Source organism: Undibacterium sp. Dicai25W, assembly GCF_049340505.1.
Taxonomy (GTDB): Bacteria; Pseudomonadota; Gammaproteobacteria; order Burkholderiales; family Burkholderiaceae_D; genus Undibacterium; species Undibacterium jejuense.
Genome location: NZ_JBMPOQ010000001.1, coordinates 478,646 through 536,316 on the forward strand (window position 1 = coordinate 478,646; position 57,671 = coordinate 536,316).

Consider the following 57,671-nt stretch of genomic DNA (forward strand, 5'->3'; position numbering starts at 1 on the left):
TGAATTGCTGGAACAGCGTGTACATGATTTGCAGCATGGACATCAGGATTCAAAAATGCCCTGTGATGGCTGTAAGTTCCGTGATTTTGCAGTTGAACATGGTTTAGGTGGACATCATCACGATGATGCGCAGCATCACCACCATCATCATGAGCATGAACATATGCCAGTCATTGCGATCAAGGCAACGGCAATTAATCATCACCATGAACATAATCATGGACATGAACATCATGCTCACCACGAACACCACGACCATGCGCATACTGCACACCCAGTAGCAGGATAAATGATGAACAATAACGTGATCACCGAACAGCTCACCGCTGCCGGACGCGCGATAGAACATGATTCGTTTGCCGTGATTGACAGTGAAGTGAGCAGCCATTCTTATACCGCCGAGCAATGGCCGGTCGTGCGGCGCATGATTCATGCGAATGCAGACTTTGATTTTAATGGCTTAACGGATTTTCACCCCGATGCGATACGTGCGGGTGTGGCGGCGATACGCAGCAGAACATCGCGTGTTGTCGCTGATGTGGAAATGATCTGCGTAGGCTTATCGCAACCACGACTCGCGCATTTCAATATGACGACGCATCAGTTTATTTCGGAACCACAAGTCATTGCTGATGCTAAAGAGCAAGGAACGACGCGCGCCGTACAAGCGATGCGCCGTGCACATCATTTGGGATTATTGGATGGTGCTATCGTCGGCATAGGCAATGCACCGACTGCCTTGATCGAACTGGTCAGACTGATTCATGAATACGGGGTGCGTCCCGCATTGGTCGTGGGGATGCCAGTCGGGTTTGTCTCGGCGGCAGAATCGAAAGACTTGATGGCGCTGGAACAGCAAGTGCCCTGGATCGTGATTCGTGGTCGTAAAGGTGGGTCGACCTTAGTAGTCGCAGCGATTCATGCCTTACTTGGTCTGGCTGAGGCTGCTGAACATCCATGATGAAGAAAGAGGCGCCGCGTGGCACCCGTACCGGTTTTACGACCGGTGCGTGTTCTGCGGCGGCGGCACGGGCTGCTGCCATCGGCTTAGTCACTGGTAGCGTACCGGATCAGGTGGAATGTTGTTTACCGAATGGTGATCTGGTGACTTTTGCGGTACAGGATGGTTATTGCGACGGACAACGTGCCCATGCCATGGTGATCAAGGATGCGGGCGATGATCCCGATTGCACCGACAAAGCACATTTGACTGCCGATTTGCGTTTATTGCCGGACGCGGGGCAATTATTGCTATCGGGTGGCTTTGGTGTTGGTACAGTAACCATGCCGGGCTTGGGTTTAGAGCTTGGTGGTCCGGCCATTAATCCAGTGCCGCGCAAGAATATTCTTGCGAATGTGAAGGCCGTCGCGGCAGGCTTGTTGGATGACGTCGGGATAGAAATTATTATTTCTGTACCACAAGGCGTAGAAATGGCGAAGAAGACGCTCAATGCACGTTTGGGCATTTTGGGGGGCATTTCTATTCTAGGAACCACTGGCATTGTTAAACCGTATTCAACGGCGGCTTATCGCGCCAGTGTGGTGCAAGGCGTGCAAGTGGCAAGCACGCTGGGGCATGATGTCGTGGTATTGACCACCGGTGGTCGTACGGAAAAATTTGTCATGGACGAAATGCCGCATTTGCCCGCTGCGGCGTTTGTGCAAATGGGCGATTTTTTACGCTATGCCATGAGTGCTGCCAGCCGGCATCACATCAAAAAAGTCATCATCGGTGGCATGGTCGGCAAGCTCACCAAGATTGCCCAAGGTGAAGAAATTACCCACGCCGGACGCGCTGAAGTGGATACCGGTTTGTTGGCAAACATTGCAACTGGCCTCGGCGCACCAGCTGAAGTCTGTGCGGCGATTGCTGCCGGAGAAACCGCGAGGTATGCCAGCGAGCAGATGGAATTACTAGGTCTTTCTGTGGCATTTCATACGGTATTGGCGGAGCGCGTGATTGAGACGCTGAACGCGCGCTATCCGGATCAATTTCAATTACATGTACTGGTCTGCGATTTCGATGGTCGCAAGATTGCAGAAGTAAGGTCAGAAAATTTATGTTAGACAGCTTACCTACCCATCCACGCTGCCGTATTGTTGGGGTGCTTGATGACGGCATCGCCAGCTTATCCGCGAATGCATTGCTGCATATACAAAATGCGCAGATGATTATCGGTGCCAGGCGCACGCTGGAAATATTTCAAAACCATATTGCACCCACAGCAGAGCAAAGGCCGCTGAGCGGCGCACTATCTCAGGTCCCTGAATGGATACGTGCCGCGCAGAGCGATGGCTTAAGAGTGGTGGTGCTGGCGACAGGCGATCCCTTATGCTATGGCATCGCTGCCTATTTGGCTGCGCATTTATGTATCGAAGCGATAGAAGTGATTCCCAATGTATCGACCTTGCAATTGGCGTGTGCCCGCTTGGGCATGCCGTGGCAGCAAATGAAATTTAGTTCAGTACATGCAAAAGATGCGGGTGAATGGACGCAAGGTAGCGACGCCAGTCACGGTATGTACGGTTTGATGCAAGATATACGGCAGCATGCACGGCTAGCTATCTTAACCGGGCCAGACAATACACCAGACAGAATTGCACGCATGTTAGTCATCGAAGGTCTGCAAGACGATTATGAGATGGCAGTATGCGAACGCCTTTGTCAGGATGAGGAACATATCGTCACCGATATGAGCGTCTCTGCCGCGACTGAAATGCGCTTTGCTGATCCAAATGTGATGCTGCTGTGGCGCACTGATATGCAAAGAGAACCGGTGTTGTTTGGCCTTGCTGATGACCAGTTTCATCAAAGACATCCAGAAAAGGGTCTGATCACCAAGCAAGAAGTTCGCGCAGTATCGTTGGCGCGTCTGCAATTGCGTGCGGATAGTATTGTGTGGGATATCGGCGCGGGTTCCGGTTCGGTTGGTTTGGAGGCGGCACGCTTGTGTCGTCGTGGCCATGTCTATGCGATAGAAAAAAATCTCGAAGATAGTCAGATCGCCTTGTCGAATTGGCGTCAATTTGGTCTCAGCAATTACACCTTGGTTAATGACAAGGCACCTGCTGGCATGGAGCATTGGCCTGCGCCTGATGCAATTTTTATCGGTGGTTCTGGTGGCGAATTGAATGAACTCATATCACTTTGTTTGCAACGTCTTCGACCAAATGGAAAGTTAGTAATGAATTTCGTCACACTCGAAAATCTTTCCACCGCGATCACCGCCTTAAAAAAGGCGGATGCAGAGTGGGATGTGATCAGCCTGCAAGCGTCACGTAGCAAACCAATATTGCATATGCACAGAATGGCGGCAGAAAATCCTGTGTGGCTGGTGTGTGCGCAAGCCAGGGCGGACGTATGAGCAAGTTGATTGCCTTATCGCTGGGGCCGGGTGATCCTGGTTTGATCACGCGTAGCGCGTGGCTACAACTGCAGCGTTCTGATGCGGTGTGGACCTATCCTATCCGTAGTTTGCGCAAAGAAAGCTATGCCTTAGATATCGTTCTACGTGCTGGTTTACCTTTGCCAGAACAGCACCAGGCTTTGTTATTCCCGATGACGCATGAGGTCGAAAAGCTCGCACGGCATTGGCTCAAGGCTGCACAAACAGTTCAACAATTATTGCAATCCGGACGCGATGTATTATTTTTGGTTGAAGGTGATGCTTCAACCTACGCCAGTTTTTGTTACCTCGCTCGCACTTTGCGCGAGCTTGACACGACAGCGGATATTGAGATTATCGCTGGCGTGAATTCGTTCAATGCAGCTTGCGCAACTTTGCAAATACCGCTGTCGGAACAAGACGATACCATTGCGATTGTCCCTGCCGCTTACGGCATCGGTGCGGTGGAACGCATGCTGAATGATTTCGACACCTTGGTGCTGATGAAGGTGAAGCCTTTACTCGATGACCTGATTGATTTATTAGCACGTCGTGATTTATTGCCACACGCACGCTTCATAGAAAAAGCCGGTTCGCCAGTCGAACGTATCGTGACAGATGTGGCGACGCTCAAAGGTGAGAAGGTCAATTATTTGTCTTTGCTCATCGTTAAAAATCCTCAGCGAGAACGCGGTGAATTGTTACGTGGCTGCCGGAAAATCGATAGGTTGGTTGCCAATGAAAGTGTAGTTTTCGACGAAAATAGACAGGAAATGCCAGCATGAATACAAATAGCGAAGTGATTCAGTTTACTCTGGGTGAACCACGGATTGTCTTGGTAGCGATTACAAAACACGGCGCACAGCAAGCCGCCGCTTTGGCGCAGCTTCTGCCTCAGGCTCATGTTTGTGTCGCAGAAAAATTTTCTGGTTTGATGAACGATATCAGCAATCCTGTACGCGCCTATACGGGCGCGTTTCGCGATGAAATTGCGGCATTGATGGCGGATTTTGATCAGGTCGTATTTTTTGTATCACTTGGTGCTGTAGTACGTTTGATCGCGCCTCATTTGAAAAATAAAGACGAAGATCCGGGCGTGATTGTGGTCGACGATGCAGCACAATTCGTTATTCCCGTGTTGTCGGGTCATGTGGGCGGTGCGAACGAATGGGCGGAAAAGATTGCCGCTTTATTACATGCGACTCCTGTACTGACTACCGCATCTGACGTAGGTAAAACAATTCCGGTTGATATTCTCGGTCGTGATTTAGGTTGGCAGGTGGAAGCACCCAAAATCAATATCACCCGCGTCTCAGCCCACGTGGTGAACGGCGATGCGATTGCTTTTGTGCAGGAAGCCGGACAAAAAAACTGGTGGAATCGGACAAATCCCTTGCCATCGAATATTCATTTGTTTGACCGCTTTGACGACGTCGATGTCAGCAAATTCTCAGCGGTGTTATGGGTCACGCATCAAGTTATCACTCGCGCCTGTTGGGAACAACTGCATGAACGTCTGGTTGTCTATCGTCCTCCGGTTACTGCCTGATATGCGCTATTACAGTATTGGCCTCGGATGTGACCGCGGCACACCTTTGCTGACCGTGCAGACGGCTTTGAAGCAAGCGCTACAACTGATATCTGCGCAAGAGTCGCAGATCAGGTGCGTTGCTACGATTGATCTGAAGGCGGATGAATTTGCTTTTATCGCCTTGGCAAAACATCTTGGCTTAGCTTTGCAATGTTACCCCGCACTTGCGCTAGCTAAAGTGCCGGTTGCTAATCCATCGATGACGGTCTTGAAGTATGTAGGCACGCCTTCGGTATCGGAAGCCGCAGCTTTATTGGGGGCGGGTTATCAGCCAGCCATGAATCCGCAAGAGCCAACCCAAACAGTTCCAGCGTTAGTTCTGGAAAAATATAAACATCAAGGCGTTTGCGGTAAGAACGTCACTATTTCAATTGCGGAAATTTCATCATGAATCAACTAGTCCAGGCTGAACAGCAAGCGACTGCGGAGGCAATCGAGGTATCACCATCGTTTCACTCTGGCGGAAAAATTTCTCTGGTCGGTATCGGTCCCGGCAGTCACGCACACATGACCCAGCGAGCGCGTGATGTCATCGCCGAAGCCGATACCATCATCGGCTACGTAACTTACATCAAGCTGGTTGCGGATTTGATTGTTGGTAAAGAAATCATCCGTAAATCCATGACCGAAGAATTGGACAGAGCAATTCATGCTTTAGAGTTTGCGCAGCAAGGCAAAAAGGTCGCCTTGATTTCTTCTGGCGATGCGGGAGTGTATGGCATGGCGGGGCCGACCTTTGAGGTCTTATTTCAGGCTGGCTGGACACCGGCGACGGGCATTGAAGTTGAAATCGTTCCCGGTGCTTCTGCCCTGAACACGTGCGCATCATTGGTCGGTGCACCACTGACGCATGATTTTTGTTCGATTTCTTTGTCTGATTTGTTGACGCCGTGGCCGGTCATTGCACGCCGCCTGGATGCTGCCGCTGCCGCAGATTTTGTGTGTGCTTTGTACAACCCTAAGAGCGGTCGACGTACACAACAGATTGTTGAGGCACAACGATTATTTTTGAGACACCGCGATCCGAATACGCCAGTCGCTATCGTGAAATCAGCTTATCGTCCCAAGCAGAGAATCGAATTCACTACCCTGGAAAAAATGAGCGATTGCGACATTGGCATGTTGACGACGGTGTTGATTGGTAACAGTAATACCTTCATCCGCGAAGGGCGCATGGTAACCCCGCGTGGTTATGCCAACAAATACTCTATGGATGGTCATGCTACCCATGACGGCGAAAAAGCAGGTCGCTCTTTATCGACTGGTTTAACTGGCTGGCTGGAGAATTTGCAGGCGGATCATCAAGCAGGTGTCAGTGCGATCGAATTGGCACAGCGCCACCATTTGCCGCTGGACTATATACAGAGTACGTTGGAACAAGCGGTGGGATCTTCAAGCAATGATGGAGCGACAGAAATGGTGACGGAGAGTGAAGCATGAGTGAAGTCGTGAAACCAAAAATTGGCGCATACAAACGGCATATTCTGATTTGTACGGGGCCACGCTGTGCTGAAGACGGCGCAGCACAGGCCTTATTCGATAGCCTTGGGGATAAATTCAAGGCGGCTGGTCTGAGTGAAGGTGAGTTACGGGTTAAGCGCAGCCGCGTGAGTTGCTTCGCTGCCTGCAAAGGTGGGCCGGTGATGTGCGTGCAACCGGATGGTTTGTGGTACTACAATGTCACGCCGCAAAACATGGATAAGATCATTGAACAGCATCTGGTTGGCGGAGAAGCGGTAGAGGAGTTGGTATTTCATCGCGGCCCTGGTTGCGCGTAATTCTCAGTGACTTGTACCGATGCAAGGCATACAATCTCTTTAGCAATTTTGTTCAGGCTGCTGTTTCATTCGAAGCAGCGCAAGTGCAGATTTCATTGAGAGAGAAATATCATGTTCTTCGTCTTATTTGTCGTCCTTATTTTTGTACTGGCTGGTTTTAGAGTCGCGAATCAATATCAACGCGGGGTCGTATTCAGGCTGGGTAAATTACAAGGCATCCGTGGTCCGGGTTTGTACTGGCTGATCCCTGCAATCGAATGGCAAAGAATGGTGGATATTCGAACGATAACCACCTCGGTTGATCAGCAAGAAACCATCACCAAAGACAATGTGCCTGTCAAAGTGACGGTGGTGATCTGGTATTCGGTGACTGATCCCATTAAATCAGTCATTGAAGTCGTTGATGTGGGCGGCGCCGTAGTGCAAGTGGCGTTAACCTCAATGCGCAACGTGATTGGTCGTCATACCTTGGATGATGTGCTCAAGGAACAAGAACGTCTCGGCACTGATATGCGTAAGGTGATTGATACCGCGACAGAACCCTGGGGCGTTAAAGTCACCCGCGTAGAAATGCGCAATGTCGAAATCCCGGAATCGATGCAACGTGCCATGGCACAAGAAGCTGAGGCATTGCGTGAGAAACGTGCCCGTATCATCAAGGCTGAAGCGGAACTCGAAGCTGCACTCAAATTACGCGAAGCCGCGGGTTTGATTATGGAAAACCCAGCCGGTCTGGAACTACGTCGCATGCAAATGATCACCGAAGTTGGCGCGGAGCAAAACACCACCACGATTATCATGATGCCGAGCGAATTTGTTTCTATGGCGAAAGGTATTGCTGATTGGACAGCCAGCGCAGAGGCAAAATTGGTCAAGAAACAAATTGAAAAGCCTGAGCTATAAAAATTTTTATTGTTTTGTGTAAGTAAAGGTTCTGTCGTACGACCAAAGAAAACATCGTCTTGATTTGCCGGGTTCATTATTTGACGACGATATGACTTTGATCAGGAGTTCAATATGGTACAAGCGATAGATCCTTCCAGTTCGTCGAGCGGTGGCGCTGCTTCTGCGGCAGCGTCTGCTGGTGCGTTGCAGGCACAATTAGATCAATATCAGCATCAGTTATCCGATTGCGTTAATTGTGATTCTGCTAAAACCCCGGAGGGGAAGCAGCAGATTGCTGAAATTTCCAGCAAAATTGGCAGTATCAGGCAGGCAATTGAATCCAGGCAAGCCGCTGCAAGTCCGACGACGGTGAATAAATCCAATCAAGTCAATGCGGTGAATGGAGTAAACGCCAACAATCCGGTTACTGCAGTTAATCATGCCTCTACGATTAATTCTGCTACGCATAGTACCCAAGCTGCACAAAATCAAATTAGTGTTAATGCGGTGCAGCCGCCGGTAGCGGCTAACCTCACGGTCGGCGTGAATATCAATTTATATTCCTGATCTGCTTTTTGATATCGACGTTTAAGGAGCCAGCAAACTTTCAAGATCGGCATTGGATTGCATGGCTGCGATGATTTTTTTGCTCTGCGCCATGAGTTGCTGGCGTTCCCGGTCGCTTGCCAGGCTTTGCATATAGTGGTCAATCAAGCTGCCTTCGCACTGACCTGAGTACATGCAGTGCTCGGTCGCGCGTAGTGAATCCTGGCTGCATGCCATTCCTGTTTGACATGCGGCGATAGTAAATGCTCTGGCACGATAAGACTGCGCTTGCATTTCATCTTCATCATTGCCAATCTGGTCTTTCAAATACGTGTAAGCGAATCCGCTTAACGATGCTAAATCTTGCGGTTTATGGCTGTTGAAGGCGACACGAGCAATTTCCATGGCGGTTTGGTAATCACCAGTCTGCATGAGACGAGATGCAGATTCTCCGGTGGTTTTGGCATCGCCATGTAGCCAACGTCCAGCCAGTTCTTGCTGTTGACGCTTTAGCGTGTCGTTATCAACATCAGCGAAATGCTGGCATCGTTCACGCATGCGTTGATAGGCGATTTTTTGTGGGTTGTCATCCGCAAGACGACTCATGTTTTGTTGCCAGAGAGCAGCTCGAGCGCCAAATAGATTGGGCATACAGGTGTGCCATGCCCGATATGCCAACAGCGCATGTTCAGGATCTTTGGCATTTTTGTTTGCTTCAAACAAGGCGCGTAAATCTCGCGATTGCTCCAACGGATCGGTTTCTGGGCCTTTTTGTGTTTCTTTTTCAGAAATGAGAGGTTGGGAACTCGTCATGGGGAGCTGCAAATGGCTTGAATTGATTTTTTCACTCTCCAACTTTCCTGAATCGTCATTTGGCCATACCAGGAATACCAGCGCCAATAAACAAATGGCGATCGCAATAACGGCGCTAATAAGTCGTGCTGAAGTCATCTTGGCTTGTGGGTATCTTGTGCATATGCTGTGTGCATATGGGTAAAAACTGTGTACAAATATGTGGATAAATCTGTGCGCAAGTGTTGATTTTTACTATGTTTGAAGGCTCAGACCTGCTGTCATCTTGAAAATGGCAGCAGGTGATGTCCGACTATGTCCTGCAGATCCTATTATGGACGGGCAATATAAATGCCTGTTGCCGGGCAAGTTCCTGCGATGTTTGCATTAGTTACCAGTGCGTTGGCATTTGGGAACTGATTCAAGCTAGATGGATCCAGATTGGTCCATACCTCAGTCAAATAGCTTACGCGGTTTTTCTTGACACATTTAAATGCAATGGCGGAGCTAGCAGAGCTACCAAACGTATTCGTTGCCGCTTGCATTAATTGTGCACGGGTAACATTGCGACCTGCATTGTTGGCAATGAAGGTATTCAATTGCGTTTGTCCCAGACTTTTGATCAGGTTGATCGTTGTTGCCCAAAAATCGTCTGGTGTCTGACCGCTGCAGCTACCGTGTTTATACCATTCATGGTTATCCAGACACGATTGGATGCCAGGCATGTAGGTTGCAAGTACGCTCAAAGTGTTGTCGCTCGCACCGTAGGGATCCATGCTGCACCAGGTACTGCCACTGTCGAGATCAATTTCTTGTTGAGGTACATTGCAATATTGTGGATTGTTACCGTCAAATGAACTCGCCCACAGGCCATGTGTTGATAAGTGACTGCCAGCATAGGTGCCACGAATGTTTTGGCATTCTGATTTGCCACTGTTGGTCGCACAAAAACCTGGCTCCCAAGATGCGGCAAGTAAAAAATAATCTGCTGTTTGTGCTTGTGCTGCGGTATTTGCCAGCATCGCCATCATCAGTGCGACAGATGCTTTGATCAGTTTAGATAACATAAGTTTTCCAGTAATTAAGTAAATTAATTGTTAAATAGCAGTCATTGAGCGACGTTGTTTAGCGCTCTGGATATCGCAGAAATAGTGCGACTACGCAAAACTACTTAGTCAAAATGACAGCGATGTGACATTTTTTAACAAAAACCTTGAAAACTAGTAAAAAATAGCTAATATTGTAATCTTGTTGTCATAATGTTGTTTAATTGAAACATGTATTAAGGCATGCAGATAAGACCACTTTGTCTAATGTGCTTATTTTGTCGACAGCTATTTTTTGTTTAAATGTAAGAAATGCCAGATGTGGTGACCTTCAAATTTGAATCGCTGTCAGTTTGATTATTGATGCCAGAAGGTAAATTTCTGCGTATTCAGCGGTTTCAATAGAATGGTTGAGCAGGAGGAAGGATAGTAATGAAAAATAATCAGCAAGACCGTTTTGGTATGCCTGATTCATCGATAAAAGCGGCAGAAAAAACGGCGAAAAGGCAAAAGAAATACCATTTTCACTTTTATGTTCCGACCCGTAAAGAAGTCGCCACCCTTAGCAGAGACACACTTGCTCCGTTATTGATCGGGTGGATGTGCAATAGCGTCTTGGAAATCATTCCGTCACGCATTCAAATTCTGGAAGTCATGGATATTTTGCGTAATCGTCGGGATGCAGCGCAATTTTCACAGTTGGTCAACATGTGTCATAACTACATTCGTGCCGACTGAGGAAATTTTTTTCGTCGGAAATATGCTTCAAAATATCAGTAAGCCGCAAGCTAACTAAGGCTTCCTGAGGCATAAAATTCCTTGATCCTGATTAATAAAAAGAACACTTTTATTCTGTCAGGCAACAACCAGGCAGCATCTTGATTTTGTTACGCCATTTCTACTCGATTAAGTCCCCTAAAATTTTGCCCGAATTCTATTGCGCGAGGCGAATTTCTCCTTCAAACTCCTGCAATTATTGGGGAAACATCGTTAAATACAGGCGATATTAGCTGCTGAACCTTCAGTAAGCGGATGTCTGTTTGCAGCTTATCCAGTTGCAATTTTCTCGACCAAGCCCTTGGAATACCCGCATAAGAACTTTGCGGGTTTTTTTATTGACCTTCTTGCATTCATTCATTCATGAACACACTCATCTGGTTCGTCATTCTGTATTGGGTTATCTCGGTCGGTATTGGCTTGTATGCAGCCCGCTATGTGAATAACTCCAAAGACTATGCGGTGGCTGGTCGTTCATTGCCTATGTATGTAGTGACGGCGACAGTATTTGCCACCTGGTTTGGATCGGAAGCGGTATTGGGAATCTCGTCCACCTTTGTCAAAGAAGGTTTTAAAGGCGTTGTCGCCGATCCATTTGGCTCTTCTTTGTGTCTGGTGCTGGTCGGTTTGTTTTTTGCTAAACCTTTGTATCGCATGAATTTGCTGACGATTGGTGATTACTATAGAAACAAGTTCGGCCGTACCGTTGAGATTTTGGTCACCCTTTGCATTGTGGTGTCGTATTTGGGTTGGGTTGCCGCTCAGATTAAAGCATTGGGTCTTGTATTCAATGTCGTTTCCGGTGGCTATATTGAAATGAATACCGGCATGATTATTGGCGCTGCAAGTGTGCTGATCTATACCCTGATGGGTGGCATGTGGTCGGTAGCGATCACTGATTTTTTACAAATGATCATCATTGTCGTCGGGATGATTTATATCGGCTGGGAAGTGTCGGGGATGGTCGGCGGTGCTGGTGCTGTGATCTCGCATGCTGCCAACGCCGGTAAGTTTGAATTCTGGCCCAAGCCTGAAGGGCGGGAGATGCTGTGGTTCTTTGCTGCGTGGATTACGATGATGTTGGGTTCAATTCCCCAGCAAGACGTTTTTCAGCGCGTCGCTTCTTCCAAAAATGAAAAAATTGCTGGAAATGCATCTATTCTCGGTGGCGTGCTGTATTTTTGTTTTGCGTTCATTCCTATGTTCCTGGCTTATTCAGCCACACTAATCGACCCGGGAATGGTGAATAGTCTGATCGACAAGGATTCGCAATTAATCTTGCCGACCCTAATTATGACGAAAGTACCGATGTTGGCGCAGGTAATGTTTTTTGGCGCTTTATTGTCGGCAATTAAAAGTTGCGCTAGTGCAACTTTATTGGCGCCATCAGTCACTTTTTCGGAAAACATCATGAAACCGTTTTTCCCAAAACAGACCGACAAACAATTTTTACGCATGATGCGAATTGTCGTGCTTGTATTTACCGCAATTGTGACCATGTTTGCTATGAATACAGAGTCCAGTATTTATAAGATGGTTGAAAACGCCTACAAAATTACCTTAGTGGCAGCATTTGTACCTCTAGCGTTTGGATTGTATTGGAAGCGGTCAACGGCACAGGGTGGGCTGGTGTCGATACTCTTTGGTATTAGCTTCTGGATCACGTTGGAAGTTATTGCCCCGGATGGTTACTGGCCGCCACAGTTGGTGGGTTTAGTGATGAGCGCGGTCGGAATGGTGTTGGGGTCATTGTTGCCACAATACTCACGAAAATCAATCGCTGCCTGAAAGCTTTTGATGCGATGCGCAAATCTTGACTGAAACCCTTTATAATTCAGGGTTTTATCAGTTTTTTTAGGGCGAGAGTATGCCGATTTACGCTTACCGTTGTGAAGAGTGTGGTTTTGCCAAAGATGTATTGCAAAAAATTTCCGACGATCCTTTGACGGAATGTCCGTCTTGTGGCAAATCCGCGTTCAAGAAGCAGGTGACTGCTGCTGGTTTTCAGTTAAAAGGCTCAGGCTGGTATGTCACGGATTTTCGTGGAGGATCTGGCTCTGCAGCGACGACCGGTACGCCGGCACCTGCCGTGGCGTCAACTGACGCAGCTGGTAATTCGGCAACGGCTGCCGCAACTACAACGGCTCCTGCACCTGCCAGTGCACCTGCGGCATCTGCTGGTAATGCTGACTAAGATGTTGACCAAGCAAGCCCGATCCACTTACCAAAGAAATCATCGTCATGCGTAAATATTTTATTACTGGCTTATTGATCCTGGTACCTTTGGCTATCACAGCATGGGTGCTACATGCGGTGATTAGCACGATGGATCAATCCTTGCTGTTATTGCCACCCGAGTGGCGTCCCGAGAAGTTAGTCGGTTTTCAGTTTCTCGGATTAGGAACTATCCTGACTTTGCTGATCGTTTTTGTGACTGGTTTGCTGGCACAAAATTTTATTGGCAATTATGTTGTGCGACTCTGGGAGGCTTTGTTAAATCGCATTCCTATTGTTAATTCGATTTATTCTAGTGTTAAACAAGTCTCGGATACCTTGTTTTCCTCTTCAGGCAATGCATTTCGTAAGGCGGTCTTAATTGAATATCCGCGTCAGGGTTCCTGGACGATAGGCTTTTTGACCGGCGTGCCAGGTGGTGATGTGGTCAATCACTTACAAGGCGAATTTGTGAGTGTGTATGTACCGACGACGCCTAATCCAACTTCTGGCTTCTTTTTAATGGTGCCAAAGAAAGATGCCATTGAACTGGATATGAGTGTCGATGCGGCACTGAAATACATTGTTTCCATGGGCGTGGTGGCTCCCGAGCATCTCCCACCAAAATAATTGATAGCTTAATTGACCCAATTGACCCTATCAAACCATTTTTAATTTTGAATACAGACAGGTAAGAAATATGTCCATGCGTACCCATTACTGCGGCCTCACTACTGAGGAATTACTCGGCCAAACCGTCAGCCTGTGCGGCTGGGTGCATCGTCGTCGAGATCACGGCGGTGTGATTTTTATTGATCTGCGTGATCGTGAAGGCCTGGTACAGGTGGTTTGCGATCCAGATCGTGCCGACGTTTTTGCTGCTGCCGAATCGGTGCGTAACGAATTCTGCTTACGCATCACTGGCTTGGTTCGTGCCCGTCCTGATGGTACTGGTAACGCTAATCTAAAGTCCGGCAAAATTGAAGTGCTGGCGCATAACGTTGAAATCTTGAACCCGTCCGTCACGCCACCGTTCCAATTGGATGATGACAATTTGTCTGAAACAACTCGCCTGACTCATCGCGTATTGGATTTGCGTCGTCCGCAAATGCAAAACAACTTACGTCTGCGTTATAAAGTGGCGATGGAAGTGCGTAAGTTCCTCGATGCGAATGGCTTTATCGATATCGAAACACCGATGTTGACTAAATCCACGCCAGAAGGTGCGCGTGACTACCTGGTGCCATCCCGTGTGAACGCGGGAGAATTTTTCGCTTTGCCACAATCTCCACAGTTGTTCAAACAATTGTTGATGGTCGCAAACTTTGACCGTTACTACCAAATCACCAAATGCTTCCGCGATGAAGATTTGCGTGCTGACCGTCAGCCAGAATTTACCCAGATCGATTGCGAAACTTCATTCATGTCCGAGCAAGAGATTCGTGACATGTTTGAAAACATGATTCGTCTGGTATTCAAAAATACCCTGGATATTGATTTGCCTAACCCATTCCCAGTCATGGAATTTGCGGAAGCAATGGGCTTGTACGGTTCCGATAAACCAGACATGCGCGTGAAGTTGCAATTCACAGAATTGACTGACGTGATGAAAGACGTTGATTTCAAAGTCTTCTCTGGTGCAGCGAACATGGTCAATGGCCGCGTAGTTGGTATGCGTGTACCAGGTGGCTCCAACATGCCACGTTCTGAAATCGATGCTTACACGCAATTTGTTGCGATCTACGGCGCTAAAGGTCTGGCTTACATCAAAGTCAATGAACTGGCAAAAGGCCGTGATGGCTTGCAGTCACCTATCGTTAAAAATATCCATGACGCAGCATTAGCCCAAATTCTGGAAAAAACAGGCGCGCAAGACGGCGACTTGATTTTCTTCGGTGCGGATAAAGCGAAAGTGGTCAATGACGCGATCGGCGCGTTGCGCGTGAAGATCGGACATAGTGAATTCGGTAAAGCGAATGGCTTGTTTGAAGACGCATGGCGTCCATTGTGGGTGATCGACTTCCCAATGTTCGAACACGATGAAGAAAACGATCGTTGGACTGCAACTCACCATCCGTTCACAGCACCAAAAGACGGTCATGAAGACTTGATGGAAACCGATCCAGGCAAATGTATCGCTAAAGCCTACGATATGGTGTTGAACGGTTGGGAATTGGGTGGTGGTTCTGTACGTATTCACCGCGCAGATGTACAAGCGAAAGTATTTAATGCGCTGAAAATCAGCGAAGATGAACAACGTCTGAAATTCGGTTTCTTGCTCGATGCATTGCAATACGGCGCGCCTCCACATGGTGGTCTGGCATTCGGTCTGGATCGTATTGTTACGATGATGACTGGTGCTGAATCGATTCGTGATGTGATTGCGTTCCCGAAAACGCAACGTGCACAGTGTTTGTTGACGCAAGCGCCTTCCGCTGTTGATGAAAAACAATTGCGCGAATTGCATATTCGTTTGCGCGCGACAGAGCCAGCTATCAAGGCTTAATACGCATTGCATCAATGTCGTTAGCATGATTAAAAAAAGCGAAGCTGCGGCTTCGCTTTTTTATTATGTAAATCAGTTGCAACGAGTATTAAAAAAGACAAGCGCTAGATGTAAAATTTGTTACAATTTTTACATATTTTTCAAACAAGGCGAATCGAATTCGTGTAATTTAGCGCATCTAATTTTCTTTACATTGTGAGATGTAGTCTATGAAATTTTGCGTATCCAAACATCAAAAGAACGTATTTCTTGCCCTGTCCGTGGCGACACTCATGCTCACAGCATGTGGCGAAAAGAAGACTGAATTAGGACAAGGATCATCAGAAGTTACGGGTTCAGCCGGTCCGGCTGGTGCCAAGGGTGCGAGTAAAACGCTGGTTAAATGTGACGCGCCAGTTGCCACTTTGGCGCTGGTCGAAAACCCGAACGGCTATACCGTGCTGTCACAATACAATTTACCGCAATCACCGGTTCCTTTGATCCGTTTGCTGGCGCAACAAAGTGGCTGCTTCCGCGTGGTTGATCGTGCTGCCGGATTGAAGGCTGTTGTGCAGGAACAAAGCTTGCAGGACCAGGGCATTATTCGTAAAAATAGCACTGTCCACAAAGGCAATGGCTACGAAGCGCAGTACACGATGACACCAAGTTTGACATTCTCAGAAAACAAGGCTGGCGGCGGCATTACTGCATTATTGGGAATGATCCCTGTACTCAAAAATCTGACTGGCTATGCCGAAAAAGTTACCTTGAAAGAGGCACAAGTTGCTTTGCTGTTGACCGACAATGAAACGACAGAGCAAATCGCTGCATCAACTGGTTCTGCCAGAACGACCGATCTGGGTCTTGGAGGTTTGAGTTTTGGTGGCGCTGGCGGTGGTCTGGGCGCTGGCTGGAGTAACACCAATGAAGTGAAGGTGATCGTTGCCGCATTTCTCGATGCGCATAATAAATTGGTGACACAGGTCCGTCAGTTGCAAAGCAAAGAATTGCCTCCCGCCGTGCCGGTGAAATAATTGTCGAAATTGTGATCTGAGATAAAAGGAGCTTGTTACGACAAGCTCTTTTTCTTTTAAAAGCGTTTCATTTACAACAGTTTTTTATCAAACTTGGTGCGTAAGCACACAGACATTTCAAGGTGCTATTTCATACTTATGCTTAGAAAATAGCTGCAAAGCAGCATCGAAAAATCTGTCAATTTTAGTGTCATCGCGTTCATTGCACGCCTGGCATGCTATAACGAAACTAATCAACGTTTGGTCTATTGTTTTTCTTTTTGAGGAAATAGTATGAAACAACAAACTCGTATTCAACTGGGGCTTGCTACCGTTTTTCTGACGATGATGTGTTCTGCTTCTGCTATGGCCGCAGAGCACGGAACAGAAGCTGAAGCGCAGGACATGGTTAAAAAAGCTGTTGCGCTAGTGAAGTCCGCCGGGCCGGAGAAGGCTTATAAAGCTTTTACCGAGCATACAGATGGCGCGTTTAAAGAAAAAGACTTGTATGTCTTTGCATATAACTTTGACGGTACCTGTATTGCGCAGGGAGCGACGCCAAAGATGGTGGGCAAAAATTTGCTTGCAATGAAAGATGTCGATGGCAATGCATTTATCAAAGGCATGATAGACATGGTGAAAGCATCTTCTAAGGGGTGGTATGGTCCCTATAAGTTTAGCAATCCTGCGAATCAGACCTATGAGTTGAAGAAGTCGTATTGCGAGCGTGGAGCAGGGGACACGATGTTGTGTGTCGGTACCTATTTCGAAAAATAAACGACATTAATATTGCTGTCAAAGTGCGTAAAAGCCTGCTATCTAATTCAGATCGCAGGTTTTTTTGTGTCATCTGAACGCCAAATCAGTTGCTCGTGATTGTGAATGCAACGATAAAAAATAGGAATCAACTAAAGGCGCTAAAATAGCAGACTGTAGAAACTGTCGTTTTCATTTTGCTAAAAATGCCTGCTTATAAAATTCCTGAATCAGTTCTCGTCGTTATTTATACACCGCAGCTTGATGTGTTGTTGTTGGAGCGTGCCGACAAGCCTGGCTTCTGGCAATCGGTTACCGGATCGAAAGACACGCCGGATGAAGATGTGCTGGAGACGGCAATCAGAGAAGTGGGTGAGGAAACCGGTATCGATGCCCGCCAATTTTCACTACATAATTGGCAAACATCAAACATCTATGAAATATATCCGGTTTGGCGGCATCGCTATGCACCTGGCGTCACGCATAATACGGAGCATGTCTTTGGCTTGTGTGTGAGTTCTCGTCTGGACGTGCAATTGTCTCCGCGTGAACATCTGCAATATCAATGGCTACCTTGGAAAGAGGCTGCGGATCAATGTTTTTCTGCATCCAATGCGGAAGCAATCCTGCAATTGCCGGACCGTATCTGAGTGACAATGTCTATCATCAGGTGAGCGTATGAAATTACGGATTGCGACGTATAACATGCATAAAGGTGTCAGTGCTTTTGGGCGTCAGGCACGGATACACGGCATGAAAGAGGCTATTGCCAGCCTCAATGCCGATCTGGTGTTTTTACAAGAGGTGCAGGGCCAGCATGACATTCATGCGAAGCGACATCCTTCATGGCCAATCACTGGTCAGCACGAATTTCTTGCCGGAGATTCGCACCATGTCGCCTACGGAATGAATGCGGTCTATGAACATGGGCATCACGGTAATGCCTTACTGAGTCGTTATCCAATCAATTCACATGTCAACCACGATGTGTCAGACCATGCCTATGAGCAGCGCGGTATCTTGCATGCCGTAGTGCATATGGCTGGTGCAAATGTTCATTGTTTCGTGATACATCTTGGCTTGTTTGCAGCAAGTCGCCGCCGCCAGGTACAAGCTTTAATCGATACCATCATCAGAGATACGCCAGCGAACGCGCCATTGATTATTGCCGGAGATTTTAACGACTGGAATCAGCGTCTTAGCGCCACCTTGTACCAGCATCTTGGTGTCGTAGAAGCGTTTGATTTCAACAGAAAGCAACAACCTGGATCGCTTCTTCGTCGCGGTCTGGGCGATATTTTCTTGCCGTCTCGCACGATGCACGCACGAACCTTTCCTGCGGGATTCCCATGTTTATCTCTTGACAGAGTGTATATACGCGGGTTTCAACTTGAGCAGGTATCAGTCCTCAAAGGTGCTCCATGGAATACCTTGTCTGATCATGTACCAATTATGGCAAATCTTGAATTGCTTCTCCCACAGTCATTCACGCCAGAAAATTAAATTATGGGGAAACTCCAATACGTTGATGGCAACGATGTGCAACTTTTGCACTGTGGCGGAGAATACTTTGCTTCCTTACTTCAAGCGATTGAATCTGCACAACGCGAAATTTATCTGGAAACGTACATCTTTTCTCATGATGCGACTGCCTCATTGGTACGTGATGCCTTAATTGCGGCTGCTTTGCGCGGTGTTGTGGTCAGGGTGGTCATCGATTGGCTGGGAAGTGGGCGTGAAAAAGCGCTGCAGTTAAGCCAGATATTTATTGCGGGTGGAGTTCAATGTCGTTGTTTTAACCGATGGTTCCGACGAGGTCTTGCGCGTACGCACAGAAAAATTTCGGTGATCGATCAAAAAGTGGCGATGGTGGGTGGTTTAAATATCATCGATGATCATATTTCTGATGACGGCTGGGAGCATGTATTACCGTTTCCCCGTTGGGATTTTGCGGTACAAATTCAAGGGCCTTTGGTCGCCCATGTCCATCTGGAAGTGGAGGCCCAATGGCGGAAAACCGGGCGCCTTGGTTTACTTTCTAGAATCGCTCTTTTACGTAACCTGAACGAAGAAGCGCATATTTCAGACTCCTCCTTAAGCCGCGCAGCCTTATTGGTGCGGGATAACTTGCGTAATCGCGCCACCATTCAAAAAGCGTATTTACATGCATTAGGAAATGCACATCAACATGCGATTCTGGTCACGCCTTATTTTGCACCTGGTCGCAAATTCAGACGTGCACTAATCGAGGCAACATCGCGCGGGGTTGAGGTGGTGCTGCTCATCGGTGTCGGACAATTTGTATTGCAAGACGCGGTAGCACATTCGTATTATCCAAAGTTGCTCAGACAAGGTGTACGCATCGTCGAGTACCGAAAAACGCAATTACATGCCAAAGTTGCAGTAGTAGACAATGACTGGGCAACGGTGGGGTCGAGTAACTTTGATGGATTGAGTTTATTTGTCAATCACGAAGCAAACATCGTCATTCATGACAAGGCGTTTACTGCAAAGTTAAGCGCTGAACTGCAGCGTGGCGTCGCCGATGGTGTTGAAGTATTTATAGAAGATTATGTTAATCAATCGTGGTACAAACGTGCATGGTACGGCACTGCTTATCTTGTGTACCGCGCATTGATGCGCCTTGCCACTTTTGGAAGTTACGGTTGATTTTCACTGATTGTCACCTGCTATTGCAGGCTTGGTGCAACATAAAAACGAATCAAATTGCGACCATCATCTTTGGCTTGATACATCGCTTTATCTGCCCATTTCATGACCTGCGTCTCAGTCGTATTATGTGAATTGAACAGGGCAACACCAATGCTGGCGGAACATCTGTGTTCTATATATTCGGGTTTGCCGTCGTATTGAATCGGTAACATATAAGGCGTACGTAAGGCGTTACGGATTTTTTCGGCGATTACCGTGACCTGATTTTTCGAGTTCCCGTTTTCTGCTTGTAACTCGCTGATGATAACGACAAACTCATCTCCACCAAAACGCGCTACCGTGTCGATTTCTCTGACGCAAGACCGCAATCTGCTGGCGACTTCGATCAACAATAAATCGCCTACATCGTGTCCAAAATTATCATTGAGTGGCTTAAAATTATCCAGATCAATCATTAGTAGCGCGGCGTGATTGCCACTGCGTTTTCCGGCGGCGATGCTCTGTTCTATGCGGTCATGTAACAGGCGACGGTTAGGCAGATTGGTGAGCGGATCATAAAATGCTAGTCGATGCACGTCATCTTCCATCCGTTTGCGTTCGGTGATGTCCTTGATGGTGGCGATATAATTTATCGGATAGCCATTTTCATCTTTGACGCAAGAGAAAGTCATATTGGCTGGAAAACGTGTGCCATTTTTACGGATCAACGAGACTTCAATTTCGCCTTCAGCACCTTGCAAGACTCGTTGCAGTAGTGCTTGTAATTGATCGTTTTCATCTTGCGGCCAGTACGGAAAGCCTGCGCCCGAGCGGAGTAGTTCTGTATCCATAAAACCTGTCATGCGACACAAAGCGGGATTCACTTCCAATGCTCTTCCGTTACGTTCAAGAACGGTGAATCCATCTTGCATAGAATTGATGAGCTTGCGCGTGAATGTCAGCGATTCATGCAACTCTACTTGTGCGACCTTGAGAGCTGTGACATTGTCATGAGAGACGATAATTCTTGGTGGCTCAGCGCTGGGAATGCGAGTTACCCTTGCGATAAACCAGCGACGCTCATCGGGCAGATGAGATGGATATTCAATTTCAAAATAATTATTATCGCCAGCAAGTACTTCTAGTAATTTTTCATAAAATAGTTCTGCCTCTAAAGAACCTTTGTTAGTCACTTTCGCATCTGGTTTGCATAAATCGAGGTAACTAGTTTGCTTAAGCAGAATCTCAGGGTTGCCACCATTAGAGATCAAAAAATTGATCCAGGCACTATTTGCTGAAAGTATGATGCCCTTCTCATCAAGCACACAAATCTGCGCTGGCAGCGCATCCAAAACGGAGTGAACAAATAAATGTGAGGCCTCTAAGTCGCGTTCAATTTTTTTTCTGGTGGTGATGTCAGTAACATAAACCAGTCTCCGCATCGTACCGTCGATGCCTGGAACTTGTGCTGATTCACTGATAACATGTAAGATTGTACCGTCAGCTCGTTGTACATCCCACTCCCCACCGAGTATGCCGCCAGTTTTTAAAAAACGCTGATGTAATTCGAGTACAGAAGCACGGGCTTCAGGCTTAAACACCATCGTAAAACAATGCCCGAGCATTTGCGCTTTGGTGTAGCCATAGATGTCGCAATACACCTCGTTAAGTGCTTCATAAGTGCCATCAAAATTGATGACCGCCATACCGATGGGGGACTGCCGCAAAACCTCATCGAAAGGCATGTGTATATTGTTCAAAAGCAGATTCTGAACAGCGTTTCCCTGCATGTTGCCCCCTGATTCTTACTGCGGCGCGCATTTCTGGTTGTACGCAAAGAGCGATTTCAATCAGATATAGCGTATATCGAGTGCCTGGAAACGTCGCTATACATGCAACAACAGGCGCGGCGACAATTGTAAAATAAATTTAATTCTACAAGTAAGAATCGTTCAAGCGATGATCTGGGAATTGGTTCGAGGAAATTTTTTGTTGTTGAATTTACACAATTAAATTATTGACACTTGTGCTCAAATGCGCATAACCAAGTACAAATTTGATGCTTTAGGCATCCTTTTTTCAGTCCATTGTCCGTAATGCTGCGATGCCGCACAGATAGTCTGTCAGTATCGCTTTTCTTGAGCATAAATGCCTTGTATTTGACCAGCGCCTGCAATACATTGCATCAAAATAGAATGAACGTGCGTTAATTAAATCCGGAACATTGGAATAATTGGAATAATTTGAATAATTGGATTTGTTAGTGAGTCTCCATGAGCAACACCACCCGTATCGATAAGTGGCTGTGGGCAGCCAGATTTTTTAAAACCCGTAGCCTGGCAACCCATGCGGTTGATTTAGGGCGTGTCCTGCAAAACGAGCAGCGTGTCAAACCCGCCCATGACGTCAAAATTGGTGACCTGATCGAAATTCATCATAGCGAACAAATCTGGCAGGTCAAAGTTTTACGCATATTAGAGGTGCGCGGTCCCGCAACAGTGGCACAGACGATGTATGAAGAAACCCCGGCAAGCCTAGAAAAGCGCCAAAAAGCGGCGGAAGATAGAAAATATTTCCGTGAACCGACCGCGCATATTCAAGGGCGTCCAACGAAACGTGATCGTCGGCAATTGGATGTGTCGTGGGATTGAGGCAAGCTTTTCCACGGCAGACAATTGTTACGAAGTAACATATTTAAGTTGATAGCAAGAATCAGAAACCAGGAGCCGTGTCAGGCAGGGATGTTTAAAAATGACTTTTAGCGTCGATTAACTATGAAGTTCATCTGAGGTTAACGATTTTTAAGTACATTGCTAATATGAAACAAATCTGAAAACAAATAGATACTCTCCTCTAAAGGGCGAATCCAGTTTGACTTTTAATGCGCCGTGGCTAATAGTACGAGCGTTCGATTAATTCACTAGTTTGCATGTTGTTAGTGTCAACGTGAAGCATTTCAATATAGATACAGTAATATGAATATGACATCGAAATTCATGCGTAAAGGGGAGTTGACCCGCGCAGCCATTCTGGACGTAGCACTCGACGCCGCCAGTCGTGACGGTATAGAGGGGCTCACTATAGGCTTGCTGGCCGACAAAATGAACATGAGCAAATCTGGCGTGTTCGCCCATTTTGGTTCGCGTGAAGATTTGCAAATCGAAGTGTTAAAGCTTTACCACCATCACTTCGAACAAGAGGTGTTTTATCCAAGCATGAAAGAAGAGCGTGGCTTACCGCGTTTGCAATCCATGTTTGCACTGTGGATCAAGCGCGTTACGGTCGAGATTGCGTCGGGTTGTATTTATATTAGTGGTGCTGCTGAGTATGACGATAGGCAGGGCCCGATACGCGATGAATTGGTCGGTATGGTAAAAGCATGGCAGGGTGCATTACAGCGTGCTGCCAGCCAGGCGATACAACTTGGCCATTTGCGCCAGGATGTCGACGCTGACCAGATTGTGTATGAAATGTACGGCTTGATACTGGCTTTGCACCATGATGCGCGCTTCTTGCGCAAACCAGGTAGCGTAGACAGAGCGCAAGCTGGTTTTGAACGAATGATCGAATATTACGCGCCGGTCATAGCGGGTTAATGCAGGGCCGTCGTTATTTTTGAAATATCTGTTTCCTTATCTAGTTTAACTTTGCCGTCAGGAGAAAATCATGGGTCAATATATCGCTCCATTGCGTGATATGCAGTTCGTGTTGCATGAATTATTGAATGTTGAATCGGAACTTAAGCAATTGCCTAAGCATGCTGACGTCGATGCTGACATCATCAACCAAATTCTGGAAGAAGGCGGCAAATTCACTTCCGAAGTCTTGTTCCCATTGAACCATTCTGGTGATCGCGAAGGCTGCCATCACGACAAGACTAACCACACAGTCACCACACCAAAAGGCTTTAAAGAAGCCTACAAACAATATGTAGAAGCGGGCTGGCCTGCATTGTCTTGCGACCCGGATTTCGGCGGTCAAGGCTTGCCACTGGTCGTGAACAATTCATTCTATGAAATGATGAATTCTGCAAATCAGGCATGGACGATGTATCCAGGCTTGTCGCACGGTGCTTACGAGTGTATCCACGAACATGGTACAGACGAACAAAAATCTTTGTACTTGCCAAAACTGATTTCCGGCGAGTGGACAGGTACTATGTGCCTGACTGAGCCACATTGCGGTACTGACTTGGGTATGCTGCGTTCCAAAGCTGAACCACAAGCAGACGGCACCTACAAAATCAACGGCGCGAAGATTTTCATCTCCGCTGGTGAGCACGATATGTCTGACAACATCGTCCATCTGGTGCTGGCACGTTTGCCAGGCGCACCAGAAGGTTCAAAAGGTATTTCCCTGTTCATCGTTCCTAAGTTCCTGCCGAATGCAGATGGAACAAACGGTGCACGTAACCCGATTTTCTGCGGCGCGATCGAAGAAAAAATGGGCATCCACGGTAACTCCACATGCCAGATGAATCTGGATGGCGCGACCGGCTGGTTGATCGGTGGCCCGCACAAAGGCCTGAATGCGATGTTCGTGTTCATGAACGCAGCACGTCTGGGTGTTGGTATGCAAGGTCTGGGTCTGACTGAAGTGGCTTACCAAAACGCGTTGGTCTATGCAAAAGACCGTATCCAGATGCGCAGCTTGTCTGGTCCTAAAGCACCAGAAAAACCAGCTGATCCGATTATCGTTCACGCTGACGTACGTCGCATGTTGTTGACAGCAAAAGCGTACGCTGAAGGTGCACGTGCTTTCTGTTCCTATGTTGCTCTGCAACTCGATAAAGAACTGAATCACCCTGACGAACAAGTTCGCAAAGATTGCGCTGATGAAGTTGCGTTACTGACACCAGTGATCAAAGCCTTTATCACTGACAATGCATGGACAGCAACTTCTGAATGTCTGCAAGTTTATGGCGGCCATGGCTTTATCGCTGAATGGGGCATGGAACAATATGTTCGTGACGCGCGTATCAACATGATTTACGAAGGTACAAACACAGTGCAGTCGCTGGATTTGTTAGGCCGTAAGATCTTGATGGACAACGGTGCAAAGCTGCGTAAATTTGGCGCCAAAGTACAAGCCTTCGTCGAGGCGAATGGCACTAATGAAGCGATGTCTGAATTCGTTACACCATTGGCTGAATTAGGCGACAAAGTCACTAAGTTGACCATGGAAATTGGTATGAAAGCATTCCAGAATCCAGACGAAGTTGGTGCGGCTGCCGTACCTTACCTGCGCGTTGTCGGACATATGGTGTACAGCTATTTCTTTGCTCAAATGGCAAAAATTGCTCTTGAAAAAGAGACATCTGGCGATACATTCTACAAAGCAAAATTAGCGACTGCTCGCTTTTACTTTGCACGTTTGTACCCAGAAACAGCGATGTTGATTCGTCAGGCACGTTCTGGCTCTGCCAATTTGCTGTCCCTCGAAGCTGATTTGTTCTGATGTAAGTAACCGTAGGGTGCGCTTGCGCACCTTGACTCTCAGGCTGACAGGGACGCATGGCGATCCCTGAAAGTCAGAGACTAAAACAAGGAAAAGCCATGACCAATTTCATCGTAAAAAAAGTCGCCGTGCTCGGCGCCGGCGTGATGGGTGCGCAAATTGCTGCGCATTGCATTAATGCTAAAGTACCTGTCGTTCTGTTCGACTTGCCAGCAAAAGAAGGTCCAAAAAACGGCATCGTTTTGCGTGCTATCGAAAACCTGAAAAAACTCAATCCAGCACCACTCGGCAATAAAGATGATGCTGCGTTGATCGAAGTTGCTAACTACGAAGACAATCTGGACGTGCTGGCTGGTTGCGATCTGATTATCGAAGCGATCGCTGAACGCATGGACTGGAAACATGACCTGTACAAAAAAGTTGCTCCGCACATCGCTCCAAATGCGATTTTTGCGTCGAACACTTCCGGTCTGTCCATCACGGCATTGTCTGACGGCTTTGATGCTGAATTGAAAGCACGTTTCTGCGGCGTTCACTTCTTCAATCCACCACGCTACATGCACTTGGTTGAATTAATCCCAACCGTAGCAACTCGCCCAGAAATCATCGATCAACTCGAAGGCTTCCTGACTACCTCTTTGGGTAAAGGCGTTGTTCGTGCAAAAGATACACCGAACTTCATCGCTAACCGCGTTGGTATTTTCGGTATGCTGGCGACGATCCATGAAGCTGAAAAATTCGGTTTGACGGTGGATGTCGTAGATGACCTGACTGGAAAAAAACTGGGTCGCGCTTCTTCTGGTACTTTCCGTACTGCAGACGTGGTTGGTCTCGACACCATGGGTCATGTAATCAAAACCATGCAAGACAATTTGGCGGACGATCCTTTCTTCGCGGTCTACAAAACACCAGAAGTACTGGCTAAGCTGGTTGCTGCTGGTGCGCTCGGTTCTAAAACTGGTGCTGGTTTCTACAAAAAAGTAGGTAAAGACATTCAACGTCTTGACTTCGCGACAGCGCAATACGTTACTGGCGGTGCTAAAGCTGACGACGTCGTAGCACGCATGTTGAAAGAAAAAGACCCTGTCAAGAAAATGAAGACCTTGCGTGAATCGACTCACGTACAAGCGCAGTTCTTGTGGGCGATTTTCCGTGACGCGTTCCATTACATCGCCGTTCATGGCGCAACGATTGCTGACAATGCACGTGACATCGATTTCGCGATGCGCTGGGGCTTTGGCTGGAATGTTGGTCCATTCGAAACATGGCAAGCATCAGGTTGGGCTGAAGTAGCGAACTGGGTGAAAGAAGATATCGACGCTGGTAAAGCATTGTGCAATACACCATTACCAAGCTGGGTATTTGATAGCGCTGTTGCACAAAACGGTGGTGTACATACCTCCGCAGGTTCCTGGTCCGCAAGCAAATCCACATTTGTTCCACGCTCCAATCTGGCGGTTTACGACCGTCAGGCGTTCCGTGCACCAGTTCTGGGTACGGGCGAAGCGACTGGCGCAAACGCTGGCACGACCTTCTTTGAAGATGAGTCCGTTCGTATCTGGCATCAAGGTACAGAAGCACAACGTGATGACGTGCTGATCTTGTCCTTGAAAACCAAGATGCACGTGATCGGCCCTGGCGTGATCGAAGGCATGGAAAAAGCGATTGCCGAAGCCGAGAAAAATTACAAAGGTTTGGTTATCTGGAGTGCGGATGCAGCAGACGGCGGCGCGTTCTCTGCTGGCGCTGATTTGCAAGCGATGTTGCCATTGTTTATGTCCGGTGGCGTGAAAGCGATCGAACCAGCAATCTCACGTTTGCAAGACGCACATCAGGCATTGAAATACGCGAATATCCCAGTCGTGGCAGCGGTTTCTGGTCTGGCATTGGGCGGCGGTTGCGAATTGTTGATGCACGCAGCAAAACGCGTGGCATCGATCGAATCCTACATTGGTTTGGTTGAAGTGGGTGTTGGTCTGGTTCCTGGTGGTGGTGGTTTGAAAGAAGCTGCAGTTCGCGCAGCAGCGGATGCGAAAGGCACTGATTTGTTGCAGTTCCTGAAAAACTACTTCATGAACGCAGCGACAGCAGCAGTTTCCAAATCTGCGCTCGAAGCGAAGAAAATGGGTTACCTGTCCGAGAACGATGTGATTGTATTCAACCCATATGAGTTGTTGCATGTAGCAAAAGTAGAAGCCCGCGCCATGTTTGACGCTGGTTATCGTGCACCAATGAAGAAACTCGTGCCTGTGACTGGTCGTCATGGTATTGCGACGATTTCTGCGCAATTGATCAATATGCGTGACGGTGGCTTTATCTCTGCACATGACTACAAACTCGGCAAGATGATTGCAGAAGTTGTTTGCGGTGGCGACATCGACAATGGCAGCCTGGTCAGCGAACAATGGTTGCTCGACATGGAGCGTAAAGCGTTTATGGAATTGCTGAACCATCCAAAAACACAAGAGCGCATCATGGGCATGATGCAAACTGGCAAGCCAGTACGTAACTAATCGGAGTACATAACATGACTAAACAACTTCAAGACGCGTATATCGTCTCTGCTACTCGTACACCGATCGGTAAATCTGGTCGCGGTATGTTCCGCAACACACGTCCAGATGACTTGCTGGTACGTGTCATGCAATCAGCGCTGGCACAAGTGCCTAACCTCGATCCAAAACTGGTTGAAGATGCGATCATCGGTTGCTCTTTCCCAGAAGGTGCACAAGGTCTGAATCTGGCGCGTATGGGCGTGTTGCTGGCTGGTTTGCCGAACACTATCGGTGGCGTAACAATCAACCGCTATTGCGCATCCGGCATCACTGCTGTGGCGATGGCTGCTGACCGCATTCGTGTTGGTCAGGCTGATGTGATGATCGCTGGCGGTGTGGAATCCATGTCCATGGTGCCAATGATGGGTAGCAACCCATCGATGAATATGGCGATTCTGCAAGACGAAAACGTCGGCATGGCCTACGGTATGGGTTTAACTGCTGAAAAAGTCGCGCAACAATGGAAAGTATCCCGTGAAGCGCAAGATGCATTTGCTTTGCAATCGCACCAACGTGCAATCGCTGCGCAAAATGCTGGCTACTTCGATGCAGAAACAACGTCTGTTGACATCATCGACCGCGTACCTAACTTGCTGACTGGCGAAATCGAACTCAAAACTCGTACGGTGACTCGCGACGAAGGCGCACGTCCAGATACCTCTTTAGAGGGCCTGGCGAAGCTCAAAGCCGTGTTTGCTGCCAAAGGTAGTGTGACTGCTGGTAACAGCTCGCAAACTTCTGACGGTGCAGGCGCATTGATACTGGTCAGCGAAAAAATCCTGAAGCAATTCAACCTGACACCATTGGCGCGTTTCGCTTCCTTCGCAGTCCGTGGCGTACCACCAGAAATTATGGGCATCGGTCCTAAAGAAGCGATCCCGGCAGCATGTCGCGCAGCAGGTATTACGCAAGATCAGATCGACTGGTTCGAACTGAACGAAGCGTTTGCGGCGCAGTCTCTGGCAGTGGTACAAGATCTGGGTCTCGATCCAGCAAAAGTGAATCCGATGGGCGGCGCGATTGCTCTGGGTCATCCACTGGGCGCAACAGGTGCAATTCGTTCCGCGACCACTATCCACGCTTTGCATCGCAATAACCTGAAATACGGTATGGTGACGATGTGCGTAGGTACTGGTATGGGTGCTGCTGGTATTTTTGAACGCATGTAATTTGCCTTACTAGCCCAAAAAAAACCGCACATATTTTGTGCGGTTTTTTTACAAATACGACAATGAAAATAGGTCTTGTTCACGAGTTACAATAGCGACTTGTTTGCACATGATTGAAGAATATAGTCCTAGGACAAAGAGAGACACACATGACAGATATCCTGACCCACAAAGAAAATGGCGTTCTGACGATCAGCTTTAATCGTCCTGAAAAGAAAAATGCGATTACTGCCGCCATGTATCAGGCGATGGCTGATGCCTTGCGTGCAGCCGAAACAGATGCCGCTGTGCGCGCCATCCTGATCACTGGTAAGCCAGAAATTTTTACTGCAGGCAATGATCTCGAAGATTTCATGAAAAACGCTGGCAGCCTTGCTAATCCAGACAGCATTCCGCCAGTCTATCAATTTATGCAGGCATTAAATGATTCCGGCAAGCCCGTGATTGCTGCTGTGTCCGGTGCAGCGGTGGGGATTGGTACTACCTTACTCATGCATTGTGATCTGATTTATCTGGCAGATAATGCAAAGCTGTCTATGCCATTCACACAATTAGGTTTGTGCCCTGAATTTGCATCCAGCATGGTATTTCAGCAAATTGTTGGTTATCAACGCGCTGCAGAAAAATTGATGCTGGGCGAACCATTTACAGCGCAGGAAGCGTTTGAAATGGGCTTTGTGAATAAGGTCTTGCCGTTAGAAGAATTGTTACCCTACGTCCAGCAAATCGCTGCCAAATTGGTTGCATTGCCAGCCGCTTCAATTCGCACTACCAAACGTCTGATGAAAGGTAATCAGCCACAAGCAATCGTCACAAAAATGGCAGAAGAAAATCAGCACTTTGCAGCAATGCTCAACGCACCAGAAGCACGTGAAGCTTTTATGGCTTTCTTTCAAAAACGTAAGCCAGACTTTAGTCAGTTCAATTAAATACTGACGTGAATAAAAAACGGAGCTGTTTGGGCTCCGTTTTTTATTTAACAACCTTCAATTGTTTATTAAAGGTCAGATTTTATTCTGCACCATTGCCTGGCATACTTGAAGTGAGATTGTTTTCACCGCCGCCGTTGCCTGGCATGCTTGAAGTGAGGTCGTTTTCTTCTACTCCATTACCTGGCATACTTGAAGTGAGATTGTTTTCACCGCCGCCATTGCCTGGCATGCTAGAGGTAACATTGCTTTCATTCTCGGCACTATCTGGCACACCGGGTACTTTTTGTTGAATAGACATCGTGCTCTCCTGGTTGGTGAATCGATTCATTAAACTTAACTACAACGGCGACGTTATCTTAGCTGATGTTGGAACAAAATCAATGCGTTAAATGCTGATATTTGTTTCAAACTATGCGCCTGGACGCCATTTTTTTATCTCACACTTTTTCTGGTACCAATTTAATTGGCTGCAGGTAATTAAATGGATTATTCAATGTTCGCCATTGGATAAATTCGCTGACCGGCATAGGCTTAGCGGCATACCATCCTTGTACATAATCACACCCAAACTGCTTCACCAGTTCCCACTCTTCCATTGTTTCAACACCTTCTGCGACGGTATGAAGTTTGAGACGTTGCCCAAGCTCTATGGTCGATAACAAGAGTAATGATGCATCCGTGTCTGGTTTTACATTGGCGACAAACGCCCGATCAATTTTTAATTCGGATACCGGCATTTTTTGCAGATAGGCAAGTGAGGAATAGCCTGTCCCAAAATCATCAAGCGCAATCGAATAGCCGAGAGAGCGCAAGTGGTCCAGTACGATGATGGCCGTATTGGCATCACTCATCACGCTGCTTTCGGTGACTTCCAGACGGATATCTTCGGTAGAGGCATTATTGGATTCGCGCAAAGTTTCAATGATCGAAACGATATTATGATTGCGCAAATCAAATGCCGATAAATTGATCGAAATTTGTATGGGGTCACCTGCCGCTCTCCATGCCGCGACCAGTTGCATCGCTTCTTTTAACATCCAGACTGTGATGGCGCTAATGTGGCCCGTGTGTTCCGCAAAAGGGATGAACTGATACGGTGGAATCATACCGCGTGTAGGATGCTGCCAGCGTACTAGTGCTTCAGCACAAACTACCGCACCATCCTTGACTCTTACTTTTGGTTGCAAGAAGATCCGTAAGTGATTCTGTTGTATCGCCATCCGTAATTCGGATAACAGACTCAGATCACCTAACTTATTGGTCTCCATGTCGGGGCGATACACCTCCCAACCACTTTTAGACGCGCGCGCCGCGTTGAGGGCGATTTCTGCACAATGCATATGCTTTTGCATGCTGACATCAGTTTGCAGGCTAACACCAGCGGAAAGCGATATATCAATCGTCTGTTGATTTACAGAAATTGGAGAGAAGAATTTTTCTTTCAAATGCCGTTGCAACTCGTCAATTGTGTGTATATCGATCCAGATAATAAAAAACTGATCCGACTGACTACGGCCAACCACCGTGTTGGGAATAGATGACAAACGATGCCCGACCTCGACTAGTGCTGCGTCACCAATATCGTGCCCCAGAGCCTCATTGATGGCTTTAAAGCGGTCGACGTTCAGGGCGACCACCGCAATGTAAGGATGTAGCTTGTTCTTTAGCATTGTTTCACCCTGAACCGCTAAACGTTCACGGTTGGCCAGACCCGTAAGCTGGTCTTCTCGGGCGATGCGTATCGCTTCGTTATGTAAGACAAATGTGCGGTAGGCTAAGCTGATACATAGCAGGGTAGGGAGGAACAAATTTTGAATTACATCAAGAGTCGTTCCTGACGGAGGGGTAAATCTCCATCCCCAACTTTTTGGTTGTACATTGATGAGTGACAACGTCCACCATAATACTGTAATAGGAAGTAATCCAAGTATAAGTAAGGGGGTGCCTTTATGGTGTCTTTGCGTTGCACGGAACAAACCCAATAAAGCGAGAGGGAACCACAAGAGGCTAAGATAGTCTTGTAAAACGACGGTTTTTAAACTCAGCGATGCTTCGAAAAACGACATTGGGACGAGCGTCAAATAAGCAACGGACATCAATAACATACAACGATGAAGAAAGAGGCTGTGTTCCTTAAAGCCGCCAATTCTGGTCACAATGATCGATAACACCGCTGTGGATGGCCACGATGTGAATGCAAATAAACGCGGGAACCAATCTGGCAAATTTGGCACAGAAAAAATAAGTCCGTCATTAAAAATGATAAACGCAGCCTGGAAGAAGGCGAATAGTGCAAATAGACCGTAATTTATGTCGCGTAAAAACAAACCAAACGCCAACATAATTAGTGCAAAACCGAGTAACACTGCCGACTGAGCAACGCTGGTATTTTCTGCTTTGCGGGCTTGCAAGCTGATTTGATCGAGGGTCATTCCGGCAACGTCGATTTCGTCATAAAACGAGGTAGACGGTGATACGGTAGTTCGTGCGTAAATTGGATATGCAGCATCTTGCACAATAAAACTGATGCGATTTGCACTCACAAAAGCGTTTAATTTTTCACCGTTGTGGGGGGCATTGCCTAACAACTTTCCTTGTTTGTCAAAGAGCGCAATATCAATCCACACACTTTTAAAACTCAGTAGCTCATCTTTTGGAAGTGGGCGTTCGATTCTGAGCCAGCACACCTTTTGCAGGCGTAATTTACCCAAACCCGGCGTCCAGGCAGCCTCATTTCCGGGAATATGAATGAGCTCGGACGCCTTGCCACAAACTGCGTCAGTTTGGACCGGACTGGCAAAACTGTCGCTGCAATGCAACAATGCGAATACGAGAATGAGGTGTTTGATCAGCCTCAACAGACCTAATCCAATTGCAGCCATAACTTCGTTCCTTGTTTGGACTTATAACCAGACGACGAGGTAGAAAAAAAGAGCAATTATTAAGAGAGTGCTATGCCAAACTTAACATACCAGAATTGATGTTAGTGTTGGTGGTTAATTGCAATAAATGCAATTATAATAAATGAAGAAAGTCACACAAGCAAAAGAAAATTAACTCCGTTACAATAATTTATTTTTGTGCAATAAATTTCAAAAAAGTATCCGCGAAATTGAAGTCCGACGTCTTTTTGCTTTTAAAAATTTGAGTCAATTTAATCGGTCTTCAGTATGTTGCATACTCTCACCGCAATCCAATTAGATGAAAATAAAAATTAAACTTCCAACCGCTGGAAAGCCGCGAAATCGTCTCGCACTAGCTGCGCGTCAGCGAAATGCCGGTGCGCATGAGCCAATTAATCCGTTGCGTACAGCACGCCGCAAAGCCCGGCAAGAGATACAAAAGAGTCTCCTTCGACGTATCCGGGATGACGAGGTTTAAATCTTTCCTAGGCGACAAGCGAGCACGTTCTCTTTCAATTACAGGATAAGAATTGCGCCCAAGAAGCTGCAATTTGTTGATTTACGCCGCAAGTGTTATTTCCCCAGAACATGCATTTTCTATTATTTCTTTAAAGCAGAACTTTGGTTAAGGTCTGATACATTTAAGATGTTGAAAAGAATAGAAAAATAAACAATAATTCTATTCATTCGTGGTGACATCCGTAAAACATTTTCGATTTGAAATATCGGTTGATGGAACCAAAATTTGTTTTCTGAATCCGAGTTTCTGAATAATACAAAATATGCTGAAAAGTAGTGTGATGGAATAAGAGTTGGATTCCGTCGGCGCTTGCAACCACAGAGGTTGAATGTCGTATAGCTGCGGGTAGCACATTTGTCATTATTGGTATATTCGACAGAAATCCCTTGTCACCGATAGGTATCATTTTCCAAGGCGGTTTATCATGGCTTCCGTTACTTTTGATGCTACTCATCCACGTAATATAAAAATCCGTTGGACTGATTTTGAGCATGGCTTTGTGATTAATGGCCAAAAGCTTGGCCGGCACGGCAAGGCGATTGCTACTGATTATTTTCATTTTTCAGCAAGCTGGAATTCGCTTGGTGCAGAGAAAACGGAACAATTTCAACGTCTTTTGACAGGATCCTCCAACGATAGAGCAGCTTTGCGCTATGAAATTACCAAAGACCCTGAACATCCAGGATGTTCATTGATTGTCGGTGAGTTCTCAATGGCCCACGCTGGCACGCCGTTAACCTCAGATATGCTGCATTACTTAGCCCAAACCGCAATATCGCCAGAGCTCCGGTACGGGCGCATTAGTGAAGATTTTAATGCTCCTTTTTTACTTGGTCACTGGATAGTCGAATTTCCAAAAGAAGTGAAATTACGTGCGGGTTTAGCGGGCAATCGCGGTTTATTGCCGGCTGCGTACTAAAGCATAGTACTGATAACCATCATCGTATTTATAGCTGTAACACCTTGCCGTTTCTCTCTCCCGGGCAAGGTGTTTTTTTAATTTTGCAAAAACTTCATTCCGTTATTTCCCCGATGCTCTTGCTTGCTGCCGTATCGTTTCCAGGCTGGCACCAGGCGTGATGAGATTGCCGTCGTAGCGCAATTCGATGAGTGCTGGCAATTGATGATTGCGGCAATGTTTTAATGCGCGTTCTAATGCTGGAGCAAATTCAGCGGTCGTCAATACGGTTTCACCACTCGCACCATAGGCGCGCGCCAGAGCCGCAAAATCAGGATTGTGCAATTCTGTGCCAGAAACACGTTCAGGGAATTCGCGCTCCTGATGCATACGAATGGTGCCGTACATACCATTGTTAAATACGATTATCACCACGCCTGCTTTGTACTGAACCGCAGTAGCCAGTTCCTGGCCATTCATCATGTATTCGCCATCGCCAGCGAAGGTAATCACTGTGCGTTCAGGATCAATAATTTTGGCCGCAACACCTGATGGTACGCTATAACCCATCGCACCAGAAGTTGGCGCTAATTGCGTGCGGAAGCCGCCGTAGCGAAAATAGCGATGCGCCCAGGTTGCATAATTGCCTGCGCCGTTGGTGAGTATCGTATTTGCAGGAGTCTGCTGCATGATGTCTTGCACCACTTGCCATAAATTGAGCGGTGCTTTCTCTTGTCCAAAAATGGCGGGCTCGGTTTGCCATGCAAGTAATTCGCTCTTTGCCTGAGCAACGGTGTCACGCCACTTATGGGACGCGTCTAATGCTTCCATGTCTGCTAAAGCCTCGGCAATTTCTTTCATACCGCTATTGATCATCAGATCCGCTTGATAAACACGGCCTAATTCCAGGGCATCACTATGAATGTGTATCAATTTTTGCTGAGGTATTGGTGCTTCCAGAACGGTGTAGCCACCCGTCGTCATTTCTCCCAGACGTGGACCAATCGCGATGACCAGATCGGCATCTTTTATTCGTTGTGCGAGTTTTGGGTTGATGCCAATGCCGACGTCTCCGATGTAGTTTGGGTGGGCATTGTCAATCAAATCCTGAAAGCGGAATGCGCAGGCGAGTGGAAGATGGTTACTGCTGGCGAAGTCACGAATATTTTCACAGGCAGTCTGATCCCAGCCACTGCCACCAATCAGTAGTACTGGGCGTTGCGCGACCGCCAGCATATTTCTCAATTGCGCTAATTGCTGCGGGGATGCGGATGCTTGTACCGGCGTGTAGTGGCGGGTATCAGCGACATCCGCGACTTGTGCCAACATATCTTCTGGCAATGCCAATACAACCGGACCCGGACGGCCGCTGGTCGCGACTTGGAATGCGCGGGCAATGTATTCTGGTACGCGGTCAGCACGATCAATTTGTGCTACCCATTTGGCCATTTGGCCAAACATACGACGGTAATCAATTTCCTGAAATGCTTCGCGTTCGACAAAGTCATTACCTACTTGTCCAATAAATAAAATCATTGGCGTGGAATCCTGGTACGCAGTATGTACCCCGATTGATGCATTGGTAGCACCCGGGCCTCGGGTCACAAAGCAGATACCTGGTTTGCCAGTCATTTTGCCGTAAGCGTCCGCCATAAACGCCGCGCCGCCTTCCTGACGATTAATAATGAAGCGAATCGGGCTATCGTGCAGCGCATCCAGCACTGGGAGATAACTCTCGCCAGGAACACCAAAAATTGTATCTACACCGTGGATTTGCAGTGCATCCACAATAAGTTGACCACCAGAACGAGAATTCGACATGATATTAAGCGGGAGCAAGTAAAAGCAGTAAGCTACCAGAAAGCATACAAAATTTGCAGTACTTCTGACGTCAAATGAACAAATCTGTGGCAATACGTGCGTAAAGTGCAGCTCTTAAATTCAAGTTTGCAGGCACTTACTACAACTGGAACACTCTGATTTGAGGTAAAATACAGCTCGAAGCAGGCCAGACAATCGCTGGTTGCCATGTTCACATGGTGACGGGAGGAAGGTCCGGACTCCATAGAGCAGGGTGACGGCTAACGGCCGTACGTTGAAAACGGAGGCGAAAGCTGAAGTATAAGACGAGGAATAGGGCCACAGAGACGAGCGTATTAAGTTACGGTGAAACGCGGTAACCTCCACCCGGAGCAATTTCAAATAGGCACGCGTTGAGGCGGCTCGCGGAGCGTGCGGGTAGAAAGCTTGAGCGGCGGAGTAATCCGTCGCCTAGAGGAATGATTGTCATAGCAGCAGGTAGCAATATCTGATGCCGTAACAAAATCCGGCCTATCGGCCTGCTTCAATTTATTAGCCATGTTTTTGATTAAAAACGTCCTTGTGTCGAATTGATTTTGGACAAGTCTGCTTGACTTGTGAATTCCCGGTCCAGTCTCAAATTCGCGACAGTTTTTGATAGAAATAGTTCTTATGGTGTCTTTACTTTCCCGAGCTGCAAAAAAAAAACCACCATTTTGTCCCAATAAATGGCGAGCAAAAGGCAGGCTAGATTGCTTTACTATTTGGAAAATTTTATTTGCAGTACTTTTAAAATCTCGTTGTTTGCCATGCTTGATAGAAATAATTTTATCTAAGTCCTTTGATAGGGACTATTTTCAAAAATTCTAGTGTTAAACTAATACTGGCTTGTTTGATAAATACGAAGGAAAATTTGCTCTGGCTTCGATAAGCTTGTCGATTATGCGTAATTAATTATTTGTATAATTTATTTTTCGCCTTTTCGTCAGTACTGCCTTTAAGTGTTTTTGCAATGCGTTTCCTGTTGCGTCGGTCAGCAGCGGGTCTTACTCAAACTCATACCTTATAAAATTGCAGACGCATGGAGACTACGGGCCTAAAGAAAGAACGCGATGTGCCGCTTCTGGCATTTGTCGTTGGCGTTTGTGTCATCGTTGCGTTAATCGTGGCTCAAAGTTGGTGGTCAATAAGGGAAGATAAAACCTTAACGCTGGCCGATGCGCAGCAGCACAGCTATTTCACCGTGAGGATTTTGGAAGAGCATGCCAGCCGAGCTCTAAATGAAGCGATGCGTGCAATGACCGCAGCTGTTGAGGAAATTCGTGTTCTCGACGCATCATCCTCTTCTTATGACTCTTCAGTTCAAAGAGTATTACTAAATCAACGACAAGAGTCCCAATTTATCTATGCGCTTTCTGTTTTTGATAAAGATGGAAGCAGGCAACTTTCGAGTCGCCCTCATCAGATGATAAGCGCGACGAAGGGGACGCCAGGTCATATTGCCGTAATATTAAAAAGACCTTCCTATAAAGAACTCGTGGTCGGCGCAGCAACTAGATTGGAGAATTCTGATCAGTGGATTTTGCCGATTGCTGGTAATTTTTATGATGAAAAAGGAGTACTTCAGGGTATCCTTGAAGTCGATGTGCGCCTTAGCTATTTCCAGGATTTTTACGAAATTGTGGCTCGCGGCAGTGCTGCTGCGATTTCCTTGCATGATCAACGTGGGAACATTCTCGCGAGAGCGCCTTTTGATAGTAACTTTCTTGATCATCCCGTTACCCAGACTGAGTTATTGGCTGCCATTACCGATCCGGCAAGCGAAGGCTCATTGATGGGAGTTGGCTTGATTGATGGCGGCGGTGATTATTTGTACACATACCGAAAAATCACTGGCATCCCACTGACCTTGGTTTATGCCCGCAATATGGAAAGTATCTTGCTTGATTGGAATAAACGTCTACAACAGAGAATTTTGTTCACCTCTTTGACTGTTGCGTTTATTTTGATGTTGGCGCTGATGTTGACGTGGCAGTTAAAGCGCTTGCAGATTTCCAAAGCAAAATTTGCTGCCAGTGAGAATCGATACCGGATACTATTTACCGGCGCTCAGGATGCTATTCTGATTATCAACCGCGACTATGTCTATGTGGACTGCAATCATGCTGCCGTCAATTTGCTTGGAGCGAAATCTCAGGCTGATATTATCGGCAAGAGAGTAGGCGGTTTTTCAGCGGCACATCAAACGATCCTTGGTATAAAAGAATCAGACAAAGAAAAATTAATCATTTTCCTTATTGATCAGGCCTTCGCCGGAGTAGCTCAATGTTTTGAGTGGCAACTCGAAAAAAACGGCATGCCGTTTTACAGCGAAGTATCTCTCAGTCCCGTGGAAATCGATGGGGAAGTCTTATTGTTCTGTGTTGAGCGCGACATCAATACCAGAAAATATACTGAACGCTTACTCGAAGGACAAAATCGACTTCTGCAGCTCATTGGCGCCAATGAAGATCCTATTTTTGTTTTAAATTCAGTGTGCGATTTTGTGCGCGAATTAAGGCCTTCTTGGTGTGTTGGAATCCAATTATTGTCTGATGATCAAAGAACCTTCACCCAAGGTGTAGGGCAGCATTTCCCGGAGCTATTGCTCAAGCAATTGAATGAAATGCCAGTAACCCATGGAAATGGCATTTGGAGTGATGCTGTTTTAGTTGCTTGTCCGGTACAGATCGAGCAATTACAACAAGCTCCTTGCATGCAGTTTGTTAACGGGCTCGAAGAGTTGTCAGCTTTTGAATCTAGTATGGCCTGGCCGCTAATGGATAAACACGGCTTGGTTTTAGGTAGCTTTACGTTATTATTTCCCGATGTTCCTTGCATGACCGAAGACGATATGAGTGTCATCGGTATTATGATAGAGATCGCCACGATCGCCATTGAAGGGCGACGTTCAGAAAAGAAAATCCTGCAACTTGCACACTACGATGAGTTGACTGGGTTGCCGAATCGCTTTTTGTATAACCAGCATTTAGCCAAAGCCTTATCCTTGGCTGAACGCAACCGCACCCGTCTGGCGGTATTGTTTCTGGATCTGGATAGATTTAAAAACATCAATGACACGTTTGGTCATGATGAAGGTGATAAAGTCTTGCGCAGTGTTGCGCAACGTTTCCGCAAGACTTTACGTGAGTCAGACATTGTTGCCAGAATTGGTGGCGATGAGTTTATTTTATTGATCGACCAGTTCAATGAACCGCGAGATCTAGGTGATATCGCCGACAAATTGCTGTTTGAGGCCTCCCAACCGTTTGAAATTTACGGTCAAGAGTGCCAGCTAAGTGCCAGTATCGGTATCGCCACCTTCCCCACAGATGGACGAGATGCGCAAACTTTGTTGAAAAATGCCGATATTGCGATGTATCGCGCAAAAAACAAAGGAAAAGACAACTTCCAGTTTTATGCATCCGAAATGAACACGCATACCGTAGAGCGCCTTGCATTTGAGGCGCGTCTGCGTAAAGCGCTTGAGCGACGTGAGTTTGTGGTCTATTACCAACCAAAGGTATCGGTGGAAACTGGGCTGATTGTTGGTGCAGAAGCGCTGGTACGCTGGAATCATCCAGAACGTGGTCTCTTGTATCCGAATGATTTCATCATGCTGGCGGAAGAGGCTGGTTTGATTCCCCGTTTGGGTATGCTGGTTTTAGATGTGGCGTGCCGCGATGTTTTAAATTTCCGGCAACTGGATAGTCATTTCGGACGGATTGCCATTAATCTGTCCGGTTCGCAGTTCAATGATCATCAACTGTTGGATGAAGTGAGAAGTGTTATAGATTTTTGGCGCGTTCCTGCCAATGCGATTGAATTTGAAATTACTGAAAGTATGGTGATGCACAATCGTGAACAGGCGATTATTTTGATGGACGGCTTTAAGGAAGCTGGTTTTGCTTTATCAATCGACGATTTTGGCACTGGCTACTCTTCTCTTGCCTATCTGAAGCGCTTCCCAGTTGATAGCGTCAAAGTTGATCGTTCTTTCATTAAAGATATACCACATAATCCAAATGATACTGCGATCGTTCTTGCCATTGTCGCGATGGCTCATACTTTGGGTCTAAAGGTGATTGCTGAGGGCGTCGACGCACCGACTCAACTGAGTACCTTGCGAGAGTTTAAATGTGATGAGTATCAGGGTTTTTACTTTAGTAAGGCTATATCCGCCAAGGAATTTGCATCTTTACTTCAAAAACAGGTCATGGTCGAACGCGTTTGATGATCAGTCAGACTATCGCTAACCCCAATGTCTTAGCACTTGTATTCATTGCTTGTTAAGAATGTAAGTGCAGGTATCTTGTTTGTATGATCCGGTAATTTCTACTATTTTCCATCTTTCCTGAGCTTAAACTCTGGTCACGTACACACCTGTATGTGATAAGCCACTTTCAAAATATTTCGTAAGTCATTAATTTATTGGACTATTTCCGAAATACGGTTTCGAGATAGTTGCGCTAAGTCATTGACTTCATTAAAGAAATTCAGAAATACACGTGTTATTTTACTTGACCACGATCAAGTCATCCTCTAAAGTGGGAAACAGTGTGAAAAAGTGTAATTTTGTGGGATAAATCCTCATTTTTCGTTTATCTTCACAAGACTTCTTATTTCAATCAAAGTCCAGGTTAAAGGTACAAGCGTGTTTCAGGGTCCATCCGCACTCAATCTCGATGCGAAAGGCAGAATGTCTATTCCTGCCCGTTATCGCGATGCCCTGAGCGAACAGTTTGCAGGGCGCGTTACCCTGACCCGTCATCCAGACGGGTGCTTGCTTTTGTTTCCGCGTCCCACCTGGGAATCGCATCGTGAGCAGATCGCCGCATGGCCCATACAGGCGCGTGACTGGAAAAGGATATTTTTGGGTAATGCCTTCGATGTTGAGCTCGATAGCGCAGGACGGATTTTAATTGCCCCTGAATTGCGCAATGCCGTCGGCATAGAGCGCGACATCATGCTACTTGGCATGGGTAGCCACTTTGAAATTTGGGACGCTGGTCGTCTGGCCGAAAATGAAGCCAATGCAAAAGCAGCTGGCGCTCCCGATGTATTAAACAATTTTTCTTTCTGATCGCGAGAAATGACGAACCAAGCAGCGACAGAATTTATCCACAAGACAGTGCTTTTAAATGAAGCAGTGGATGCACTTGCCATTACTGGCGAGCGTACTAACGGTGTTTACATCGACGGTACCTTTGGACGTGGCGGACATAGCCGCCTGATCTTGCAGCAATTAGGGCCAAACGGACGTCTGATCGCATTCGATAAAGATACACAGGCGATTGCCAGTGCCAGTGAAATAAAAGATCCACGTTTTCATATTGTCCACGATAGCTTTGCCACGATGTCTGAAGCTCTGCAAGAGCTCGGCGTGAAGCACGTGGATGGCATTTTGATGGATTTGGGCATTTCATCCCCGCAGGTAGATGATGCAACGCGTGGGTTTAGTTTTCGCGCTGACGGTCCTCTGGATATGCGTATGGACACCACACGTGGCATTTCCGCTGCTGAATGGTTGGCTAGCGAAGATGAAGAAAAAATTAGGGAGGTTATAAAAAATTATGGGGAAGAACGGTTTGCTTTTCAGATTGCAAAGGCGATTGTTGCTCGCCGGCAGACGGACGCCATTACTGGAACCCGACAGCTTGCAGAACTCGTCGCACACGCCGTCAAAACTCGCGAGAAGGGCAAGGACCCGGCAACTCGCACCTTTCAGGCTATACGGATTTTCGTCAATAAGGAACTTGAAGATCTCGAAGTAGGCCTGGGCGCCGCATTTTCTGCATTGGCGCCGTTTGGCCGTATGTCCGTGATTAGCTTCCACTCGCTGGAAGATCGTATCGTTAAACAATTTTTTGCTTCCAAAGTCAAGGTTGAACAACCAGACCGCCGTTTGCCTATCCGTCATTTGGACTTGCCTCAACCACAAATGCGTTTGCTTAATCGCATTAAACCTTCCGACACCGAAGTGTCTGAGAATCCCCGATCTCGTTCCGCTATTCTGCGCGTGGCTGAGCGTCTGCCTGAGGGGAATGCATGACTACCAAGATCAATATTGTTCTGGCGATGATATTGATCGCTTGCGCCTTGTCTTTGATTAACGCGCAGTATCAGGCCAGACATTTATTTATTGAGTTGGAAAGTGAGCAAAGTCTAAGTAAGCAATATGAATTGCAATGGACTCAGCTTAAACTTGATCAGTCCACCTATGGTAAACACGCCCGCATTGAAGACGCGGCAACCCGTGATTTGAACATGGTCGTGGTAACGCCAGAACGTACCCAATACTTGAAAGCCGAGGAACTCAAATGAGTCGCCCGGGGAATAGCTCGCGCACTGCTGCTTCACGGGGCGTGTCATTTTCATCTAATCCTGTATTAGATGTAAAACTGCCGACCTGGCGCTCGCGCCTGGTGCTATTCCTGCTGTTTGGCGCTTTTTTGGCTTTGATTGCGCGCGCTCTGTGGTTGCAAGGCATCACCACAGAATTTTTGCAAAAACAAGGTGCAAGTCGTTACGCGCGTACCTTGGAATTACCAGCGACGCGTGGAAAAATCACAGACAGAAACGGTGAAGTACTCGCGTCTTCTGTGCCGGTAAAAGCAATCTGGGCGATTCCGGAAGATGTGTTGAGTGCGCCTCCGGAGAAAATCCGGCAATTGGCACAATTATTAGAAATGTCCGAAGCCGAATTACGCAAGAAGCTAGATTCAGACCGCCAGTTCGTCTATCTGAAACGTCAGGTCGAACCAGAAGTGTCTGAAAAGATTCAAGCTTTGGCAATTCCAGGTATTGATACTCGCAAAGAATATAAAAGGTTTTATCCTGAAGGTGAAATCACGGCACACGTTGTGGGCTTTACCAATGTCGAAGATGTGGGGCAAGAGGGCATTGAGCTTGCATCTGAAAAAGACTTAGCTGGTAAATTAGGCAGTCGTCGCGTTATTAAGGATCGTCTTGGTCGCATCGTGGAGGATATTCGCGCAGTGCGCGAACCTCACGATGGTCACGAATTAAATCTATCGATAGACAGTAAGATTCAATACATCGCATTTACTCATTTAAAAGAGGCGGTTGAAAAGCACAAGGCAAAAGCAGGTGCAGCGGTTGTACTTGATGTACAAACTGGTGAGGTGTTAGCTTTAGTTAACCTACCTGCCTATAACCCGAATGATCGTTCAGTATTGACCGGTGCCCAATTGCGGAACCGGGTTTTGACTGATACTTTTGAGCCTGGTTCGACAATGAAACCGTTTACTGTCGCGCTTGCATTGGATAAAGGTCGCGTTACTCCGGATACTGTGTTCCAGACCGCACCGGGTCGTATGACTATCGGTACCGCTACAATTCACGATTCCCATAAGATGGATTCCCTGACTGTCGCACAAGTTATTCAAAAATCCTCAAATATTGGTACTGCTAAAATTTCCTTCCAAATGCAGCCGCAAGAAATGTGGGAAATGTTTACCAGCGTTGGTTTTGGTCAGCAACCAAAATTTGGTTTTCCTGGTGCGGTTGCAGGGCGCTTGCGGAACTATAAAAATTGGCGCCCTATTGAACAGGCAACGATGAGCTATGGACATGGCATTTCAGTCTCTTTGATACAAATCGCGCGCGCCTATATGATTTTTGCCCGTAATGGGGACATGATTCCTTTGACTTTTCAAAAAGCAACGGAAGCACCAAAAGGTCAACGCATCATTTCGCAAAAAACAGTGATGGAAATGCGAAGTATGATGGAATCAGTGACGCAGCCAGGCGGTACAGCAACGCAGGCGCGCGTTGCGGGATATCGCGTAGCGGGAAAAACCGGAACGGCGCACAAAATTGAAGGTGGACGTTACGTTAATAAATACGTCGGTGACTTCGTTGGCTTTGCGCCTGTATCCAATCCACGCGTTATCGTTGCAGTGATGATTGATGAACCATCTGTTGGCGGATATTACGGCGGAACTGTTGCCGCGCCGGTGTTTTCTACAATCACAGCAAATGTATTACGTTCGATGAACGTACCCCCTGATTCGTCAATTACAACCATTGTTCCTGATAGTGGTGTTCAGGAGAGTATGTAATGACAACGAACAATTTATTAACAACAGATATGATTAACTGGCTAAGACAAGTAGCTCCCGCCGCACAATTGAGTTCAAATACAAGAACCATACAAGCTGGTGATGTGTTCTTTGCTGTGCGCGCCCACAACGGAGACGGCCGTCAATATATTCGCGATGCCATCGCTAAAGGTGCGATCGCAGTTGTGTATGAAGCCAAAGATTACGTTTGGGATGACTCCATCAAGACGCCACATCTGGCTGTGGACGATTTACAAAATCAGCTAGGTTATATCGCGAATACTTGGTACCAGACACCTGATGCGGATATGTACAGCATTGCAGTCACCGGTACGAATGGCAAAACGTCTTGTACTCAATGGCTGGCAAAAGCACTGTCACTCAATAAATGCGATAGTGCCGTCGTCGGGACGCTTGGTGTTGGTGTTTTTAAAAACGGGCAGCTAGGTAGCTTGTCCGAAACTGGTTTTACGACGCCAGATGCGATCAATTTACAGCGCGGGCTGGCTTCCATGCGCGATGAGGGCGCACAAGCATTGGCTATCGAAGCTTCCTCTATTGGGTTGGTACAAGGAAGATTGCACGGCTTACATATTGATGTCGCAATGCTGACTAACCTGACGCGTGACCATCTCGATTATCACGGTACTATGGAAAATTATGGCGCCGCAAAACGTGCTTTGTTCGATTGGCCTGGTTTAAAAAATGCGGTCATCAATCTCGATGATGAGTTTGGTGAACAACTGATTAATGATTTGCGAAGCAAATCAGCAGCGTTAAATATTGTTGCTTATAGCCTCAATAGAACTCAATACGACGGCTTGGCTTTACTTTCAGCGTCTCACCTCAAAACTTCACACACAGGTACCAGTTTTCATCTGGAGTCACCGTTTGGTTCAGGTCTGGTAAAGACGCAGTTAATCGGGCAATTTAATGTCAGCAATATTCTGGGCGTCATGGCTGTTTTGCTAACTAAGGGATTGCCGTTTGCAAAAGTGCTTGTAACAATAGAAAAATTAACTCCTGTTCCGGGACGTATGCAATTGTTGGGTACGGCCGGTCATGTGATGGTAGTGATTGACTACGCACACACACCAGATGCGCTGGAAAAAACTTTAGCGGCCTTAAGACAAGTCGCCAATGAACGCCATGGAAAGCTATGGTGCGTCTTTGGTTGCGGTGGTGACAGAGACCCTGGCAAGCGTCCGCAAATGGGAAAAATTGCCGAAAATGCAGATCATGTCGTGGTGACAAGTGATAACCCCCGCAGCGAAAATCCGACCGCCATTATTCAGGATATCGTCGCTGGTATGAGTGCGCAGCCACATGTTGTGGAAGATCGTGCCAATGCAATTTTGTACGCGATTAAACATGCTGCGCATCAGGACGTCGTTTTATTGGCTGGTAAGGGTCATGAAACCTATCAGGATATTCTGGGTAAGAAATGGCCTTTTTCTGATGAAGAACACGCGGCGCTTGCGCTGGCTACTATTGCCACCAGTGGCAATAGTAAGAGGGGTAGCTAATGAAATTTAGTTTACAGCAATTAGCACAGACACTGAGTTCGGCAAGCATGACTGCGGATGCAGAGATTATTGGCTTGTCGACCGATAGTCGAAAAATTAAAACTGGCGATGTCTTTGTTGCTTTGCGCGGCGACAATTTTGATGCACATGATTTTTTACCGCAAGTGGCGCAAACTGGTGCAGTCGCCGTTATTGCTGAGCGTTTGCCAGCAGATTTTCAGTTACCAGCATTGATTGTTCCTGACACCAAGATGGCTTTGGCGGAGGTAGGTAAATTCTGGCGCAAGCAATTTACGATTCCGGTGATTGGTGTTACTGGCAGCAACGGTAAAACGACCGTCAAAGAAATGATCGCTGCCATTTTAGCGGCGGCGTTTGGTGAAAACCATAGATTGTCCACTAAGGGTAATCTGAATAATGAAATTGGTGTACCACTGACGGTGCTGGAATTACGTGATACACATCAGGCTGCAGTTATAGAAATGGGCATGAACCATCCAGGTGAAATCGCCTTGCTGGCCTCAGTTGCTTTGCCAACGGTTGTGCTTGTAAATAACGCGCAGCGAGAACATCAGGAATTCATGCAAACTGTGCGCGCCGTAGCTGAAGAAAATGGTAGTGCGATCAAGGCATTGCCAGAAAATGGCGTCGCAGTATTTCCGCACAATGACGAATACAGCTCGCTGTGGCGCGGGTATGCGCAAGAACATGGTCTACGTAAGATACTCAGTTTCGGACTTAGCCCCGACGCCGATGTCGCAGGCACATATACAACGTCGACGTTTGGCAGTGAAATCATACTGACCATAGCCAGAAAAACAACCCGGATTCATTTGCAGGCAGCAGGCGAGCACAACGTATTAAACGCGCTTGCTGCGGCGGCTTGTTGTCATGCGATAGGCATCAGTAATGAAGTGATCGTTCAAGGTTTGGAAAATTTTCATCCAGTTTCAGGTCGCCTGCAACGCAAGCAAGCAAGCTGCGGCGCGACAGTGATTGATGATACTTACAACGCCAATCCAGATTCCGTGCGTGCTGCGATTGATGTTTTGAAACAATTGGGTGGTGATACCTTACTGGTGCTTGGTGATATGGGTGAAGTCGGTGACAACGGTGCCCAATTTCATCACGAAATTGGTGAGTATGCCCGTGCTTCTGGCATTTCTGAATTATTTCTGCTCGGTGATCAGGTACAACAAAGTGCTGCCGGTTTTGGAAAAGCGGCGCAATACTTTACCGATATTCAGCAATTATTGTCTGCATTAGATTCTCGTGTGAGCAAAGACAGCAAAGTGCTGATCAAAGGTTCGCGTTTTATGAAGATGGAGCGCGTGGTTGCTCATTTATTAAACGTTACAGAAATTTCTTCACAACAAAAAACAATAGGAACTCATTAGCATGTTGCTCTGGTTAGCAGAATTTTTCAAACAGGATCTGGGGTTGCTACGCGTCTTCGGTTTTATTACGTTTCGCGCAGTATTCGCCACCATGACTGCATTGGCGATCGGCATTTTTGCTGGCCCTGCAGTGATCCGTATGCTGACTCGTATGAAAGTAGGACAAGCAGTGCGCGCCTATGGCATGGAGACGCATCTGGTTAAATCTGGCACGCCAACTATGGGCGGTGCTCTGATTTTAATTTCTATCGCTATTTCGACTTTGTTGTGGGGCGACCTGAGCAATCGTTTTATCTGGGTGGTTATGATCGTGACCTTTGGTTATGGCGCGATTGGTTGGGTCGACGATTATCGTAAGGTAGTCAATAAAGACCCAGAGGGTATGCGCTCCAGAGAGAAATATATGTGGCAATCCATCATTGGTTTGATGGCCGCGTTTTATTTAGCTTTTTCAGTATCTGCGCCAAGCAATTCCAAGATTCTTGATTTGTTGTTTGCGTGGGTGCAGTCCGGCTTCAGTATGGATTTGCCACCCAAGGCTGATCTGATTGTCCCGTTTTTTAAAACCATCAGCTACCCGCTTGGTGTCTGGGGCTTTATTGCATTGACCTATTGCGTCATTGTTGGTACGAGCAATGCGGTGAACTTTACCGATGGATTAGATGGTCTGGCGATCATGCCTATTATTATGGTCGGTTCTGCATTGGGTATTTTTGCTTATCTGACAGGTAACGTGGTCTACGCTAAATACTTGTTGATTCCGCATATTCCTGGTGCGGGTGAATTGTTGATTTTTTGTGGAGCGATGGCGGGCGCTGGCTTAGCATTTTTGTGGTTTAACGCGCATCCGGCACAAGTGTTCATGGGCGACGTTGGCGCGTTGGCACTGGGCGGTGCTTTGGGCACAGTGGCAGTTATTATTCGTCAGGAAATCGTGCTGTTCATTATGGGCGGCATTTTTGTGGCAGAGACGGTTTCTATCATTCTGCAAGTGACCTATTTTAAATTTACCAAGAAGCGTTTTGGTGAAGGCCGTCGTTTATTCTTAATGGCACCTTTGCACCATCATTTCGAGAAAAAAGGTTGGAAAGAAACGCAAGTAGTTGTGCGTTTCTGGATCATTACGATGTTGTTGGTCTTAGTTGGTTTGGCATCGCTCAAACTGCGTTGATTTTGTTGTTAGATTGTTGATTTGATTTTAGAACTGCGGCATATGAATTTTTCTGGAAAACACGTATTAGTTTTAGGCCTTGGTGAATCAGGCCTGGCAATGGCGCAATGGTTGTTGCGCGCCGGTGCGAACCTGCGTGTTGCCGATACGCGTGAAGCACCTGACAGATTGCCGGCATTAATCGCTTTAAACGACCAGGTCAACTTTGTTGCCGGGGAATTTAAAGCTGAACTGTTGAACGATATTGAATTTGTTGCAGTCAGCCCTGGCCTCTCACCATCCGGTAATTTAAAAGAAATAACAGCTGCTGCAGTAGAAAAAAATATCCCAATCTGGGGGGAAATTGAGCTATTCGCACAAGCATTGGCGGCCTTAAAAGAGGAACGTGCCTACCAGCCTAAGGTGATCGCGATCACAGGAACCAATGGCAAAACTACGGTGACCAGTCTGGTTGGGTTGCTTTGTGAGCGTGCTGGATTGCGTACCCGTATTGCGGGCAACATCAGTCCTGCCGTGTTAGATGTTTTACGTGAAGATCTGGATAAAGATAGCTTGCCTCAGGTATGGGTTTTAGAATTATCCAGTTTCCAATTGCATAGCTGCTTTAGTTTGCAAGCAGATGTTGCTACCGTACTCAACATTACTCAGGATCATCTGGATTGGCATGGCAGCGTTTCTGCATATTGTGCTGACAAAGCCAGAATTTTCGGTGAGCAAACCGCACAAGTATTGAATCGTGATGACGCACTGGTGATGGCAATGGCGAAACCACAGGCATCTATTGTAACGTTTGGCTTGAATGAGCCCGAACACATTGGTGATCTGGGCTTGCTGAATGAACACGGTATGGGCTGGTTAGTAACGGCGACGCCAGCCGAAGATGCACCGGTGGTGACTAGTCGTCGTAAGAAAAAAGAAGCTGAAGAAATCCCAAGCATCACCACTCGCTTAATGCCTACCGATGCATTGCAAATTCGTGGTCAACACAATGCCGCAAACGCACTGGCAGCACTAGCACTATGTCGCGGTATTGGGTTGGCTTTCGCACCTTTGTTACATGGTCTGCGCGAGTATAAAGGTGAACCACATCGGGTAGAACTGATTAGCACGATTGCTGAAGTCGATTACATTGATGACAGCAAAGGTACCAATGTTGGCGCAACCGTCGCGGCATTAAAAGGATTAGGACAGCAATCCGATTCGCCAGAAAAGAGGATATTGCTTATTGCTGGCGGAGAAGGTAAAGGACAAGATTTTTCGCCTTTAGCGGATGCTATAGAGCGTTATGCTAAAAAAGTATTCCTGATAGGAAAAGCCAAAGAAGAAATTCGTCAGATATTAACGGCGACACAGGTTGAATGTGAAGATTTTGCCGATCTGGAATCTGCGGTGCAGGCAGCGGCGAATGATGCCCGAAGCGGCGATATTGTTTTGTTGTCACCTGCATGCGCGAGTCTCGATATGTTCCGCAATTACGCGCATAGAGCCGAAGTATTTGCGAGTGCTGTGCGTGAAGTGGCACTGGCACGTGGGGAGATTTGCTGATGAAGCAAATGTTGCTTCCATTCCAGAAGTGGTTGCCGTTTTCGGACCCGGCTCCGCAAACACAATTGGTACATCGCTCGAAAATGATGAGCTATGACCAAGCGCTGGTATGGGTCACTATGATACTGATGTTGTTCGGTATGGTGATGGTGTATTCAGCATCGATTTCTTTACCTGATTCGCCAAAGTATGCGAATTACACGAAAAACCATTTTTTGGTTCGCCAAGCTTTGTTTATTTTAGTATCGCTGACCGCTGGTATTTTTGCTTTCAGAGTCCCGTTGTCTAGCTGGCAAAAAATCACGCCGTATTTATTCGTAATAACACTGATTTTGTTAGCTGCGGTATTAGTACCTGGCTTAGGTAAAGGTGTTAATGGCGCGAAACGTTGGCTGTCATTTAAGGTATTTAATATACAGCCTTCGGAATTCATGAAGTTGTTTATGGTTTTGTATGCAGCTGATTACACAGTGCGCAAGCAAGAATACATGCACAAATTGACCAAAGGCTTTGTTCCTATGCTGACCGCTGTCGGCGTGGTTGGGTTATTGCTGTTGCTTGAACCCGATATGGGGGCATTTGGCGTCATCGTTTGTATTGCAATGGGCATTTTATTTTTGGGTGGTATTAACGGCGTTTGGTTCGGTGGTATTGCAGCGATCTTAGTTGGGATTTTTTCGCTTGTTATTTTGTTGTCACCATGGCGTCGTGAACGGATCTTTGCTTATATGAATCCGTGGCAAGAAGAAAATGCACTCGGCAAAGCATATCAGTTGTCACATTCTTTAATTGCGTTTGGTCGTGGTGAATTATTTGGCGTAGGACTTGGTGGCAGTGTTGAGAAATTGCATTATTTACCGGAGGCACACACCGATTTTTTGTTGGCGGTGATTGGTGAGGAATTAGGTTTCGTTGGTGTGATGGTCGTTGTCTTATTGTTCTACTGGATTTTGAAACGAGCGTTTGAAATAGGCCGTCAGGCAATTGCATTGGATCAGACCTTTGCGGGTTTGACAGCCAAAGGCATCGGCATTTGGATTGGCGTGCAAGCATTCATTAATATGGGCGTGAATCTCGGCTTGTTGCCCACTAAAGGGTTGACCCTGCCGCTGATGAGTTATGGTGGTTCTGGTGTGATGATTAATTGTGTGGGTCTGGCTATTTTGCTCAGAGTAGATTTTGAAAATCGCGTGTTGATGCGTGGAGGTCGTGCATGAGCGCGCAGAAAAAACTCATGATTATGGCGGCGGGTACCGGTGGCCATATTTTTCCTGGTCTCGCGATTGCGGACATCATGCGTGAACGCGGTTGGGAAGTTTCTTGGCTTGGTACCAGCACTGGCATGGAGTGTCAGATCGTACCTAAGCACGGCGTTCCTATGGATAGCCTTGAATTTACCGGCTTACGTGGCAAAGGTTGGAAACATACGCTGACGGGGGCTTTTAAGTTAGTCAAAAGTTTTTTCAGCTGTTTAAAAATCTTAGGCCAACGTCGCCCCGATGTGGTGTTGGGCATGGGTGGCTACGTCACGGTACCTGGTGGTTTGATGGCGGCGTTTCGTGGTAAGCCTTTGGTATTGATGAATGCAGATGCCGCATTGCTGCTGTCGAATAAAGCTTTGCGTCCATTTGCCACCAAATTGTTGTTTGGATTGCCTTCAGAAGGGCAGGTCGCTGATACCAAATTACAAGTCACTGGCAACCCGATTCGCAAAGATATTTGTCAGCTGCCAGCGCCGGAAGTGCGTTATGCACAAAGGCAAGGTGTATTAAGAATTTTGATTGTTGGTGGAAGTTTAGGCGCCAAAGTCTTGAATGATTGTTTGCCACAAGCGCTCGCATTGATACCCGTGGCGCAACGCCCTGTTGTGACGCATCAATCGGGAAAGCAAAATATTCAAGCATTGCGCGATAACTATTCCAAAGCAGGTGTGGATGCTGAGGTACTGGATTTTATCGACGATATGCCACGTCGTTATGCTGAAGCAGATTTGGTGATTTGCAGGGCTGGTGCGATTACGGTATCAGAACTGACAGCTGCAGGGGTGGCAAGTATTTTGGTCCCTTTTATGGCTGCAAGTACCTCGCATCAAAAAGAAAATGCCATGTGGATGGCAAAACAAAGCGCCGCGATTTATTTGCCCCAAAGCGAGTTAAATGCAGAGAAGTTGGCAGCACAATTACAAGCACTGGATAGAGTGCAATGTTTGCAGATGGCCGGCCATGCTTACGCCGTTGGGCAGCGTGATGCAAGTATGAATATTGCAAAAATTTTGGAATCATTAGTATGAAACATAAAGTCAAACATATACATTTCGTCGGTATTGGCGGCTCGGGCATGAGCGGCATTGCCGAAGTTTTACTGAATCTGGGTTACACCATTTCCGGTTCTGACCTTGGTAATAATGCGGCGTCGCAACGTCTAGCTGAACTTGGTGCAGATGTCAAAATTGGTCACACCGCTGAGAATATCGCCGGAGCCGATGCGGTCGTTACTTCCACTGCCGTCAAGGGTGATAATCCCGAAGTGATCGCCGCCAGAGCAAAGCATATTCCTATCGTTCCGCGGGCAATGATGTTGGCAGAATTGATGCGCCTCAAAAGCGGTATTGCAATTGCTGGCACGCATGGCAAAACTACGACTACGAGTCTGGTCGCTAGCGTTCTTGCTGAAGGTGGATTTGATCCGACTTTTGTTATTGGTGGTCGTTTAAATAGCGCCGGAGCCAATGCCAAATTAGGTAGTGGTGATTTTATTGTTGCCGAAGCGGATGAATCAGACGCTTCATTCTTGAATTTGCTGCCGGTGATTGAAGTTATTACTAATATCGATGCCGATCACATGGAAACCTATGGCCATGATTTTGCAAAGCTAAAACAAGCATTTATCGAATTCACACAACGTCTGCCATTTTATGGCGTGGCAGTGTTGTGTCTTGATGACGCGAATGTTCGCGAAATCATGCCGTTCGTTTCTAAACCTATCGTCACTTACGGCTTCCATGAAGAAGCGGAAGTCCGTGCCGTGAATGCCGTTGCTGCTGGTGGGAAAATGCATTTTACAGTGGTTCATGAAGGGTATCCTGATATGCAAGTCAGTCTGAACCAGCCCGGGATGCATAACGTGCAGAATGCTTGTGCAGCGATCGCCATTGCGCGTGAGATTGGCGTTGCTGATGAAGCCACGCAAAAAGCGCTGAGCGAATTTAATGGTGTTGGTCGTCGCTTCACACGCTACGGTGAAATTGCACTTGAAGCTGGCGGTAGCTTTGCTCTGGTTGATGATTACGGTCACCATCCGGTGGAAATGGCGGCGACGCTGGCGGCAGCGCGTGGAGCGTATCCTGACCGTCGGTTGGTTCTGGCATTTCAACCGCATCGCTATACCCGCACGCGCGATTTGTTTGAAGACTTCGTTAAAGTGATCTCGACCGCAGATGCCGTCGTGTTGGCAGAAGTTTATGCCGCTGGTGAAGCGCCAATATTGGCAGCAGATGGTCGTGCATTGACCCGTGCCTTACGCGTCAGCGGAAAAGTTGAACCTGTATTTGTTGAAAATATACAAGACATGCCAGAGAGCTTATTGCATGTCTTGAAAGATGGCGACGTCTTAATCGTCATGGGTGCAGGCTCGATCAGTGCCGTGCCAGCAAAACTGGCGCAGGCAAAATAAAAAATTAACCAGCAGATCATCATGAGTGAATTGAATAACAAATCTTTAGGTAAAGTCGGCGTCTTGTTTGGCGGACGGTCTGCTGAGCACGATATCTCCATCATGTCAGGCACTGGCGTACTGGCGGCGCTCCGCGCGAAAGGTGTCGATGCACACCCATTCGACCCAGCAGAGCGGAGCATTGCTGAGTTGGCAGCAGAAAAATTTGACCGGGTTTTTATCGCATTGCATGGTCGCTACGGTGAAGACGGTAGTTTGCAAGGTGTATTGGAACAATTGAATATTCCTTATACCGGCAGTGGTGTCATGGCATCGGCTGTCGCGATGGATAAAATTTTTACCAAACGTATCTGGCAGACACATGGTCTGAGCACACCTAAATACGCGGTACTGACACCAGAAACCATCCTGCGCGAAGTGCCGGATGAGTTAGGCCTGCCGTTAATTTTGAAACCGCCACATGAAGGGTCGACAATTGGTATCACCAAGGTCAAAGGCTACTCTGAAATGACGGAAGCCTACGCGTTGGCGGCACAGTTTGATGATGTGGTATTGGCGGAAGAGTTTGTTGAAGGCCGTGAATTGACGATCGCGATTTTAGGACGTGGTAAAGACGCCCACGCCTTGCCAATTATTGAAATTGTTGCTCCTGATGGTAACTATGATTACCAGAACAAGTATTTTACTGATGATACTCAATATCTTTGCCCCGCACCTTTGGATGAAGAATTGACGGCCCGTATTCAGCAAATGTCAGTCGAAGCCTATCGTTCTATCGATTGCGAAGGTTGGGCGCGGGTTGACGTTTTGTTGCGTAAGTCGGATAACCAACCGTTCTTGCTGGAGATTAATACTTCTCCTGGCATGACTGGACATTCTTTGGTACCGATGGCTGCCAAGGCAACTGGGATGAGTTATGAAGATCTTTGTGTGGAGATTTTAAAATCTGCCCGTTTGAAAATTCATACCGAATCTAAATAAAGAGGAAAAAACGGATGTGGCATGACGTCAAAATGATGAATAATACCGCCAATGCTTTATTCGGCCTGGTGTTGCTCGCTCTGATGGCGTCTGGGGTCTGGTGGGTGATACAAAGACCGATGTTTACTTTGCACAGCATACGCGTGGTTGGTGTGACATCGCAGTCCTTACGTCACGTGGATGCAGTCACCATCAGAAACGCCGCAGTACCAAAAATCAGAGGTAATTTTTTTACGGCCAATCTCGATGCTGTGCGTGGCGCTTTTGAAAGTGTACCTTGGGTTCGTAAAGCCAGTGTGCAAAGAGAATGGCCGAACAAATTAACAGTCACGCTTGATGAGCACGTTGCATTGGGAACCTGGGGTGGTGACGGACGTTTGATTTCTGTGGCGGGGGATGTTTTTACCGCCAATCTGGCTGAAGCAGAAGACGATACTGATCTGATTGCTTTGAACGGCCCTGATGGCAGTGAAAAAGAAGTGTTGTCGCAATATTTGGCATTAAAAGAATGGTTCGGCAAAATAAATCTGGTACCAGACTCAGTAACGTATTCAAATCGCTATGCCTGGAGTTTGAAACTAAACAATGGTATGCAAGTTGAATTAGGTAGATTGCAGGATGGCGCAACGCTGAAAATGAGAGTAGATAAATTATTGATGATTTATCCGCAACTGATTGCCAGCGCCCAAGATAGTATTGAAAGTATAGACATGCGTTATCCAAATGGATTAGCGATGAAATATGCCCATCCCGTTGGATCGAAAAAGCAAACAAAAGCAAGTGGAAAGACATGACAAAAGACGCAAAAAATCTGATCGTTGGTCTCGATATCGGCACATCAAAAATTGTGGCGGTAGTCGCTGAAGTCATGCCAGATGGTCGGCATGAAGTAATTGGTTTGGGACAGCATGAATCCAAAGGCTTAAAAAAAGGTGTTGTAGTCAACATCGAAGCCACGGTGGAGTCGATACAGCGTGCGCTGGAAGAAGCCGAATTAATGGCCGACTGTAAAATCAGTCGCGTCTATACGGGGATTGCCGGTAGCCATATTCGTAGCTTCAATTCTAGTGGCATGGTGGCGATTAAGGATAAAGAAGTTACAGCCGCAGACGTTTCGCGCGTGATTGAAACCGCAAAAGCCGTGAATATTCCTACCGATCAGCAATTGCTGCACACATTGCCGCAAGAATTTATTGTTGATAACCAGGACGATGTACGTGAGCCGATAGGTATGAGCGGTATTCGTTTAGAAGTCAAAGTCCACATCGTCACTGGCGCTGTGTCAGCAGTTCAGAATATCGTCAAATGTGTGCGCCGTTGTGGTCTGGAAGTGTCAGACCTGATTCTGCAACCGATGGCATCCGCTGAGGCGGTATTAACTCGTGATGAAAAAGAACTAGGCGTAGTGTTGATCGATATCGGTGGTGGTACAACCGACGTCGCGGTGTTCAGTGAAGGCGCGATTCGTCACACAGCGGTGATTCCTATCGCTGGCGATCAGATCACGAACGATATTGCGATGGCATTACGTACCCCGACTTCTGAGGCGGAAGAAATCAAAGTCCGATTTGGCGTTGCAAAGCAAGTGCTCGCTGATCCTTCCGATACGCTGGATGTACCAGGCTTAGGTGATCGTGGACCACGCTCGTTGTCACGTCAGGCGTTAGCTGCAGTGATTGAGCCGCGCGTTGAAGAATTGTTCGCGTTGGTGCATCAGGTAGTTCGTGAATCAGGATATGAAGATGTGCTGTCATCTGGCATCGTGCTTACCGGTGGATCTTCAGCGATGCCGGGTATGGTTGAAATGGCAGAAGACATCTTTTTGAAGCCAACCAGATTAGGCATGCCGGCGTACACCGGGCAACTAGCAGATGTTGTCCGTAGTCCTCGTTATGCCACAGTTTTGGGGTTGTTGTTGGAAGCGAAGAAGCAGTACTTGCGTGGAAATCTGGTCACAAGGCAGGAAGGTTCTGCCAAAGCGGCCTGGCAACGCATGAAAGAGTGGTTTTTGGGGAATTTTTAGTCAGCTTTTTGTATCACAAATGGTGTAGTCATTTTATAATGGTCTGATATACAGTTATTAGTCGCTAGTCGTCTCATCGGGTGATGATTAGCGACTGATAACTGCCTACCTGGAGGAGTCATGATGGAGTTCGATATGGTTGATAACGCCACACAAGGCACCGTAATTAAGGTTGTCGGCGTAGGTGGTGCAGGTGGTAACGCGGTACAGCATATGATCAACAAAGGTGTTTCCGGCGTTGAATTTATTGCTGCTAATACTGATGCACAAGCATTGTTGCAATCGAAGGCGCATAACGTCATTCAAATCGGTGAAACCGGTTTGGGTGCTGGTATGAAACCTGAAGTCGGTCGCAAACTGGCTGAAGATTCCCGCGCGCGCATCGAAGATGCATTGCGTGGCGCGCACATGGTGTTCATCGCTGCTGGTATGGGTGGTGGTACCGGTACTGGTGCTGCTCCAGTGGTGGCGCAAGTTGCTAAAGAATTAGGCGCTTTGACTGTGGCAGTTGTGTCCAAGCCATTTTCTTACGAAGGTAAGAAATGTATGGACATCGCTGACGAAGGTTTGGAAGCCTTGTCTCAGCACGTCGACTCTCTGATCATCATCCTCAATGAAAAATTGGAAGAGATTTACGAAGACGACAGCATGATCGAATGGTTGCAGCACGCGGATGATGTACTCAACAATGCGGTTGCTGGTATTGCAGAAATCATCAATGTACCTGGCCATATCAACGTTGACTTCAATGACGTGAAAACGATCATGGGCGAACAAGGCAAGGCTATGATGGGTACAGCGACAGCGTCTGGCGTTGATCGTGCACGTCTGGCAGCAGAGCAAGCGGTTGCTTCTCCGTTGTTGGATGGTATCGATCTGTCTGGTGCACGCGGTGTATTGGTGAACGTTACTGCAAGCCGTAGTCTCAAAGGTAAAGAGATCAAAGAAGTGATGGCGGCAGTTCGTGCATTTGCAGCACCTGATGCATCGATCGCACAAGGTATCGCCTACGATGACACCATGGGTGATGATATCCGCGTCACCGTTGTCGCGACTGGTCTGGGTCGTGGCAAGAAAA

50 protein-coding genes and 1 other RNA gene (2 of these 51 running past the window's edge) are annotated in these 57,671 nt (G+C 47.0%); 45 read left to right on the top strand and 6 right to left on the bottom strand.

Annotation, left to right across the window (positions count from 1 at the left end; all coding sequences use genetic code 11):
* From ACO0KY_RS02280 to ACO0KY_RS02330, 11 genes are all read left to right on the top strand, one after another.
* A protein-coding gene (locus ACO0KY_RS02280) for a sirohydrochlorin chelatase (RefSeq protein WP_423043864.1) crosses the window boundary here: on the top strand, positions 1–289 show its end. 713 nt of this gene lie to the left of the window's left edge; only the last 289 of its 1,002 coding nucleotides appear in the window; its start codon lies off the left edge, out of view; the stop codon is at positions 287–289.
* On the top strand, positions 290–961 hold the full coding sequence (locus tag ACO0KY_RS02285; RefSeq protein WP_423043866.1) for a precorrin-8X methylmutase: 672 nt from the start codon (positions 290–292) through the stop codon (positions 959–961).
* Positions 958–2,067, top strand: coding sequence for a cobalt-precorrin-5B (C(1))-methyltransferase (locus tag ACO0KY_RS02290; protein WP_423043868.1), 1,110 nt, complete (start codon positions 958–960; stop codon positions 2,065–2,067). The genes ACO0KY_RS02285 and ACO0KY_RS02290 overlap by 4 nt, the downstream gene beginning before the upstream one ends.
* The gene (gene cbiE / locus ACO0KY_RS02295) at positions 2,061–3,365 is read left to right on the top strand and encodes a precorrin-6y C5,15-methyltransferase (decarboxylating) subunit CbiE (protein WP_423043870.1); all 1,305 of its coding nucleotides are present in this window, start codon (positions 2,061–2,063) and stop codon (positions 3,363–3,365) included. The genes ACO0KY_RS02290 and cbiE overlap by 7 nt, the downstream gene beginning before the upstream one ends.
* Positions 3,362–4,171 (top strand): precorrin-2 C(20)-methyltransferase, encoded by an 810-nt coding sequence (gene cobI / locus ACO0KY_RS02300; protein WP_423043872.1) that lies wholly within the window; start codon positions 3,362–3,364, stop codon positions 4,169–4,171. The genes cbiE and cobI overlap by 4 nt, the downstream gene beginning before the upstream one ends.
* Positions 4,168–4,935: a cobalamin biosynthesis central domain-containing protein gene (locus ACO0KY_RS02305; RefSeq protein WP_423043874.1), complete on the top strand. Its 768-nt coding sequence runs from the start codon at positions 4,168–4,170 to the stop codon at positions 4,933–4,935. Before cobI ends, ACO0KY_RS02305 begins: the two co-directional genes overlap by 4 nt.
* A complete protein-coding gene (locus ACO0KY_RS02310; RefSeq protein WP_423043876.1) occupies positions 4,895–5,368 on the top strand; it encodes a cobalamin biosynthesis protein in 474 nt (157 codons plus the stop codon). The genes ACO0KY_RS02305 and ACO0KY_RS02310 overlap by 41 nt, the downstream gene beginning before the upstream one ends.
* Positions 5,369–5,484: 116 nt before the next feature.
* A complete protein-coding gene (gene cobJ / locus ACO0KY_RS02315; RefSeq protein ID WP_423044152.1) occupies positions 5,485–6,417 on the top strand; it encodes a precorrin-3B C(17)-methyltransferase in 933 nt (310 codons plus the stop codon).
* Positions 6,414–6,755 (top strand): (2Fe-2S) ferredoxin domain-containing protein, encoded by a 342-nt coding sequence (locus ACO0KY_RS02320; protein WP_186911083.1) that lies wholly within the window; start codon positions 6,414–6,416, stop codon positions 6,753–6,755. The genes cobJ and ACO0KY_RS02320 overlap by 4 nt, the downstream gene beginning before the upstream one ends.
* A gap of 111 nt (positions 6,756–6,866) precedes the next feature.
* The gene (locus ACO0KY_RS02325; protein ID WP_423043879.1) at positions 6,867–7,658 is read left to right on the top strand and encodes a slipin family protein; all 792 of its coding nucleotides are present in this window, start codon (positions 6,867–6,869) and stop codon (positions 7,656–7,658) included.
* Between the two features lie 114 nt (positions 7,659–7,772).
* A complete protein-coding gene (locus ACO0KY_RS02330; RefSeq protein WP_423043881.1) occupies positions 7,773–8,207 on the top strand; it encodes a hypothetical protein in 435 nt (144 codons plus the stop codon).
* A gap of 21 nt (positions 8,208–8,228) precedes the next feature.
* Here ACO0KY_RS02330 and ACO0KY_RS02335 read toward each other — a convergent pair whose 3' ends face one another.
* A complete protein-coding gene (locus tag ACO0KY_RS02335) occupies positions 8,229–9,137 on the bottom strand; it encodes a hypothetical protein (protein ID WP_423043883.1) in 909 nt (302 codons plus the stop codon).
* 173 nt (positions 9,138–9,310) lie between these two features.
* Positions 9,311–10,045 (bottom strand): ribonuclease T2 family protein, encoded by a 735-nt coding sequence (locus ACO0KY_RS02340; protein ID WP_423043885.1) that lies wholly within the window; start codon positions 10,043–10,045, stop codon positions 9,311–9,313.
* Positions 10,046–10,456: 411 nt separating this feature from the next.
* Here ACO0KY_RS02340 and ACO0KY_RS02345 point away from each other — a divergent pair, with 411 nt between their 5' ends.
* The 10 genes from ACO0KY_RS02345 to ACO0KY_RS02390 all read left to right on the top strand — a co-directional run bounded on the left by ACO0KY_RS02345 (position 10,457) and on the right by ACO0KY_RS02390 (position 19,939).
* Entirely contained in the window at positions 10,457–10,762 is a 306-nt protein-coding gene (locus ACO0KY_RS02345; protein ID WP_423043887.1) for a hypothetical protein, read from the top strand.
* 402 nt (positions 10,763–11,164) lie between these two features.
* Entirely contained in the window at positions 11,165–12,589 is a 1,425-nt protein-coding gene (locus ACO0KY_RS02350; protein WP_423043889.1) for a sodium:solute symporter family protein, read from the top strand.
* Positions 12,590–12,668: 79 nt separating this feature from the next.
* A complete protein-coding gene (locus ACO0KY_RS02355) occupies positions 12,669–12,995 on the top strand; it encodes an FmdB family zinc ribbon protein (protein ID WP_423043891.1) in 327 nt (108 codons plus the stop codon).
* 47 nt (positions 12,996–13,042) lie between these two features.
* Positions 13,043–13,645: a DUF502 domain-containing protein gene (locus ACO0KY_RS02360; RefSeq protein WP_186911075.1), complete on the top strand. Its 603-nt coding sequence runs from the start codon at positions 13,043–13,045 to the stop codon at positions 13,643–13,645.
* A gap of 70 nt (positions 13,646–13,715) precedes the next feature.
* The gene (aspS, locus tag ACO0KY_RS02365) at positions 13,716–15,521 is read left to right on the top strand and encodes an aspartate--tRNA ligase (protein ID WP_423043893.1); all 1,806 of its coding nucleotides are present in this window, start codon (positions 13,716–13,718) and stop codon (positions 15,519–15,521) included.
* Positions 15,522–15,730: 209 nt separating this feature from the next.
* Positions 15,731–16,534 (top strand): CsgG/HfaB family protein, encoded by an 804-nt coding sequence (locus ACO0KY_RS02370; RefSeq protein WP_423043895.1) that lies wholly within the window; start codon positions 15,731–15,733, stop codon positions 16,532–16,534.
* Positions 16,535–16,807: 273 nt separating this feature from the next.
* Positions 16,808–17,290 carry a cache domain-containing protein gene (locus ACO0KY_RS02375; RefSeq protein WP_186911072.1) on the top strand — a complete coding sequence of 161 codons (483 nt, stop codon included), beginning with the start codon at positions 16,808–16,810 and terminating at the stop codon, positions 17,288–17,290.
* A gap of 185 nt (positions 17,291–17,475) precedes the next feature.
* The gene (nudB, locus tag ACO0KY_RS02380; protein ID WP_186911071.1) at positions 17,476–17,919 is read left to right on the top strand and encodes a dihydroneopterin triphosphate diphosphatase; all 444 of its coding nucleotides are present in this window, start codon (positions 17,476–17,478) and stop codon (positions 17,917–17,919) included.
* Positions 17,920–17,947: 28 nt separating this feature from the next.
* Complete coding sequence (locus tag ACO0KY_RS02385; RefSeq protein ID WP_186911070.1) at positions 17,948–18,772, top strand: endonuclease/exonuclease/phosphatase family protein; 825 nt, start codon at positions 17,948–17,950, stop codon at positions 18,770–18,772.
* Between the two features lie 3 nt (positions 18,773–18,775).
* The gene (locus ACO0KY_RS02390; RefSeq protein WP_423043898.1) at positions 18,776–19,939 is read left to right on the top strand and encodes a phospholipase D-like domain-containing protein; all 1,164 of its coding nucleotides are present in this window, start codon (positions 18,776–18,778) and stop codon (positions 19,937–19,939) included.
* Positions 19,940–19,959: 20 nt separating this feature from the next.
* Here ACO0KY_RS02390 and ACO0KY_RS02395 read toward each other — a convergent pair whose 3' ends face one another.
* Entirely contained in the window at positions 19,960–21,666 is a 1,707-nt protein-coding gene (locus tag ACO0KY_RS02395; protein WP_423043900.1) for a diguanylate cyclase domain-containing protein, read from the bottom strand.
* 528 nt (positions 21,667–22,194) lie between these two features.
* Here ACO0KY_RS02395 and ACO0KY_RS02400 point away from each other — a divergent pair.
* The 6 genes from ACO0KY_RS02400 (at position 22,195) to ACO0KY_RS02425 (ending at position 30,031) form a co-directional block, all read left to right on the top strand.
* The gene (locus tag ACO0KY_RS02400; protein ID WP_423043902.1) at positions 22,195–22,572 is read left to right on the top strand and encodes an RNA-binding S4 domain-containing protein; all 378 of its coding nucleotides are present in this window, start codon (positions 22,195–22,197) and stop codon (positions 22,570–22,572) included.
* 345 nt (positions 22,573–22,917) lie between these two features.
* Positions 22,918–23,517, top strand: coding sequence for a TetR/AcrR family transcriptional regulator (locus ACO0KY_RS02405; RefSeq protein ID WP_186911241.1), 600 nt, complete (start codon positions 22,918–22,920; stop codon positions 23,515–23,517).
* A 70-nt stretch (positions 23,518–23,587) separates the two neighbouring features.
* A complete protein-coding gene (locus ACO0KY_RS02410) occupies positions 23,588–25,378 on the top strand; it encodes an acyl-CoA dehydrogenase C-terminal domain-containing protein (protein WP_423043904.1) in 1,791 nt (596 codons plus the stop codon).
* Positions 25,379–25,476: 98 nt separating this feature from the next.
* A complete protein-coding gene (locus tag ACO0KY_RS02415) occupies positions 25,477–27,891 on the top strand; it encodes a 3-hydroxyacyl-CoA dehydrogenase/enoyl-CoA hydratase family protein (protein WP_423043906.1) in 2,415 nt (804 codons plus the stop codon).
* A 14-nt stretch (positions 27,892–27,905) separates the two neighbouring features.
* Positions 27,906–29,102, top strand: coding sequence for an acetyl-CoA C-acyltransferase (locus ACO0KY_RS02420; RefSeq protein ID WP_186911064.1), 1,197 nt, complete (start codon positions 27,906–27,908; stop codon positions 29,100–29,102).
* Positions 29,103–29,251: 149 nt separating this feature from the next.
* Positions 29,252–30,031: an enoyl-CoA hydratase gene (locus tag ACO0KY_RS02425; protein ID WP_423043908.1), complete on the top strand. Its 780-nt coding sequence runs from the start codon at positions 29,252–29,254 to the stop codon at positions 30,029–30,031.
* Between the two features lie 82 nt (positions 30,032–30,113).
* Here ACO0KY_RS02425 and ACO0KY_RS02430 read toward each other — a convergent pair whose 3' ends face one another.
* Together ACO0KY_RS02430 and ACO0KY_RS02435 are read right to left on the bottom strand one after the other, a co-directional pair.
* Positions 30,114–30,332, bottom strand: coding sequence for a hypothetical protein (locus tag ACO0KY_RS02430; RefSeq protein ID WP_423043910.1), 219 nt, complete (start codon positions 30,330–30,332; stop codon positions 30,114–30,116).
* A gap of 139 nt (positions 30,333–30,471) precedes the next feature.
* Positions 30,472–32,916: a putative bifunctional diguanylate cyclase/phosphodiesterase gene (locus tag ACO0KY_RS02435; RefSeq protein WP_423043912.1), complete on the bottom strand. Its 2,445-nt coding sequence runs from the start codon at positions 32,914–32,916 to the stop codon at positions 30,472–30,474.
* Positions 32,917–33,881: 965 nt separating this feature from the next.
* Between ACO0KY_RS02435 and ACO0KY_RS02440 the strand changes: the two genes are divergently transcribed.
* Positions 33,882–34,376 carry a hypothetical protein gene (locus ACO0KY_RS02440; protein ID WP_423043914.1) on the top strand — a complete coding sequence of 165 codons (495 nt, stop codon included), beginning with the start codon at positions 33,882–33,884 and terminating at the stop codon, positions 34,374–34,376.
* Positions 34,377–34,478: 102 nt separating this feature from the next.
* Here the strand turns inward: ACO0KY_RS02440 and ACO0KY_RS02445 are convergent, their stop codons facing one another.
* The gene (locus tag ACO0KY_RS02445; protein WP_423043916.1) at positions 34,479–36,176 is read right to left on the bottom strand and encodes a thiamine pyrophosphate-binding protein; all 1,698 of its coding nucleotides are present in this window, start codon (positions 36,174–36,176) and stop codon (positions 34,479–34,481) included.
* Positions 36,177–36,355: 179 nt separating this feature from the next.
* On the opposite strand from ACO0KY_RS02445, the gene rnpB reads away from it, so the two are divergent.
* The 17 genes from rnpB to ftsZ form a co-directional block, all read left to right on the top strand.
* An RNA gene (rnpB, locus tag ACO0KY_RS02450) (RNase P RNA component class A) lies at positions 36,356–36,705 on the top strand.
* Between the two features lie 531 nt (positions 36,706–37,236).
* Positions 37,237–40,428, top strand: a complete 3,192-nt coding sequence (locus ACO0KY_RS02455; RefSeq protein ID WP_423043918.1) for an EAL domain-containing protein — start codon at positions 37,237–37,239, stop codon at positions 40,426–40,428.
* 420 nt (positions 40,429–40,848) lie between these two features.
* Positions 40,849–41,277, top strand: a complete 429-nt coding sequence (gene mraZ / locus ACO0KY_RS02460) for a division/cell wall cluster transcriptional repressor MraZ (protein ID WP_186911057.1) — start codon at positions 40,849–40,851, stop codon at positions 41,275–41,277.
* 9 nt (positions 41,278–41,286) lie between these two features.
* The gene (rsmH, locus tag ACO0KY_RS02465) at positions 41,287–42,246 is read left to right on the top strand and encodes a 16S rRNA (cytosine(1402)-N(4))-methyltransferase RsmH (protein WP_423043920.1); all 960 of its coding nucleotides are present in this window, start codon (positions 41,287–41,289) and stop codon (positions 42,244–42,246) included.
* A complete protein-coding gene (gene ftsL, locus ACO0KY_RS02470; protein ID WP_186911055.1) occupies positions 42,243–42,518 on the top strand; it encodes a cell division protein FtsL in 276 nt (91 codons plus the stop codon). Before rsmH ends, ftsL begins: the two co-directional genes overlap by 4 nt.
* Positions 42,515–44,278, top strand: a complete 1,764-nt coding sequence (locus tag ACO0KY_RS02475; protein ID WP_423043923.1) for a peptidoglycan D,D-transpeptidase FtsI family protein — start codon at positions 42,515–42,517, stop codon at positions 44,276–44,278. The genes ftsL and ACO0KY_RS02475 overlap by 4 nt, the downstream gene beginning before the upstream one ends.
* The gene (locus ACO0KY_RS02480) at positions 44,278–45,804 is read left to right on the top strand and encodes a UDP-N-acetylmuramoyl-L-alanyl-D-glutamate--2,6-diaminopimelate ligase (RefSeq protein ID WP_423043925.1); all 1,527 of its coding nucleotides are present in this window, start codon (positions 44,278–44,280) and stop codon (positions 45,802–45,804) included. Before ACO0KY_RS02475 ends, ACO0KY_RS02480 begins: the two co-directional genes overlap by 1 nt.
* Entirely contained in the window at positions 45,804–47,201 is a 1,398-nt protein-coding gene (locus ACO0KY_RS02485; protein ID WP_423043927.1) for a UDP-N-acetylmuramoyl-tripeptide--D-alanyl-D-alanine ligase, read from the top strand. Before ACO0KY_RS02480 ends, ACO0KY_RS02485 begins: the two co-directional genes overlap by 1 nt.
* Position 47,202: 1 nt before the next feature.
* A complete protein-coding gene (mraY, locus tag ACO0KY_RS02490; protein ID WP_423043929.1) occupies positions 47,203–48,372 on the top strand; it encodes a phospho-N-acetylmuramoyl-pentapeptide-transferase in 1,170 nt (389 codons plus the stop codon).
* A gap of 42 nt (positions 48,373–48,414) precedes the next feature.
* Positions 48,415–49,917 (top strand): UDP-N-acetylmuramoyl-L-alanine--D-glutamate ligase, encoded by a 1,503-nt coding sequence (murD, locus tag ACO0KY_RS02495; protein WP_423043931.1) that lies wholly within the window; start codon positions 48,415–48,417, stop codon positions 49,915–49,917.
* 83 nt (positions 49,918–50,000) lie between these two features.
* The gene (ftsW, locus tag ACO0KY_RS02500; RefSeq protein WP_423044154.1) at positions 50,001–51,134 is read left to right on the top strand and encodes a putative lipid II flippase FtsW; all 1,134 of its coding nucleotides are present in this window, start codon (positions 50,001–50,003) and stop codon (positions 51,132–51,134) included.
* Positions 51,131–52,207, top strand: a complete 1,077-nt coding sequence (murG, locus tag ACO0KY_RS02505; protein ID WP_423043933.1) for an undecaprenyldiphospho-muramoylpentapeptide beta-N-acetylglucosaminyltransferase — start codon at positions 51,131–51,133, stop codon at positions 52,205–52,207. Before ftsW ends, murG begins: the two co-directional genes overlap by 4 nt.
* Positions 52,204–53,589, top strand: a complete 1,386-nt coding sequence (gene murC, locus ACO0KY_RS02510; RefSeq protein WP_423043935.1) for a UDP-N-acetylmuramate--L-alanine ligase — start codon at positions 52,204–52,206, stop codon at positions 53,587–53,589. The genes murG and murC overlap by 4 nt, the downstream gene beginning before the upstream one ends.
* An 18-nt stretch (positions 53,590–53,607) precedes the next feature.
* Positions 53,608–54,570, top strand: a complete 963-nt coding sequence (locus ACO0KY_RS02515) for a D-alanine--D-alanine ligase (RefSeq protein WP_423044156.1) — start codon at positions 53,608–53,610, stop codon at positions 54,568–54,570.
* A gap of 14 nt (positions 54,571–54,584) precedes the next feature.
* Positions 54,585–55,364 (top strand): cell division protein FtsQ/DivIB, encoded by a 780-nt coding sequence (locus ACO0KY_RS02520; RefSeq protein ID WP_423043937.1) that lies wholly within the window; start codon positions 54,585–54,587, stop codon positions 55,362–55,364.
* A complete protein-coding gene (ftsA, locus tag ACO0KY_RS02525; protein ID WP_186911045.1) occupies positions 55,361–56,593 on the top strand; it encodes a cell division protein FtsA in 1,233 nt (410 codons plus the stop codon). The genes ACO0KY_RS02520 and ftsA overlap by 4 nt, the downstream gene beginning before the upstream one ends.
* 123 nt (positions 56,594–56,716) lie before the next feature.
* Positions 56,717–57,671 carry the 5' portion of a cell division protein FtsZ gene (gene ftsZ, locus ACO0KY_RS02530; protein WP_186911044.1) on the top strand. 245 nt of this gene lie beyond the right edge of the window, so the window shows 955 of its 1,200 coding nt (coding positions 1–955); the start codon lies at positions 56,717–56,719; its stop codon lies off the right edge, out of view.

Coding starts and splice junctions, on each gene's coding strand:
- cobI (WP_423043872.1), top strand. CDS start 3,362: ATGAGCAAGTTGATTGCCTTATCGCTGGGGCCGGGTGATCCTGGTTTG.
- ACO0KY_RS02485 (WP_423043927.1), top strand. CDS start 45,804: ATGAAATTTAGTTTACAGCAATTAGCACAGACACTGAGTTCGGCAAGC.
- ACO0KY_RS02445 (WP_423043916.1), bottom strand. CDS start 36,176: ATGTCGAATTCTCGTTCTGGTGGTCAACTTATTGTGGATGCACTGCAA.
- ACO0KY_RS02305 (WP_423043874.1), top strand. CDS start 4,168: ATGAATACAAATAGCGAAGTGATTCAGTTTACTCTGGGTGAACCACGG.
- ACO0KY_RS02335 (WP_423043883.1), bottom strand. CDS start 9,137: ATGACTTCAGCACGACTTATTAGCGCCGTTATTGCGATCGCCATTTGT.
- ACO0KY_RS02350 (WP_423043889.1), top strand. CDS start 11,165: ATGAACACACTCATCTGGTTCGTCATTCTGTATTGGGTTATCTCGGTC.
- ACO0KY_RS02420 (WP_186911064.1), top strand. CDS start 27,906: ATGACTAAACAACTTCAAGACGCGTATATCGTCTCTGCTACTCGTACA.
- ACO0KY_RS02310 (WP_423043876.1), top strand. CDS start 4,895: ATGAACGTCTGGTTGTCTATCGTCCTCCGGTTACTGCCTGATATGCGC.
- ACO0KY_RS02400 (WP_423043902.1), top strand. CDS start 22,195: ATGAGCAACACCACCCGTATCGATAAGTGGCTGTGGGCAGCCAGATTT.
- ACO0KY_RS02290 (WP_423043868.1), top strand. CDS start 958: ATGATGAAGAAAGAGGCGCCGCGTGGCACCCGTACCGGTTTTACGACC.
- ACO0KY_RS02360 (WP_186911075.1), top strand. CDS start 13,043: ATGCGTAAATATTTTATTACTGGCTTATTGATCCTGGTACCTTTGGCT.
- ACO0KY_RS02345 (WP_423043887.1), top strand. CDS start 10,457: ATGAAAAATAATCAGCAAGACCGTTTTGGTATGCCTGATTCATCGATA.
- ACO0KY_RS02425 (WP_423043908.1), top strand. CDS start 29,252: ATGACAGATATCCTGACCCACAAAGAAAATGGCGTTCTGACGATCAGC.
- cobJ (WP_423044152.1), top strand. CDS start 5,485: ATGACCCAGCGAGCGCGTGATGTCATCGCCGAAGCCGATACCATCATC.
- mraY (WP_423043929.1), top strand. CDS start 47,203: ATGTTGCTCTGGTTAGCAGAATTTTTCAAACAGGATCTGGGGTTGCTA.
- ACO0KY_RS02340 (WP_423043885.1), bottom strand. CDS start 10,045: ATGTTATCTAAACTGATCAAAGCATCTGTCGCACTGATGATGGCGATG.
- ACO0KY_RS02480 (WP_423043925.1), top strand. CDS start 44,278: ATGACAACGAACAATTTATTAACAACAGATATGATTAACTGGCTAAGA.
- rsmH (WP_423043920.1), top strand. CDS start 41,287: ATGACGAACCAAGCAGCGACAGAATTTATCCACAAGACAGTGCTTTTA.
- ACO0KY_RS02370 (WP_423043895.1), top strand. CDS start 15,731: ATGAAATTTTGCGTATCCAAACATCAAAAGAACGTATTTCTTGCCCTG.
- ACO0KY_RS02325 (WP_423043879.1), top strand. CDS start 6,867: ATGTTCTTCGTCTTATTTGTCGTCCTTATTTTTGTACTGGCTGGTTTT.
- ACO0KY_RS02435 (WP_423043912.1), bottom strand. CDS start 32,916: ATGGCTGCAATTGGATTAGGTCTGTTGAGGCTGATCAAACACCTCATT.
- ACO0KY_RS02385 (WP_186911070.1), top strand. CDS start 17,948: ATGAAATTACGGATTGCGACGTATAACATGCATAAAGGTGTCAGTGCT.
- ftsW (WP_423044154.1), top strand. CDS start 50,001: ATGATGAGCTATGACCAAGCGCTGGTATGGGTCACTATGATACTGATG.
- cbiE (WP_423043870.1), top strand. CDS start 2,061: ATGTTAGACAGCTTACCTACCCATCCACGCTGCCGTATTGTTGGGGTG.
- ACO0KY_RS02520 (WP_423043937.1), top strand. CDS start 54,585: ATGTGGCATGACGTCAAAATGATGAATAATACCGCCAATGCTTTATTC.
- ACO0KY_RS02440 (WP_423043914.1), top strand. CDS start 33,882: ATGGCTTCCGTTACTTTTGATGCTACTCATCCACGTAATATAAAAATC.
- ACO0KY_RS02455 (WP_423043918.1), top strand. CDS start 37,237: ATGGAGACTACGGGCCTAAAGAAAGAACGCGATGTGCCGCTTCTGGCA.
- ACO0KY_RS02355 (WP_423043891.1), top strand. CDS start 12,669: ATGCCGATTTACGCTTACCGTTGTGAAGAGTGTGGTTTTGCCAAAGAT.
- murC (WP_423043935.1), top strand. CDS start 52,204: ATGAAACATAAAGTCAAACATATACATTTCGTCGGTATTGGCGGCTCG.
- aspS (WP_423043893.1), top strand. CDS start 13,716: ATGTCCATGCGTACCCATTACTGCGGCCTCACTACTGAGGAATTACTC.
- ACO0KY_RS02475 (WP_423043923.1), top strand. CDS start 42,515: ATGAGTCGCCCGGGGAATAGCTCGCGCACTGCTGCTTCACGGGGCGTG.
- ACO0KY_RS02375 (WP_186911072.1), top strand. CDS start 16,808: ATGAAACAACAAACTCGTATTCAACTGGGGCTTGCTACCGTTTTTCTG.
- ACO0KY_RS02285 (WP_423043866.1), top strand. CDS start 290: ATGATGAACAATAACGTGATCACCGAACAGCTCACCGCTGCCGGACGC.
- murG (WP_423043933.1), top strand. CDS start 51,131: ATGAGCGCGCAGAAAAAACTCATGATTATGGCGGCGGGTACCGGTGGC.
- ACO0KY_RS02415 (WP_423043906.1), top strand. CDS start 25,477: ATGACCAATTTCATCGTAAAAAAAGTCGCCGTGCTCGGCGCCGGCGTG.
- ACO0KY_RS02390 (WP_423043898.1), top strand. CDS start 18,776: ATGGGGAAACTCCAATACGTTGATGGCAACGATGTGCAACTTTTGCAC.
- ACO0KY_RS02430 (WP_423043910.1), bottom strand. CDS start 30,332: ATGTCTATTCAACAAAAAGTACCCGGTGTGCCAGATAGTGCCGAGAAT.
- nudB (WP_186911071.1), top strand. CDS start 17,476: ATGCCTGCTTATAAAATTCCTGAATCAGTTCTCGTCGTTATTTATACA.
- ACO0KY_RS02395 (WP_423043900.1), bottom strand. CDS start 21,666: ATGCCTTTCGATGAGGTTTTGCGGCAGTCCCCCATCGGTATGGCGGTC.
- ftsL (WP_186911055.1), top strand. CDS start 42,243: ATGACTACCAAGATCAATATTGTTCTGGCGATGATATTGATCGCTTGC.
- ACO0KY_RS02405 (WP_186911241.1), top strand. CDS start 22,918: ATGCGTAAAGGGGAGTTGACCCGCGCAGCCATTCTGGACGTAGCACTC.
- ACO0KY_RS02410 (WP_423043904.1), top strand. CDS start 23,588: ATGGGTCAATATATCGCTCCATTGCGTGATATGCAGTTCGTGTTGCAT.
- ftsA (WP_186911045.1), top strand. CDS start 55,361: ATGACAAAAGACGCAAAAAATCTGATCGTTGGTCTCGATATCGGCACA.
- murD (WP_423043931.1), top strand. CDS start 48,415: ATGAATTTTTCTGGAAAACACGTATTAGTTTTAGGCCTTGGTGAATCA.
- ACO0KY_RS02320 (WP_186911083.1), top strand. CDS start 6,414: ATGAGTGAAGTCGTGAAACCAAAAATTGGCGCATACAAACGGCATATT.
- ACO0KY_RS02330 (WP_423043881.1), top strand. CDS start 7,773: ATGGTACAAGCGATAGATCCTTCCAGTTCGTCGAGCGGTGGCGCTGCT.